A 56,898-nucleotide genomic window follows, 5' to 3' on the forward strand; every position below is an offset into this window, starting at 1 on the left:
ACCCGGCCCAGCCCACTGATGAGATGAGGCGCTTCCAGCGTTCCACTCCCGCCGCGAATCCACCAGGGCGCACGGGTCGCGAAGCCGGCGCACAGCCGCGGCCCGCGCACGCCCCGAGCGTCCGCGCCGGCTTCGGGTTCGTGTCCGGGTTCGTGTCCGGGTTCGCGTCCGGGTTCAGCACGGCGTAGGGGGCAAGCAGGCCGGCCCGGCGGGGGGGCTCAGGTGCACATGCCGGTGGTTGTGGTGTGGAGGAGGGATTCTGTCGCCGCGGCCAACTCGGCAGGGGCCAGGTCGTGGAGGGGGCCGTCGATCACCAGTTGGGCCAGGCCGTGGACGGCGGACCAGGCGGTGATCTCGGCGCCGGGGCGGCGGCTGGGGGGCATGCGGCCGGTGGTGACCAGGTCGTCGAGGACCGCGGCGAGGAGCGCGTAGGACGGGTAGTCCTCCTTGCCGGCGTGGCCGGCGGGGTCGGAGGCGGGGGCCGGCGGGTTGTGGCAGAAGGCCGTACGGAACAGGCCGGGTTCGGCGAACGCGAAGCGCAGGTAGCCGCGGCCGACCGCCTTGGCGCGTGACATGGCGACCTCGCCGGGATCGCCGGTGTCCGGGCACTCGTCGACCGCCGCCCGCATGGACACCGCCAACTCCTCCTGGCCGAGGTCCTTGACCGCCTGAAGCAGTTCGCCCTGGCCCGCGAAGTGCCGGTACGCGGCGGTCGGCGACACGCCGACCCGCCGGGCGGCCTCGCGCAGCACGACGGCCTCCGGGCCGCCGGCCGAGGCCAGCTCGGTGGCCGCGCGCAGCAGCGCGTTCCGCAGGTCGCCGTGGTGGTACGCGGACCTGCCGGGCTCCGCGGAGCCGTCGCCTTTGATGCTCTCCATGCCTCTATGTTCCTCCATCGCGCCGCCCCATGTTGACGCCGTTAACTTCTCGGTGCAACAGTGGATGTTAACGCCGTGCACATTGCAATCGCACAGCACAACGGAGGGGTACCACCATGTTCGGCACGATCCTGCGACTCGCCCTGAACAGAACGAGACTGGTGCTGACCGTCGGCGCCGTCGTCGTGGTCGCCATGGCGGCACTCGGCTTCGGCGCGTTCGGCAAGCTCCAGGGCGGCGGGTTCAACGACCCGGCCTCACCGTCCAGCCGCGCGTCCACCCTGATCGACCGGGACTTCGGCGGCGAGTCCGACCTCGTCTTCCTGGTGTCCCCCGACGACCACGACCCCGGCTCGGCCGCCTCCACCCGCGCCGGCGACCAGCTCACCGCCGAGCTCAGGCACGAGCCCGACCTCGGCAACCTCGTCTCGTACTGGGACGCCCCCTCCCCCGCCCTGGCCTCCAAGGACGGCACCAGGGCCCTGGTGCTCGCGCACGTCAAGGGCGACGACAGCCAGAGCGCGGACCGCGCCAAGACGCTGATCGACCGCTACACCGGCCACCCGGGCCCGCTCACCGTCGAGGCCGGCGGCGCCGCGGCCGTCAACGACGACGTCACCTCGCAGGTCACCATGGACCTCGCGCTCGCCGAGTCGATCGCCGTCCCGATCACCCTGATCCTGCTGGTGCTGGCCTTCGGCAGCCTGGTCGCCGCGCTGGTGCCGCTGGTCATCGGGGTCATCGCGGTGCTCGGCACCTTCGCCGAGCTGTTCGTGCTCGGCAGCCTGACGAACGTCTCGGTGTTCGCGGTCAACATCACCACCGCCCTGGGCCTCGGCCTGGGCATCGACTACGCGCTGCTGCTGGTGAACCGGTTCCGCGAGCAACTGGCCGCGGGCGAACCGGTACCGGACGCGCTGCGCCGCACCGTACGCACCGCGGGCCGGACCATCGCCTTCTCCGCCGGGACGGTCGCGGCGGCGCTGGCCGCGCTGCTGGTCTTCCCGCAGTACTTCCTGCGCTCGTTCGCCTACGCCGGCATCGGCGTGGTGCTGATCGCCGCCCTCGCCGCGCTGATCGTCGTACCGGCGCTGCTGGCCGCGCTCGGGCACCGGGTGAACGCCGGGCGGCTGCCCTGGTCCGGCTCGGTCCGCCGGTCCGACGCGCCGCTGTGGGGGCGGCTGGCGACCGCCGTCATGCGGCGGCCCGCGCTGACCGCGCTGCCGGCCGCGGCCGTCCTGCTCGCCCTGGCCGCGCCGCTGCTCGGGGTCACCTTCGGCAGCCCGGACGAGCGGGTGCTGCCGGGCAGCGCGGAGAGCCGCTCGGTCGCGCAGACCCTGGACCGGGACTTCGCCGGCGACGACAGCTCGGCGATCCAGGTCGTCACCACCGGCACGGCGGGCACCACCGGCACAGCGGGCACCACCGGCGCGGCGGGTCCCGCCGGCCTCGGCGGATACGCCGCCGACCTCTCCCGCCTCCCCGGCGTCCAGCGCGTCGAGTCGAGCACCGGCAGCTACGCCGACGGCGCCCGCACCGGCGGCCCTTCCCCCGCCCTCGCCGCGCCGGGTGGCACCCAGCGCCTCACCGTCACCAAGGACGCCGGCCTCTCCCCGTCCGACGCGCAGTCGCTGGTCCGCTCGGTACGGGCCACCGCCGTACCGGCCGGCAGCACCGCGCTGGTCGGCGGCCCCGACGCCGAACTCGTGGACGCCAAGCACTCGATCGGCAGCCGGCTGCCGCTGGCGGTCGGCCTGGTCGCCGTCACCACCTTCGTCCTGCTGTTCCTGTTCACCGGCAGCGTCGTCCAGCCGCTGCGGGCGCTGGTGCTGAACACTCTCAGCCTGTGCGCGGCGATCGGCACGATGGTGTGGATCTTCCAGGACGGACACCTGTCCGGACTGCTCGGCTTCACCCCGATGCCGATGGACACCTCGATGACGGTGCTGATGTTCTGCGTCGCCTTCGGCCTCTCGATGGACTACGAGGTCTTCGTCACCAGCCGGATCAAGGAGCTGCACGACGCCGGCGCCGACAACGCGACGGCCGTCAGCGGCGGGCTGTCCCGCACCGGGCGGCTGGTCACCATGGCCGCGGTGCTGCTCTCGGTCGGCTTCTTCGCCTTCGGCACCGCCAAGGTCAGCTTCATCCAGATGTTCGGCCTCGGCAGCGGCCTGGCGATCCTGCTCGACGCGGTCGCCGTCCGCGGCATCCTCGTCCCGGCCGCGATGCGGCTGCTCGGCAACGCCGCCTGGTACGCGCCCGAGCCGCTGCGCCGGCTGTACCGCAGGGCCGGCCTCAGCGACGCCGAGACAGACGACCCGGGCACCGGGGCGGGCTCCGGCGACCCGACGGGCGCCCGCGACACCGCGAGCGTCTAGCCGGGCCGGGCCCGCGTCAACACCGTTGGCCCGCACCCCTGTTGAGCAAGAACCCGCGTCGACACCGGCGCCTCGCGCCCCGTTAGCCAGGAGTCCGCGTCGACACCGGCGGCCCGTCCCCCCCGTTGAGAGGGAACGGGCCGCCGGCCTGCCGCCCCGGGGGCCGCGGCGGGCCGGCCGCTGTCAGGCCGACCGGATCATCTCCCGCCGCGGCCAGGCATCCCGGGAGTCCCGGGGCCCGCAGGACGGGCCCCGGGCGGTCATTCGTCGAAGAGCAGCGCGTACGAGCCCATCGCCAGCGCGATGTCGGCCTGCGCCCAGAAGCGGTGGTACGTGAACGAGGGCGCGGCGCCGCCGTTCAGGTAGTCCGCGACCTTCGACCAGTTCGGGTCGTTCTTGTAGAAGGAACGCAGCTCCAGGAACGTGGAGCTGGAATTGATCTTGTCGCCGTTCGGCATGGTCCCGGAGAAGCTCGACGGCACGTAGACCGGGTCGTCGAACCGGGAGAAGTCCGTCCTGGTCTCCGGCACCGCGATGCCCAGGGCGTCCTGGTTGTTGTTCCACATGCCGTCGAGCAGCGCCTTGGCGGTGGTCTTCGCCGCCGTGTCACCGGACTTCGCGCCGTAGTAGGCCAGCGTCTTGGCGAGCGCCGCGGCCACCCCGAGGTCGTTGCCGTAGGCCGTCACGGTGACGTGCAGGCCGGTGTTGGCACCGGGGCTGGTGGCGTTCCAGGTGTCGGGAGCGCCGGTCCAGGCCAGGTCGGACGGGATCTTGAAGGTGCCGTCCGGGTTGACGGTGGTCTGCGAGATCGCCCAGCTCGCCCACTTGGCCAGGATCGCCTTCGCCTTGGCGTCGCCGGTCTGCTGGTAGTACTCCGCGACCCGCTCCATCGACCATGCCTGCATGCCGAACCACTGGTTGGACGGCGGGTCGTGGTAGACCGGCGCCGGGTCGTACGCCATCCCGTAGAAGGTCGGCGTGCCGGCCGGCGGCTGTGCGTAGGCGCCGTCCCAACTGTTGGTGGCACCACCGGCGATGCCGCCCTCGTCGGACTGGAGCCACTGGTAGAACTCCAGTTGCCGGCTCAGGCTGGTGGTCCAGTCGGACTTGCCGGTGGCCGACTTGGGGGCCATCGCCGGGTCGGTGGTCAACGCGTAGGCCGCCAGCGGGTTCTGGTAGCCGAAGTGCGCGGCACCGTCACCGATCCGCCAGGACCAGCCGCCGCCGGTGTCGCTGGAGCCGCCCCAGGCGTAGTACCAGGACAGCAGGTAGTGCTCGCTGTCCTTGCCGGTGCCGGCCGGGCAGGACGGGCTGGTGCAGTTGCCGATCTTCTTGAAGTACTTGTCGAAGAACGAGTACCGCAGGTAGTCGCCCATCTTCCCGGCCTTGCCCACGGTGGTCGCCACATCGGCGCCCTTGCCCTGCGCCTTGGCCCAGGTGTCGGCCCAGTAGGCCGCCTGGATCGCGCGCGCGTCGGCGTCCGGAGCGTCGGTGTACTTCCACTGCTTGGCGTAGTTGGAGTCGCCGGTGAACAGGTCCAGATACCCGTTCTTGCCGCCGTACTTGAAGGCGTCGCAGGTCGGCTGCGGCACCGTCTCCCACACCGACTCCTGCGCGCCGCGCTGGAAGGTGTTGATGTACGACGGGCCGTCCGCCGCCGGGCCGGCCTCGCAGCCGCCGCCGGGGGTGTCGCCGTACCCGTAGATGTTGTCGACGTCCTCCAGCCAGTGCATGCCGTAGATGTCGGAGGTGCCGTACGCCGACTTCAGCTCGCCGGCGATCGGGTCCTTGCCGACCGACACGCTGGTGTCGAGCTGCGAGGGGTAGTCCGAGGGCAGCGGGTGCTCGGGGGCGTACGTGGCGGGCTTGCTGGGATCGTAGAAGCTGTTGGTGGGCTGGTCGGCGGCGGTGGGGATCATGTACTTCTCCATCGTCGCCCAGGCCCCGTTGAACTTGCTCCAGTCCTGGGTGATCCGGCCGTACATCGCCTGCAGCCAGATCAGGTACGAGTACGCCTCCGAGGTGGTCTCGTGGCCGTAGTCCGGCGCCTCCACGATCAGCGTCTCCACCGAGTGGTAGGGGATGCCCTCCGGGGAGAAGTAGCCGTTGGCCGGGTCGGTGATCTTGCCGTAGAGGTCGAGGAACCGGGTGTCGTAGGTGCCGGTGGTGCCGGCCACCTCGGTGACCGTCACATCGGCCTTGAGGAAGCCGGGCGCGGTCGCGGTGAAGGTCGCCGCTCCGGTGCCGGTGGCCGCGGCGGCCACGGTGACGGTCTGCGCGGTGCTCCAGTTGGCCGGGGTGAAGGTCAGGCTGCCGCCGGACGTGACCGACAGCGAGGTGTTGCCCGCCGAACGGGCCACTGTGACAGCCACGTTGGCGCTCGGCGCCCCGGACAGCTTGACGCCGAAGGTGCCGGTGCCGCCCTGGGTGACGGACACCTGCGAGGCGGTGGCGACGAGCGAGGGCCCGGCGGTGACGTGCAGGCCGACCGGGGTCGACTCGGCGGACGCGCCGAGGCTGTCGTACGCCTTGGCGTAGACCGAGTAGTCACCGGCGGCCACGGCCGCCCAGTTGAAGGTGTACGGCGAGCTGGTGTCGGTGCCGAGCAGGGTGGTGTCGCTGTAGAACTCCACCTTGCTCACGGTCGCCGAGTCGGCGGCGACCGCGGTCGCGGCCAGCGGGACGGTCGCGCCCGCGGTGTAAGTGGCCCCGGCGGCTGGGCTGGTGAGCACTGCCAGCGGCGGCTGGTGCGCGCCCCCGCAGACGGTACCGTTCACGGTGAAAACGGTCGGGGCCGCGTTGGTGCCGCTGTAGTTGAAGTTGGCGCTGGTGGTCACGCCCGCGTTCGGCGCGATTGTCTTGTTCCAGTCGAGCGACTTGACCGTGACGGTCTTGCCGGTCTGCGTCCAGGTGCCGTTCCAGCCGCTCTGCAGCGTCTGGTTGCCGGCGTAGGCGTAGCTCAGCGTCCAGCCGCTGACGGCGGCGGTGCCGCGGTTGGTGATGGTGGCGTTGGCGGTGAAGCCCGAACCCCAGTCGTTGGCCGAGTAGTCGACGCTGCACTGGAGCGTGTCGGCGTGGGCGACGGTGCCGCCGCCTGCCGCGGTCATGGCGAGCGGGATGGCGAGCGCGGCGGTGAACGCCGTCACCAGGGTACGGATCCGGCGCCGGACGCGGTGCCTGATCCGCCGCCGGACCTGCCGGTCCTGCGGCCGGTCCTGCCGGTCGAACGGTCTTCCTCTGGGCATGCGAGAGGCCCTCCTCGCGGTTCGTGATGTGGGGGGAATGTGCTGAACCAGTGGGAGCGCTCCCACAATCAGGGCGTGCTGACAGGCTGTCAAGAGGTCGTTCCAAAGAGCATGCACATGACGCCATCGGCGCGATCTCCCGGCGGCCCCACAACACCCCTACCGTCCGGCAGGAGTTGGCGCTATGGTCTGCGGCGGACCTGTGGGAGCGCGTCCATGACTTGAACCCCCCACACCACGAGGAGTCGCACATGCGACGACCCACGCGCACCGCGGCGCTCGCCCTGGCCGCCGGCACCGCGGCGGCCACCGCCGCCGCGCTGCTGCCCTCCCTCGGTACCACCGCGGCCGGCGCCGCACCGGCCTGTACGGTCGCCTACTCGGTGGCCGGCCAGTGGACCGGCGGCTTCCAGGGTGGCGTCGTGATCACCAACAACGCCGCCGCCACCACGAGTTGGAAGCTGACCTTCGACTTCCCCGGCGACCAGAAGGTCACCCAGGGCTGGAACGGCACCTGGACGCAGGCCGGCTCCTCGGTGACCGTCGCCTCCATGCCGTACAACGGGGCGCTGGCCACCGGCGGTTCGGTGAGCGCCGGCTTCCTGGCGAACTGGTCGGGCGGCAACGTGAATCCGACCACCTTCAAGCTCAACGGCGTGACCTGCAACGAGGACGCCCCGCCGACCACCCCGCCACCCACCACCCCGCCGACGACTCCCCCCACCACACCGCCCGGTGACGGCGCCGCGCCGCCCGAGCTGCACGTGGGCGGCAACCAGCTGCTCGACGCGGCCGGCAAGCAGGTGGTGCTGCACGGCGTGAACCGCTCGGGCACGGAGTTCATGTGCGCGCAGGGGCGCGGCATCTTCGACGGCCCGGTGGACGACGCGTCGATCGACGCGATCAAGAGCTGGCACGTCACGGCGGTGCGGGTGCCGCTCAACGAGGACTGCTGGGAGGGCCTTTCGTACGTTCCCGCCGAGGACGCGGGCGCCAACTACATCGCGGCGGTCACCGGCTGGGTGAACCGGCTGGTCGCCCACGGCATCACGCCGATCGTCGAACTGCACTGGACGCACGGCCTGTACACCGGCAACTCGGCCGGCTGCTCGGACGTGAACGCCACCTGCCAGAAGCCGATGCCGGACGCCCAGTACGCGGTGCCGTTCTGGACCGGGGTGGCCAACGCGTTCAAGGGTGACAAGTCGGTGGTCTTCGACCTGTTCAACGAGCCCTATCCGGACCGCGCCACCGGCAGCGCCGAGTCGGCCTGGACCTGCTGGCGGGACGGCGGAAACTGCCCCGGTATCAGCTACCCCGTCGCGGGTATGCAGAGCCTGGTGAACGCGGTACGCGGCACCGGCGCGCAGAACGTGATCCTGCTCGGCGGTCTCGCCTACTCCAACGACCTGACCGGCTGGCTCGCCCACCGGCCGACCGACCCGACCGGCAACCTGGCCGCGGCCGTGCACGTCTACAACTTCAACTCCTGTGCTTCCACGTCGTGCTGGGACTCCCAACTGGCTCCGGTGGCGGCCCAGGTGCCGCTGGTCGCCGGCGAGATGGGCGAGAACACCTGCGCGCACGGCTTCATCGACCAGTTCATGAACTGGCTGGACGCGCACAAGCTGTCGTACCTCGGCTGGACCTGGAACAACTGGGACTGCTCGTCCGGTCCTTCGCTGATCACCGGGTACGACGGGACTCCGACGGCGTACGGTGTCGGACTGCGCGACCACCTGGCGGCGCTCGGCTGAACGGCCGCCGGCTGAGCACCGGCCGGGCGCACACCGAGCTCCGGAGCGGCGCGCGCCCACCCCCTGACAGGGGCGGTCCCGGGTATGGATGGCGTACCCGGGGCCGTCCCGCTCTCCATGGGATTTCCGTGGCCGGTGGGACGGCTGGGGCCTGTCCGGGGCCTGTGAGCTGGCAGTTGTCCCGTACCGCATCCGTTCGAGTCTCGTAACCGGGCCCCTGGCCGATCGGCGATTATTGAACAACTTATTGACGCGGGTGTACCGGGGTTGTAAACATCACCTCGCTGAGAGAGAGCGCTCTCATTACCCTCCCAGCCTCCATCACGGACCCCCACCCGGTTGAGGAGAACACATGTCAGGCAGCACTCCCACGCTGGTGCGCCGACGGCCTGGGCGGCACAACAGACGCCAGCCGTATCTGATCCTTACTCTGCTGATCGCCCTGCTGGCGGGCCTCGCGCTCGTCGTCACCACGCAGTCGCCGGCCCATGCGGCCAACTCGCTGCTGTCGCAGGGCAAGCCCGCCACGGCGTCCTCCACGGAGAACGCGGGCACGCCCGCCTCCGCGGCCGTGGACGGCAACACCGGCACCCGCTGGTCGAGCGCCGCCGCCGATCCGCAGTGGCTGCAGGTCGACCTGGGCGCCACCCAGACCATCGGCCAGGTCACCCTGAACTGGGAGACGGCGTACGCCAAGTCGTTCAAGATCCAGACCTCGACGAACGGCACCGCCTGGACCGATGTCTACTCCACCACCACCGGCACCGGCGGCACGCAGAATCTGACCGTAAACGGTTCCGGCCGGTACGTGCGGGTGTACGGCACCGTCCGCGCCACCCAGTACGGCTACTCGCTCTGGGAGTTCCAGGTCTTCGGCCCCGGCGGCCCGACCACCCCGCCGGCCGCGTGCAGCTCCGACAACTCGGCGCTGAACCGCACCGCCACCGCCTCCTCCACCGAGAACGCGGCCTCGGCCGCCTCCGCAGCGGTGGACGGCAACGCCGGCACCCGCTGGTCGAGCGCCTTCAGTGACCCGCAGTGGATCCAGGTGGACCTCGGCTCGTCGCAGACCGTCTGCCAGGTCGGCCTCAACTGGGAGGCGGCGTACGCCAAGTCGTTCACCATCCAGGTGTCCGACTCCGGCACCGGCGGCTGGACGACCATCTACAGCACCACCACGGGCGCCGGCGGCAACCAGGTCTACAACGTCACCGGAACCGGCCGCTACGTGCGGATGACCGGCACCGTGCGGGCCACCGCCTACGGCTACTCGCTCTGGGAGTTCGCGGTCCACACCACCGGTGGCGGCACCGGGCCGACCGACCCCACCACTCCCCCGGACGACGCCTTCTGGGGCACCACGAGTGACATCCCGGCCGCGCACAACGTGATGGAACTGAAGATCCTCAACCGCACCAACGGCCAGTACCCCGACAGCCAGGTGTACTGGAGCTTCAACGGCCAGGTGCACTCCATCGCGGACCAGCCGTACTTCGACATGCCGGCGAACTCGTCGGGCCGGATGTACTTCTACCTCGGCTCGCCGAACAGCCAGTACTACGACTTCATCGAGTTCACCATCGGCGCCGCCGTCTTCAACGGCAACACCACCCGGGTGGACGCCTGGGGGCTGCCGCTGGCCATCAGGCTGCACTCGCACGACGGCCAGGACATCCAGCTCGGCGACAGCCAGGACCTGTTCAACCAGAGCAGGGACGCCACGTTCGCCCAGTTCCAGGCCGCCGTACCGCAGCAGTTCAAGGTGCTCGCCCAGACCCAGGCCCCGTACCGGATCATCGCCCCGGGCAGCGACCCGAGCTTCCGGGAGGGCGGCGTCAACGCCAACTACTTCACGGCGTACGCCCAGTCGGTCGGCGTCAACGAGCCCACCTCGAACGTCTTCGGCTGCGCCGGATCGCTCGGCGCCAACGCGGCGCTGTGCGCGGCGCTGAACCGGCACACCGCCACGCTGCCGGCGGCCCAGCAGCAGGACCCGACGAAGTTCTACTCGGGCGACCCGGCCAACTGGTACGCCAAGTTCTGGCACGACCACGCGATCAACCACCTGGCGTACGGCTTCCCGTACGACGACGTGGCCGGGCAGGCGGCCTACGCCTCGCAGCAGAACCCGCAGTGGATGGAGGTCGCCGTCGGCTGGTGAGCCGAACCGACCGGTGGCCCGCCCGCCCCGACGGGCGGGCCACCACCTCCAGGTGGCATCCCCCCACGGAGCAACACGCCACCAGGTGAAACCCCTCAGCCCGTCTCCCGATCCCCCCACCCACCGGGGGCGGTCCCGCACCCACCAGGTGCCGGGGCCGCCCCCGGCGGCATGTCCTGCCAGGTCGCGGGGGATGATGCTCCTATTGCTGTCAAGCGGTGTGGAGCCAGTTGCGGTAGGTGCGGGCGAGGTCGTCGTCCCGGGTGAGGCCGCGTTCGAGTCTGGAGATGGTGGTGGGCCAGACTCCGAAGTGCTGGGCGACGGCGGTGAGGGTGATGTTCCTGGTCTGCCGCATGGGCCGTAGGTCGGCTGTGCCCGGGATGGTGACCGTGGTGGTGAGGCAGCGGAACATCTCGCGGGCGATGGCCCGTTTCAGGAGTCGGATGATCTCCTTCTTGGTCCGTCCGGCGGCGGTTTGTCGTGCGACGTAGGCGCGGGTGCGGGCGTCGCTGGACATGCGGACCAGGGCGATGCGGTAGAGCGCGGAGTTGGCCGTGCGGTCGCCGCCCCGGGAGAGGCGGTGCCGGTTGGTTCGGCCGCTGGAGGCGGGGACCGGGGCGGCTCCGCACAGGGCCGCGAAGGACGCCTCGGTTCGCATTCGTTCGGGGTTGCCTCCGGCGGTGATCAGCAGTTGTGCGGCGGTGTCGGGGCCGACCCCGTGGGCGGCTCGCAGGCCCGGGTTGTGCGCGCTGACCTCGCTGTCCAGGGCCCGGGTCAGGGCCTGGTGTTCGGCGGTCAGGTCCTTGACGCGGCGGGCGAGGCTCTTCAGGGCGGTGAGGACAGCGGTGTGCAGGGCGTCGCCGGCCGGCCGCAGTCGGGCCAGGGCCTCGGTGCGGTCGGTGCCTTTGAGGTGCCCGTACTTTGCGCGGATCGCCTCCGGAGCGGTGACGAGGACCTGGCCGATCTGGTTGAGAGCGGCGGTGCGGGCCTTGACGGCCGAGCGGGCGGTGTTGTGCAGGGCGCGTATGCCGGCGACGGTGTCGTCCTTGGGGGAGCTGGTGGCGCGTCCGGACAGGGCGGCGCGGGCGGCTGCGTAGGCGTCGATGGGGTCGGACTTGCCGGTGCGGCGGCGTTCGGCTTTGTCGGGCCGGTTGACCTCGATGACCTGGTGCCCGTGTGAGCGGGCGGTGCGGGTGAAGCCTGCGCCGTAGGACGAGGTGCCTTCCACACCGATGGCGATCACGTTGCCGTGGACGGTCAGGAAGGTCACGGCGGCCGCGTATCCGGCGGCGATCGTCGGGAACTCGGCGTCCGCGAGATGGCCGCCGTTTTCGCTGATCACCGCGACGTGGATGGTGTCGGTGTGGGAGTCGACCCCGCCGAACACGTTCTGCTCCACGGTGTCCTTCGCAACCTCTGATGTCATGCTGATGACGCCTTCCCCAACCGGAGGTGGGCACCGGCCGGGTGGCGCAGACAGGACATTGAAGGGGCTTCTGGCCAAGCTCCTATCAGGTCATGTTCCGCCCGGCCGGAGCCCTGAGAACAGGTCACGGCGGCCGGGCAGACCAACCGGAAGACAGCCCAGCAGGGCGTCAGTCAGACCCCGAGCCACGACCACCGCGACCTGAGTACCAGCATCAATGTCGGACCCCGGCGATACGGTCGGCAGCATGACCGAGACCGCCGACGTCCCTGCCCTTGAACGGACCCGGGCCTCCTACGACACCGTCGCCGCCGACTACGCCGACCTGCTGCGGCACGAACTCGCCGGGGCGCCGCTGGAACGGGCGATGCTCGCCGCCTTCGCCGAACTGGCCCTGGCCGCCGGGGCCGGACCGGTCGGCGACCTCGGCTGCGGGCCCGGCCGGGTCACCGCGCACCTGCACGGGCTGGGGGTGGACGCGTTCGGGGTGGACCTGTCGTCCGGGATGGTCGAGGTGGCCCGCGCCGACCACCCCGGGCTGCGGTTCGAGCAGGGCTCGATGACGGCGCTCGACCTCGCGGACGGCGCGCTGGGCGGGGTGCTGTCCTGGTACTCGACGGTGCACACGCCGCCGGAGCAACTGCCGGTCGTCTTCGCGGAGTACGCGCGGGTGCTGGCGCCCGGGGCGCCGCTGCTGATCGCCTTCAAGGCCGGCGAGGGCGGCCGCCGCCTCGCACACGCCTACCGCCACCCGGTGTCGCTCGACGTCCACTACTTCGCGCCCGAGCGGGTGTCGGCGCTGCTGGCCGCCGCCGGGCTCGACGTCAGGTCGCTGCTGATCCGGCAGCCGGAGCCTGACGAGCGCACGCCGCAGGGTTATCTTCTGGCCAGGAAGCCGGCGGCGGCATAGCGGCGGCCGGCGCGAGCCGAGGGGGAACGGGGATGGGCATGCCGACGAGTGCGGGTACGGGATGGGCCGAGATCGCCGAACTGCGCTACAACCAGGCGGTGTTCGACGGGGACGCCGACGCGATCGGGATCGGCCAGGCCGAACTCGACCGGGTGGAGGCGGATCTCGCCCTGGCACGCGCACGGCTGCTGCACGCGCGCTTCCTGGAGCAACGCGAGGGCGGCGGGGACGCGCGGCAGGGCGTGCTGCTCGAACGGGCCGTCGAGCTCTACCGATCGCTCGGTGACGGCCGGGGCGAGGGCGAGGCGGCGTTCTGGCTCGGCACGTACCACCAGGTGGTGCGGGAGGCGTACGACGAGGCGGTGCCCTTCTTCGAGCTGTCCTACCAGCTGGCCTCGGCGGCCGACGACAAGCTGACCCTCTCGTACGCCACCCGGCACCTCGGCTACGCGGCGGAGGCGGCCGGCCGCACGGACGAAGCGCGGACGCGCTTCGAGGAGTCGGTGCGGCTGCGGGAGGAGGTCAGCTTCCTGCCGGGCGTGGCAGCGGGAAAGCTCGCGCTCGCCGAATTCCTGGCGGACAGCGGCGACCACGAGGGCTCCCTGACCCAACTCGCGCAGGCCCGCGCGGTGGCAGAGGGGTGTGCGGCGCACGGCGTCCTCCGCTGGATCGCTCGCGCTAGCGAGGAAGCGGGCACGTGAGGGGCCACGCGCGGCCCGGTGGGGGCTCGTCGCGCAGTTCCCCGCGCCCCTGGGTGGGTGCCACCTGAGGCCGCCGGCCCACCATCCGCCCGTCGTGGCTGAGCGCGCAGTTCCCCGCGCCCCCAGGTGGGTGCCACCTGAGGCCGCTGATTCACTCACCGGCCGGTGGTGGCTGAGCGCGCAGTTCCCCGCGCCCCCAGGTGGGTGCCACCTGAGGTCGCCGGTCCAGCGTCCGCCCGTCGTGGCTTGTCGCGCAGTTCCTCGCGCCCCCAGCGGGGTCCGGCCGGGCCGGTTGGGCGACGGGATCGGGCCCCGAAGGGGCGCGGGGAACTGCGCGGCCAGCCACCGCGGCGGGAAAGCCGGGGACAGGCCCGGGCCCGTTGCGGGCTATTCCGGGGTGCCGGTTTCCGCCCAGCGGGCGAAGAGGGCTACTCGTTCGGGGGACCACCGCGTGTCGCACGGCATCGTGCCGGCCCGCACCCGGGCCAGGATCTCGGGCGCGTGCGTGCGCACGTCCTCGTACTTCCACAGGTCGAAGGCGAAAAGCATCGAACCCCGGTCCCGCTCCCGGAAAAGCTGCCTGACGTGCGCCTCGAACCCCACGGGTTCGCCCTGCGCGGGCAGCGCCAACCCCGCGTCTGGGTCACCCGGTGAACCCTCCTCCGCCACCGGGGCGAGCGCGGAGATCCGCCCGCTGGGCGGCCCCGCCGCCGTGTTCCAGTCCCAGTGCGGCATCGGCATGTTCTCCGGCGGCCGCGCACCCGTCTGGGAGTTCTCGAACGCCAGCCGCGACCCCCACTCGATGTACGAGCCGAACGCGGCCCGGAACTCGGGGTCGTTGGGCAGCCCCGCATCCCGCGCCGAGCGCATCAGCAGCTCCACCCAGCGGGCCCGCTGCTCCTCCGTCAGGCAGCGCCCCCGGTGCTCGCCGAGCATGTGGCTGTAACCGCCGTGCCGTCCGCTGTAGTTGGCCGGCCCGCCGAACACCTCCCCCAGCCAGGCGGCGACCCGCTCGGGGTGGTCCGCGGACATCGAGGCGAACAGCGGCCCCAGCAACTCGTCACCGGGCACGTGCCGTTCGTAGAAGATCCGGGTCATCCGGGTCAGCGCCGGCAGCCCGCCGGCCCATTCGAAGATCGACGGTGTCCGCTCCGGATCCGGCACCGGGTCGCGGAAGTCGATCTCCCAGTGCCGTCCCGAGCAGAAGGGTTTGTTCCTGGAGTTGCCGCAGCGGCAGAGCGCGTAGTGCTCGGTGGACGCGCCCTGCCCCGGCCCGGGCAGCCCTTCTCCCGGACCACCGGTGAGCGCGACCGAGCCGGTCACCCGGTACGGCCCGTCCTTGGCGACCTGCACGGCGGGCGGCCGGCTGCCGCCCCAGTCCGTCTGCGTACGGGCCTCGATCCCGTCGATCGCGTAGCCGAGAGCGCCGGACGGGCAGTCCCGCACCGCGCGGATGATCTCGTCGAGCCGCCCGCCGCTGGGCGTCACGAACGGCTCGGAGTCGGCGTGGAAGACACCGGCGAGCCGGTCGGTGCACAGGCCGGAGTGCTGGCACACGCCCCGGTTGTCCAGGACGGTGGCCTGCTGCCCGACGTAGCGGTCCTGCCGGTCGGGCACCCGGGACGGGTCCTTGGCGTCGTCGAAGCCGGCCGCCAGGCAGGTGGTGTCGCAGCCCGGCTTGGCGGCGGACCGTCCACACCGGCACAGGGCCGCGACGGGCCCGGCGTCGACGTGGCAGCCGAGGTGGTCGGTCAGCTCGGCGCCGCCGCTGACGACCAGCGGACCGCCGGGTACGACGGTCACGGTGGGGCCGTCCGCCCGCCCCTCCGCGAGCCCGGCGAGCCACGTGCGGCGCTCCTCCCACTCTCCGGCCCGGACGGCCAGCAGGCGGCAGGCGGAGTGCAGCGAGGCGACGGCGAGCGCGAGGTCCGCGCCGGGCGGCCCGTCCGCCGCGCTCGTCGCGGCCGTAGCGCCCGCCGCCCACAGGGCGGTGACCCGGGCGGTCAGATCCCGCAGGAGCGATTCGGCGTCCGCCGGTCCGGTGGCCGCCGGGTGGGCGGCGCGGTCGGCGTCCGGGGCGAGTGGCCGTGCCACGCCCCACTCGAGCAGCGCCCGGACGTCGTCCGGCCAGCCCGCCGGGGCCGCCGCGGCGGCCAGGGCGACGGCGTCGCGGCCGACGGCGGCAAGGTCGTGGGCGGCAAGGTCGTGAGCGGCCGGAGACCCGGCCGCGGTCTGATGATCGTTGTGCATGCGCAGTCCCCGTACGTTGTTGTCCGAACCCGCTCTAGCGGTCGGCGCCGTCACCCGCGGGGCGCCACGCGGCCCGCACCTCGTAGTGCTTCATCTCGTCGATCTGCGTGAAGAACGGCTTCACCGCCGCGAAGAACGCCGGGAACCCGGCGCTGCGGCGGAAGCCCTGCTCGTGGCCCTCCACCGAGTCCCAGTCGATCCGTACGGTGAAGTGCTCGGGTTCCTCCAACCCCTGGCCTATCTCGTAGCCGAGGCAGTGCGGATCCGCGGCCAGGACGACGGCGGCGTCCGCGTACGCCTTCTGGAACTCGGCGGCCCGCTCGGGCGGAACGGTGTAGCGGATGTACTCGACGATCACGTGCGTGTCCTCTTCTCAGGGGTTCTCAGGGCTTCTCACGGCCTGCGCGCCGTCCCGGTCCGGCCCGGTGGCGGCCTCCGCGTTCGCAGGCTACTTCAATCCAATACAGATGTGTATTGTAATCGATGAACGTCCGATATGACTGATAACGCGATATCGTTTGCCGGTGGCGAACAGGGCCGGACGGGTACGGGATCCAGCGATCGATCGGCGAGTGCTCGGCGCCGCCGCTCGCCATCTGGCCCTGCACGGCTACCAGGCGATGTCGCTCGCGGCCGTCGCGGAGGAGGCCGGCACCACCCGGCAGGCGCTCTACCGCCGGTGGCACAACAAGGCGGAGCTGGCCGCCGCAGTGGTCGCCGAGCTGTCGGAGGCGGGGGCGCCGGCCGGCGCGCTGACGGAGGACGTCCCCGGCGGGGAGGGCGCCGACCCGTTCACCGACCTGGTCGCCGAGCTGACCGACTTCCAGCGCGGGGTCTCGCACAAGGGCCGGCTGTCGCTGGTCGGGACGATGCTCCAGGACACCACCGACGCGGAGGTACGGGCCCGCTACCAGGCCCGGGTGATCGCGCCGCGCCGCGCGCGGCTGCGGGTCATCCTCGAACGGGGCGTCGCACTCGGGGTGTTGGACCCCGAGGCGGACCTCGAAGTGGCGCTCACGATGTGCACGGGTTCCTGGTACGGGCGCGCGCTCGCCGGCGACGCGGTGCCCCGGGACTGGCCGTGGCGGTCCGCGGCCCTGGTCTGGCGCGCGCTGGGCGGTGCCGCGCCCCCCAAGCCCCGCTAGCCGGGCCCGGACCGCGATACGTTCACGGCGGCCGGGCCGCGGCTGACCGGCTCAGGCGTCGAACGACATGAAGAGGGTGTTGAGGCCCTCCGCCAGCAGCGGGTGCGCGAAGATGGCGTTCGCCATGGCGGTGTACGGGAGCTTGCCCAGCATCGCGACCTGGATGATCGACATGACCTCGCCGCCCTCCAGACCGAGCACGGCGGCCCCGAGGATCTGCCCGGTGTCCGCGTCGATGACGGCCTTCATGAAGCCGCGTGTCTCACCGGTCTCGAGCGCCCGGATCACCGCGTTCATCGGCAGCTTCGCCACCCGCACCGCCCGGTTCTGCTCCCGCGCCTGCCGCTCCGACAGCCCGACCCGGCCGAGCTGCGGGTCGATGAACACGGTGTACGGGACGATCCTGTCCCGCGTGCTCGCCTTCGTGCCGCCGAGCAGGTTGGCGTGCAGGATCCGGTAGTCGTCGAACGACGAGTGGGTGAAGGCCGGGAACCCCGTCACGTCCCCCATGGCGTAGACGCCGGGGGCGGTCGTCTCCAGGTACTCGTCGACCTCGATGAACCCGTTCTCGCGCAGCCGGATCCCGGCCGCCTCGGGCGCGAGCGCCTCGGTGTTGGGGACACGGCCGATCGCCGACAGCAGATGGGAACCCTCGATCTGCCGCTCACCGTCCGGCGTGCGGACCGCCAGCCGCACCCGGCCGCCGCCCGCGTCCTCGACCCGGTCCGCCGTCGCCGACGTCAGCACCGTGATCCCGTCGTCGCGCAGGATGGCGGCGACCTCGTCGGAGACGTCCTCGTCCTCGATCATCAGCAGCCGCGGGCCGTTCTGGACGATGGTGACCTCGCTGCCGAACCGGCGGAACATCTGCCCGAACTCCAGGCCGATGTAGCCGCCGCCGAGGACGATCAGGTGCTCGGGGAGCTCGTCGAGCTCCATGATCGAGGTCGAGTCCAGGACCGGAACGGTCTGCGCTCCGCTGATGGCCAGGGGGCGGGGCCTGGTGCCCGTGTCGAGGACGATCACCGGCGCGGTGAGCGCGCGGGTTCCGCCGCCCGCGAGGGCGACCTCGACGCTCTTCGGCCCGGTGAAGCGGGCCTCCCCCTCGATCAGGTCGAGCCCGTCCTGCGCGAGGCGGCTCGCGTAGTTCTCCCGCGCGCCGGAGACCATCGCGCGCTTGCGGTCCCGGACGGCGGCGAGATCGACGGACACCGGGCCGGTGTTGACGCCGTACTCGGCGCTGCGCCGCGCCTGATGCGCCAGGCGGGCGCTCGCGACCATCGTCTTGGTCGGGGTGCAGCCGGTGTTGACGCAGACGCCGCCGAGGGGCCCGCGCTCGACCAGGGCGACTCTCCTGCCGGAGCGGGCGAGTTCGGCGGGGAGGAGTCGGCCGCCTTGGCTTGTACCGATGAGGATCGCGTCGTAGGTGTCGTCTTCCACGGGGGGATCGTAGCCCCCACTCTCCTCGCCCCCGAGGTCCCCGCTCCACCGGGCGCGCCCGTGCCTTCCCGGGGTGGGCGGGGGAGGCGGCGGCTCCGCCCCGGTGGGTGGTGCGGTTACGTTTCCGGGCTCTGCCCGTGCCCGGTCTCGGGGTGGGTGGGGGAGGCGGTGGTTCCGCGGGGTGGGTGGGGGAGGCGGTGGATCGCTCCCGGCTACCACCGGGTGAGGGCTCCGCCCCGGTGGGCGGTGCGGTTCGTTTTCACGGCTGGGCGCCGTGGCTGCCGTTTTTCCCACCCGCACCACCCGTGCAGGTGCGTCCTTAGGTGCGGGTCTTGTGGTGGGTGGGGTCGGTGCCGGCCCGGGGCACCTCCTCGGGCTGATCACGGCACCGGGGCGAATTGTTGGCCCCATGTCGTTCACAGCCCTGCGGGGGCACCCCGGACCGTCCCCTCCCAGGTCCGTCGGCGGCTTGAGGCCGCGGGGGGTGATCGGTGGGTGGCGGGGGTTTGTTGTCGGCTTGCGGTCACTGATGGGGCATTGCGCCCCCTGCCCGTCCCCCTGGGCCCCGGGTTGGCGGCTTGCGGCCGGGTCGTGGGCTGCGTGCAGGGATCTGCCCGGGTGCGGGCCATCGGTGGCCGCAAGCCGACAACGAACAGCCACCCCCACCGATCACCACCCGCGGCCTCAAAGCCGCCGTCCGGCCCGGGAGGGGACGGGCCGGGGTGCCCCCGCAGGATTTCCGACAATGCGGACTGCAGACAAAATGAGTCCCGCACGGAGGGAATCCGAGGAGGTGCCACGGACCGGCACCGACCCCCACCCACCACAAGACCCGCACCTAAGGACGCACCTGCACGGGCGGGCGGGGTGGGAAAAACGGCAGGCACGGCGCCGCACGCCGGGAAAGCAACGGAACCGACCGCCGGGGGCCGGTGGACCCCAACTACCCCCGCCCACCCCGCGGCCGGCGGTGCCGCGCCCCCGCCCACCCGGAAACCCGGGGCACGGGCAGAGCCCGGGAACGCCACGGCTCCGCCCGCCGGGGCGGAAACCGACCCGGCGACTACTGAGAGTGGCTCCCGTACGGCCGAGTAATGATCTCCATCCCATGCCCCGCCGGATCCAGAAAATAAACCCCACGCCCCCCGTGGTGCCGGTTGATCTCCCCCGGCTGCTTCATCTGGGGATCGGCGTAGTACGCCACCCCGGCCTGCCGGATCCGGGCGAACGCCGCGTCGAACTCCTCGTCGGAGATCAGAAAAGCGTAGTGCTGCGGCGTGATCGACTCGACCGGGACACTGGCGAAGTCCAGCGTCACGCCGTTGCTGGTGGCGACGGGGACGAACGGGCCCCACTCGGGCCCGACCTTGAGATCCAGGATCCCCGCGAGGAACTCGGCGGACTCCCGGTTGTCCCGGGCATGGACGATCGTGTGGTTCAACTCGACTGACATCTGCGAATGCCTCCGTAAGGCACCTCGCGGCCACCTCCATGCCTCACCCAGCCGGTGACCGACACGCGATGCCGCGCCAGCGACCCTATGCGGCCGGGTCCGCGTTGCCAATCCGCGAGTCGCGCAATGAAAGGTTGCGTCAAAGAAAAGACCCGCCTACGCTGATATGCAACCGTTGGTTGCGCATCAGGAGGACCCGATGGAGTACGGAAGCATCGAGCGGGAGCTGCACATCGACGCCGCCCCCGAGGTGGTCTACGAGGTGATCAGCTCGCCCGAGCACCTGCGGGAGTGGTGGCCCGACGACGCCGAGCTCGATCCGGTGCCCGGCGGCAGCGGGGCGATCACGTTCGGCGGCTCGGTCGTCCCGCTCACCGTCGTGGACGCGGATCCGCCGCGGCGGTTCGTGTTCCGCTGGGGGCACGACGAGGGGCCGGCCACCGAGGCGAACTCGTTCCTGGTGGTCTTCGAGCTCGTTCCGTCCGCCGGGGGCACGCTGCTGCGGTTCAAGGAGACCGGCTTTCGCGAGCGCGGGTGGGAGGCCGCCGTGCTGGAGGAGGCGTACCTCGACCACGTACGGGGATGGGTGGACCTCTTCCTGCCGCAACTCGTCACGTACGCCGGCACGTTGGACGCGCGGTCGTGAGCGCCGCGATCGACGACGACCTCTGGTCAGCGGTCGGCGACCCGACCCGCCGGCGGATCCTCGACCTGCTGCTCGCCGACGGAGGGGGTACGGCGACCACGCTGAGCGAGCGGCTGCCCGTCACCCGGCAGGCGGTCGCCAAGCACCTCGGCGTCCTGGACCGGGTCGGCCTGGTGCGGGTGGCGCCGGTCGGACGGGAGCGCCGGTACGAGGTGGACGAGGCACAACTCGCCCGCGCGGTAGCCCAGTTGGCGACGCTCGGCGCGACCTGGGATGCCCGGCTGCAGCGGATCAAGCGGATCGCCGAGCGCATCCAGCAGTCGGCCACGGCAATGGACACGAACGAAGGAGACGATCACTCATGACAACGGTCGATCACGAACTCGGCTACTCGACGTCGTACACGGTCGCGCAGTCGCCGGCGCAGGTCTTCGCCGCCGTCCTGAACGTCGGCGCCTGGTGGACCGGGCAAATAGACGGCCGCGCCGACGAGTTGGGCGCCGAGTTCAGCTACCGGCATCCCCCGCAGCACTACAGCCGCCAGCGGGTGGCCGCACTCGAGCCGGACCGCCGGGTGGTCTGGCGGGTCACCGAGAGCGACCTGTCCTTCGCCTCGGAGCCCGCGGAGTGGACCGGAACCGACATCGTCTTCGACGTCACCCCCACCGATACCGGCACGGAACTGCGGTTCACCCACGCCGGCCTGCTGCCGGCCGTCGAGTGCTTCGGCGCGTGCTCCACGGCCTGGCTGCACTATGTCAACGGCAGCCTGCGCAGCCTGATCACGACGGGAGCGGGCCTCCCCGACCCGTGGTGACCGCCGCGCGCTTCGCCGCACGCCATGCCTCGTGAGCCGCACGGGTCTTCGTCCACAGGTGTGCGCGGGTGGCGGCGTCGAGGTCGGACAGGTCCAGCCCGAAGACGCCGGCGAGGGTGGCGTACCACTCCTCGGAGGTGTCGATCTCACGACGCGTCTTGCCACCGGCGTCCACGCGTCGAAGGACGCAGCCGTGCAGCAGGTCCACGCCCGTGGCGTCCCGCCGCTGCGCGGTGAGCGTCCGCACGAACCCGGACTCGGGCGACGTGGCGAACCACTCGTGGATCTCGGCGAAGTCCTCCGGCAGCGAGGCGGTGGCGCTCTCGAACTCGAAGCTGTCGAATGAGCCGCCCGGGTCGTGCGTGAACCGCCACCCGGCGGAGGTCCGCGTCAGTGTGTAGGTGAACGGCCCCTGCCTGTGCGGGCCTTCCCGCAGCGGAAGCGGATCGTAGATGCCGTCGCCGAGCCCGACGTCGGCGAGGAAGAACTCCCCGCCCACATCGACGGTGAGGGCGAGATGATGGCCCGCTTCCAACGGCCCGCCACCGGAGTGCCGGACGGCGGCGCGGTGCGAGCTGACGGCGAACCCGAGGTGGGTGAGGAGGGCGGCGAAGGCGCCGTTCAGGTGAAAGCAGTAGCCTCCGCGGCCGCGGGCGAGGCGGGTGATCGAATCCTGGGCGGCGAGGGGGGTTGCGCGGGGGATGTGGTGGTCGAGGCACTCGTACGCGATGCGCTCGACGTGGGCGCGGTGCAGTTCGGTGAGCGTTCCGAACGTCGGCGGCAGCGGACGCTTTGCGAGGCCGAGACGGTCGAGGTAGGCGACGAAGTCGCCAGGGTCTGCGGGCATGTCGGCTCCTCCAGGCTTTGGCGGTCAGGCGTGGTGGCGAGCGTACGGGGGCTTAGCGCCGGGCGGCGCTCACGGGGGGTGGTTATGGTCGGCTCCCGGTTGCCACCGGGTGGGCTTTCCGCCCCCGGTGGGCGGACCCGTTTCCTTCTCCGGCTGGGCGCCGTGCCTGCCGTTTTTCCCACCGCCCCGCCCGTGCGGGTGCGTCCTTGGGTGCACGTCTTGTGGTGGGTGGGGTCGGGGCCGCCCCGGGGCACCTCCTCGGACTGATCACGGCACCGGGGCGAATTGGTGAACCCCATGTCGTTCACAGCCCTGCGGGGGCACCCCGGACCGTCCCCTCCCAGGCCGAATGGCGGCTTGAGGCCGCGAGGGGTGATCGGTGGTGCAGCGGGGCAAGCGCCCACGGCGGCGAACTCCACCGGGAGAGCTGGCACCCCAAACCCCAAACCGTGCGGCGGGACGGGCGCCCGTGGCGGCGAACTCCACCGGGGATAGGGTAAAGACGGGGTGGGGAGCGAAAAGGGGGACAGGGCGTGAGTCAGTATTTCGATGTCGGGGACGAGACCTTGTGGAATCCGGCAACCGGGGTGTCTCAGCTGTTTCGGCGTCAAGTGGAAGTCTTCGAAGCCGAGTTGGAACTCGCGTCGGGCATCGGGCCGATGGAGAACGACGAGTGCCAGATCACACTCAGCGTCTTTGAGGTCTTCGTCAATGCCCTCCTGACATGGCACCAGAGAAAGAGCCACCCCATCATCGTGGCCCTTTCCGAAAACTTCACCGGCACCGCTCTGGTCCTCGCGCAACGCGCCGGGATCACGCTGGACTGGCCCCCGGAAGGCGACCCCTGGGCGGCCCGACTCCGCCGCACCGCCCACGAACTCAGCCTCAGCATGCCCCGCTAGCCAACCCCTCCCCCGGCCGAGCCCAGTCCCCGGTGGAGTTCGCCGCCGTGGGCGCTTGTCCCGCCGCACCACTGATCACCACCCCGCGGCCTCAAGCCGCCACTCGGCCCGGGAGGGGACGGACCGGGGTGCCCCCGCAGGATTTCCGACAAACGCCGGCGCACCCGAAAAACAAACCCGCACGGAGGAAATCCGAGGAGGTGCCACGGGCCGGCCCCGACCCCACCCACCAGAAAACGTGCACCCAAGGACGCACCCGCACGGGTGGGGCGGTGGGAAACACCGGAAGGCAACCGGGCCGCACCCGGAAACGAAACCGCACCACCCACCCCGGGCGGAGCCCGAAAGAACCGGCTAGACGGAATCGCGCCGCACGAGCTCCGTCGCAAGCACAACGTGCCTCCGCACAGCCCCCCGCTCCCCGATCTCCTCCAAAAGCACGCGCGCCATCGTCCTCCCCATCTCCTCCGTCGGCTGCCGCACACTCGTCAGCGGCGGGTCCATGTGCCGCGCGATCGCGGAGTCCTCGAAACCGACGAGCGCCACGTCGGAAGGCACCGCGCGGCCGGACTCGCGCAGCACCTGGCGCGCGCCGGCCGCCATCAGGTCGGACGCGGCGAAGACCGCGTCGATGTCGGGGCGGCGGGCGAGGAGTTCGCGCATGGCGCGGCGGCCGCCGTCCTCGGCGAAGTCGCCGCGGGCGATGAGTTCCTCGTCGGCGCCGGACGCGCCGCCGAGGCCGGCCTCCTCGACGGCCTGGCGGTAGCCGTCGAGCCGGCAGCGCGCCACGTACATGTCCGGCGGCCCGGTGATCGTGGCCACCGTGCGGCGCCCGCAGGCGATGAGGTGGGCGACGGCGGCGCGGGCGCCGCCGACGTTGTCGGCGTCGACGTAGGAGACCGATTCGAGGTCGCTGCGGCGGCCGTTGAGCACCGCGGGCATGTCGAGCTGTTCGAGCAGGTCGGGCAGCGGGTCGTCCTCGTGGACGGAGACCAGCAGGACGCCGTCCACCCGGTGCGCGGCCAGGTACTGGCCGAACCTGGCGCGCTCCTTGGGCGTGCGGATCAGCGTGAGCAGCAACTGCATGTCGGTGTCGGCGAGTTCGGCGCCGATGCCGCGGATGATGTCGGAGAAGTACGGTTCGGCGAACAGCCGGGTCTCGGGCTCGGGGATGACCAGGGCGATCGCGTCGGTGCGGTTGCCGGCCAGCGCGCGGGCCGCCCGGTTGGGGACGTAGCCGAGTTCGGCGATGGCCGCCTCGACCGCGGTCTTGGCCCGGTCGCTGACCCGGGGCGACCCGTTGATCACCCGGGAGACCGTGCCGCGCCCCACACCGGCGCGTACGGCCACCTCCTCCAGCGTGGGCCTGCCGCTGTGCCGACCGTTCATGGCCACTTCCGCCTCCAGTGCTTACTGTCGCGCCACTTTAGCGCTCGGCCCGCGCCCGGCCGGTTCCTCTCCGAGACGCTCCTTGAGAGCGCTCCCACAGTACAAGCCCCAGGTGGCCGCTTCCGTTCAAGAAATGACCATGAGTCCGCTCCGGACACGTTCCGGCAACGAAATCGACTTCACATCTTGACACTGACCCCTCCGAGGCGTGACTGTTCCGGCAAGCCACGTGGGAGCGCTCCCACACTCAGTACACACTGCACGCGTTTCGGTAACGCCCCGGGCACCCGCATCACCCGCACCACCCGTACGCCTGACCCACCCTGACAAGGAGAGTGGAATGCGCACTTCCGGCAGAACCCGCAAGGCCGCTGTCATCGCGGTCGCGGGCCTCGCAGCCTGCGCGACCCTGATCACCGGCTGCAGCAGCGACAGCAAAGACTCGGGCAGCGGCGGCGGCAGCAACAAGGCCGCCTCCACCACCGAGAAGATCACGCTCCGGATCGGGGACTACGGTTCGTTCGGCTACGACGACAAGACCGGTGCGAAGCTCTTCGCCGAGTACCACCAGCTGCACCCGAACATCACGATCAAAGAGGACAACGTCTCCGACAGTACGCAGTACTGGAACGCCCTCAAGCTGCACCTGAACCAGCAGAGCGGTCTGGACGACGTGCAGGCGATCGAGATCGGGTTCGTCGCCAACGCGGTGCAGCCGCAGTTCGCGTCGAAGTTCGTGGACTTCAAGACGGTCAAGGGCTTCAACGCCAGTGACTGGCCGGACTACAAGGAGAAGGAGGCGACCACCACCGACGGCAAGATCATCGGGGTGGGAACCGACGTCGGCCCGACCGCGATCTGCTACCGCAAGGACATGTTCAAGGCGGCCGGCCTGCCCTCCGACCGCGACTCGGTGGCCGCGCTGTGGAACGGCGACTGGCAGAAGTTCGTGAACGTCGGCAAGCAGTTCCAGGCCAGCGCGCCGGCCGGGGTGTCCTTCACCGACTCCGCCAGCGGGCTGTTCAACGCGGCGCTGGCCAGCCAGACCGACCAGTACTCCGACGCGTCGGGCAAGCTGATCTACGACACCAGCGCCGGCGTGAAGACCGCCTGGAACCTGGCCACCGACGCCATCGCCGACAAGCTGACGGCCAAGCTGGACCAGTTCGACAGCACCTGGATCTCGGCGTTCAAGAACAACAAGTTCGCCACCGTGGCGTGCCCGAGCTGGATGATCGGCCAGGTGGCCACCAACTCCGGCCCGTCCAACCAGGGCAAGTGGGACATCGCCGCGCCGCCGCAGCCGGGTAACTGGGGCGGTTCCTTCCTCGGGGTCCCGAAGTCCGGCAAGCACGTGGCCGAGGCGACGGCCTTCGCGCAGTGGCTGACCGCGCCCGCCCAGCAGGTCAAGGTCTTCCAGAAGTTCGGCAACATCCCGTCCACCACGGCCGGGTTGGACGACCCGGCGGTGGCGAACACCACCAACCCGTACTTCCCCGGCACCCCGATCGGCAAGATCTTCACGGACACCGCGAAGAACATCAAGCCGGCCCCGATCGGTCCGAACGACGGCCTGGTGAAGGACACCATCACCAAGAACGGGCTGCTGAACATGGAGCAGCGCGGCGCGTCCAAGGACAGCACCTGGTCCAAGATCCAGAAGCAGGTCAAGGACAAGGTCGGCGAGTAGCGGTACCGAGCTCCTCCCCCGGGCCGCCCGGCAGTGCCTCTGCCATCTGCCGGGCGGCCCGTCCCCGGCCCCCTCCGCGGCCACCCGCCCCGATCCCCCGACCGACCGTCTCCGCCGGTCCCGTGAACCCTCTGCCCCATCCCTACGGGAAGGACGCCACTCGTGGCCACCTCCGTCAGGGCGACGTCCGACGGCGGCCCGCCGTCGCCCAGGACCGCGCCCGATTCTCCCCGCTCCAGCGGTGACTCCGGCCGGCCGGAAGGCTGGCGCTCCAGGCTCTACCGGCTGGACACCAAGGCGTCGCCGTACGCGTTCATCACCCCCTTCTTCCTCTGCTTCGCCGCCTTCGGGCTGTTCCCGCTGATCTACACCGGCTGGCTGTCGCTGCACTCGGTCCAGTTGGGCACCCACGGCAAGTGGGTCGGCTTCGACAACTACACCGGCCTGTGGCACAACACGTTCTTCTGGACCGCGCTGCGCAACACCTTCACGCTCGGCCTGATCTCCACGGTGCCGCAGCTGATGATGGCGCTCGGTCTGGCGCATCTGCTCAACTACAAGCTGCGCGCCCGCGGTTTCTTCCGGGTGGCGATCCTGGCGCCGTACGCGACCTCCATCGCGGCGGCGTCGCTGGTCTTCGTCCAGCTGTTCAACCCCGACTACGGGATCGTCAACCAGCTGCTCGGGTACGTCGGCATCGGCGACGTGCAGTGGAGCTCCTCCAAGTGGCCCGCGCAGATAGCCATCTCGTCGATCGTGACCTGGCGCTGGACCGGCTACAACGCGCTGATCTACCTGGCCGCGATGCAGGCGGTGCCGGGCGATCTGTACGAGGCCGCGGCCCTGGACGGGGCCTCGCGCTGGCGGCAGTTCATCAGCGTGACGATCCCGTCGATCCGGCCGACCATCTTCTTCACCATCATCGTCTCGACCATCGGGGCCACCCAGCTGTTCGGTGAGCCGCTGATCTTCGGTGGCGGCGTCGGCATCTCCGGCGGCTCCGACCACCAGTACCAGACGCTGAGCCTCTACATGTACGACAAGGGCTGGCAGGTCGGCGAACTCGGCCAGGCGTCCGCCGTGGCCTGGGTGATGCTGCTGATCCTGCTGGCGGTCGGTGCCGTCCAGCTGCTTGTCATGCGGAACAACCGCCGGAAGCTTGGGGGCTGACCGATGGCTCAACTGACCCAGCCGATCTCGCCCGCGGGCGCCAGGCCCGCCATGGAGCCCAAGTCCCGCCGCCGGCGGCTGCGTTCGGGCGCCGGCAAGCAGGGCAGCGGTGGCCCGTTCGCGTACATCTTCCTGATCGTCGCGACGCTGATCTCGCTGTTCCCGCTGTACTGGACGGTGGTCGCGGCCTCGCGCACCGACACCGAGATCGTCACGCCGCCGACGCCGCTGCTGCCCGGCAGCCATCTGATCGACAACCTCAAGATCGTGTGGGACCAGGTCGACATGACCAAGGCCCTGGTCAACTCCACGATCGTGGCCGGGTTCGTGGCGCTGAGCACGGTGATGTTCGCCACGCTGGCCGGCTTCGCCTTCGCCAAGCTGCAGTTCCGCGGCCGGAACGCGCTGCTGACGATCGTGGTGGCCACCATGACCATCCCGCCGCAGCTCACCGTGATCCCGCTCTACCAGATCATCACCAAGGTGGGCTGGGTCGGGCACATCCAGTCGGTGATCCTGCCGTCGCTGGTGGCCGCGTTCGGGGTGTTCTTCATGCGGCAGTTCCTCTCCGAGGCGCTGCCGATCGAGCTGATCGAGGCGGCCAGGGTGGACGGCGCGAGCAGTCTGCGGATCATCTGGCACGTGGTGTTCCCGATCGCGCGGCCCGCGATGGCGGTGCTCGGGATGCTGGTCTTCGTCCAGTCGTGGAACGACTTCTTCTGGCCGTTCATCGCCCTCAACCAGCAGAACCCCACCGTCCAGGTCGCGTTGGCCGGCCTCGGGTCCGGCGACCACACCATCGACCACGCCGTGGTGGTGTGCGGGGCGCTGGTCGCCACGCTGCCGCTGCTGCTGGTCTTCGCCGTGCTCGGCCGGCAGATCGTCGGCGGCATCACCGCCGGCGCCGTCAAGAACTGATCCCCCCGACGACCCCTGATTCCCCTGGAGTCCCCGCCATGACAGCTGTCCGATCCGAGAGCACCCGGCTCTCCGACAATCCGGCCTCGCTCCGCTTCCCCCCGGGCTTCGTCTGGGGTGCGGCCACCGCCGCCTACCAGATCGAGGGAGCCGCCGCCGAGGACGGCCGTACCCCGTCGATCTGGGACACCTTCAGCCACACCCCCGGCCGCGTGCTCAACGGGGACACGGGTGACATCGCGGCCGACCACTACCACCGGTTCCGTGAGGACGTCGCGCTGATGTCCGAACTGGGCCTGGGCGCCTACCGGTTCTCGGTGTCCTGGCCGCGGGTGCAGCCGACCGGGCGCGGCCCGGCCGTGCAGCGCGGCCTGGACTTCTACCGGCAGCTCACCGACGAGCTGCTGGCGCACGGCATCACGCCGGTCGCCACCCTCTACCACTGGGACCTGCCGCAGGACCTGGAGGACGTCGGCGGCTGGACGGTGCGCGACACCGCCGAGCGGTTCGCCGAGTACACCGCGATCGTCGCGGGCGCGCTCGGCGACCGGGTGCCGTACTGGACGACGCTCAACGAGCCCTGGTGCTCGGCCTTCCTCGGCTACGGCTCGGGCGTGCACGCCCCCGGCAGGACCGAGCCGGAGTCGGCGCTCAAGGCCGTACACCACCTCAACCTCGCCCATGGCCGGGCGATCGGGGTGCTGCGCTCCGCCCTCCCCGCCACCGCGCAGACCTCGATCACCCTCAATCTGCACCAGATCCGGCCGCTCACGCAGTCGGCCGCCGACCAGGACGCGGCCCGCCGGATCGACGCCGTCGGCAACCGGGTGTTCCTCGACCCGATCCTGAAGGGCGTCTACCCCGCCGACCTGCTGGAGGACACCGCACACCTGGTGGACTGGCAGGCGCTGGTCAAGGACGGCGATCTCGACCAGATCTCCCGTCCGATCGACCTGCTCGGCCTCAACTACTACACGCCCACGCTGGTTTCGGACGGCCGGGCGAACAGCGACGGGCCGGCGATGCACCGCAACGACGGGCACGGGGCGAGCGACCACTCCCCCTGGCCCGGCTCCGAGCACGTCGCCTTCCACCTGCCGCCGGGCGAGACCACCGCGATGCGCTGGGCGGTGGACGCCACCGGGCTCTACGACCTGATCCACCGGATCGCCCGCGAGCACCCGGGACTTCCGACCATGGTGACGGAGAACGGCGCCGCCTACGACGACTACCTGTCGCCCGAGGGCACCGTCAACGACCCGCAGCGGATCGCCTACCTGCGCGGCCACCTGGCGGCGGTGCACCGCGCGATGGCCGAAGGGGCCGACGTGCGCGGCTACTTCCTGTGGTCGCTGATGGACAACTTCGAGTGGTCGTACGGCTACAGCAAGCGGTTCGGCGCGGTCTACGTGGACTTCTCCACGCAGCGGCGGATCCCGAAGCAGAGCGCGCACTGGTACGCGTCGGTGGCGCGGGACAACGTCCTTCCGGATCTCCCGGCGGAGGACGGGAGACCTTGAGGGGACGGGTGCGGTGCGGACGGCCCGAGGGTGCTGTCCGCACCGCGCGCGGGCCGCTCCTCTTCCGTGGGGGTGGAAGAGGAACGACCCGCGGGGAGCTGGGAGTTGACCGCTCTGTCGACCGGCGGCCGGCTGGGCCAGGGCTCAGCCGGTGAAGGTGTTGAACGCCTTCGAGAAGTCGCCGTCGCTCTGCACGATCGAGCTGCACGAGGCGTCGGCCCAGCTCTGCGCGCCGCCCGCGCACTGCTTGTCGCGGGTCGCGGACCACATCGACAGCCAGGCGAGGCCCTTGGACTTCGCGAAGTCCGCGAGCTGGGTGGCGTCCGCGACGGTGAACTTCTCGGTGCTGACGTCGTTCACGCCGATCATCGGGGTGACCGCGATCTTGCCCCACGCGTCGGCGTCGGACAGTCCGAGCACGCTCTTGACCTGGGCCTGGGTGGCGGTGGCCGCGTCGATCGCGTACTGGCCCATGTCGCCGCTCAACGAGGCGCCGTAGTCCATCGCCATGATGTTGACCGCGTCCACGGCCACGCCGTTGCTCTTGGCGTTCGACAGCAGGTCGATGCCGTCCTGGGTGAGCCCGGTGGGCATCGCGGGCAGCGTGTAGGAGACCTGGAGTCCGCTGTGGCTGCCCTGGAGTTGGGCGATGGCCTGGGCGCGGCGGGTGTTGGCGGCGGTGTCCGGCAGCGCGCCGCCCTCGACGTCGAAGTCCACCTTGGTCAGCTTGAACTGGTCGATCACCTTGCCGTACGCGGCCGCCAGGTCGGAGGCGGAGGTGCAGGCCGAGGCCAGCTCGGTGCCGTTGGCGCCGCCGAACGAGACCCGGACGTCGCCGCCCGCCGCCCGCAGCGCGCCGATCTGCGCGGCGACCGCGTCGCTGCCGAGGTCGGTCACGCCGCCCCACTTGGGAACGCAGCCGCCGCCGGAGACGACGAAGGCCAGGTTGAACTGCTTGACGCCGTTGGCCTTGGAGGCGCCCACCAGGTCGTAGGCCGGGTAGAGCGAGGTGTCCACGTACGGCGCGAAGCCGCCGGTGGCCGCGGAGCCGCTGCCCGGGGCCGCGGGCGAGGTGGGCGGCTCGGTCGGCGGCCGCGTCGGGCTCTGGGTGGGGGTCGCGGTCTGGGTGGGGTGGCCGCTGGGCGTCGGCGTGGGTCCGTCGGAGACCGAGCACTTGGCGTCGTTGATCAGGCAGTTGAGCGGGTCGGCGGACGTTCCGGCGGCTGAGGTGCCGGTGTCGGCGACGAAGCCGATGTCGACGTGGCCGCCGGGGGCGATCGAGCCGTTCCAGCTCGCCGGTGTCACCGTCACGGTCTGGCCGGACACCTTGAAGGTGCCGTTCCACAGCGAGCTGATCGTCGTACCCGCCGGAAGGTCGAACTTCAGCGTCCAGCCGGCGAGCGTGCTGCCGGTGGCGTTGGTCACCTCGTACTGCCCGGTGTAACCGCCGCCCCAGTCACTGGTCTTGCTGAACGCGGCACCGACCGGCGCGGCACTCGCCGACCCCGCGAAGGCGAACGCGCCGCCCGCTATGGCGGCCGCGGCGGTGACCCCGCCGATGAGTTGCGCCTTACGGCTGGGACGGCGGCGGTGAGTTGATGCCATGAGCTGCCTGCCTCGTACTCGGGGGGAGGGGTACGCGGCAGCACGCTAGCGGGCGCGGATCGGACAAAAGCCCAGTCCAGGACGGGGGTGCGGGTTCTTATGCCGGGCTTAAGGATCGCGAATGGACGCCTTAACGTGCGACTGGCGGCCCCTGGGTGCCCACAGTTGCGGCCCGTCGTGGCTGGTCGCGCAGTTCCTCGCGCCCCTTCGGGGCCAGAACCCCGGTGGCCATCGTTACGGCCCGCCCCGCTTGCTCGCGCAGTTCCTCGCGCCCCTGACGGGGCGCCCCCGGCGTTGCGTCCCCGAAGGGGCGCGGGGAACTGCGCGCTCAGCCATAGCGGACCGCAACTGCGGCGGACGGGGTGCAGGCCCGATAGGGGCGCGGGGAACTGCGCGACCGGCCACGGCGGACCGCAGCTGTGGGGGTGGCGGGATCAGACGCGGCGGCGTTTGTGGCCCCTGCCGCCGGGCAGCACCTCGCCGGGGGCGCGAGACCGGGTCAGCCAGACGCGGATCTCCGCGCCGCCGAGCACGCTGCGGCCGATCGCCACGTCACCGCCCGTGGACTCGGCCACCCGCCGCACGATGTCCAGGCCGAGCCCCGTCGACCCGTGGCCGCCGTCGCCGTGGCCGCGGCGGACCGCCGCCGCCGGGTCTGCCACCCCCGGCCCCGCGTCGGAGACCAGCACGATCACCGCCTCCTCCGAACTGTGCATGTCCACCGCGAACGCCGTCCCGACCGGCGTGTGCCGGAAGACGTTGCCGAGCATCGCGTCCAGCGCCGCGGTCAGCTCGGCGCGGGCGACCGGCACCCGTACCGGCCGGTCCGCCCCGGCCGTGCGCACCTCGCGGTCCTCGTCCTCGGCCAGCGCCGACCAGAACGCCATCCGTTCGCGGATCACCTCCGCCGCGTCGCAGCCGGCCGCGCCCGCCGCCTGGCCGCGCTGCTCGCGGGCAGCCCGGATGATCTGGTCGACCTCGCGTTCCAGTTGGGCGACCGCCGCCCGGGTGTGCTCGGCGGCCGGACTGTCGCCGAGCGAGGCCGTGTTGAGCCGCAGCACGGTCAGCGGGGTGCGCAGCCGGTGCGAGAGGTCGGCGGCCAGCTCCCGTTCGCCCGCGAGCAGTTGGACGACCTGGTCGGCCATCGCGTTGAACGCCGCCGCCGCGGCCCGCAGTTCGCGCGGGCCCGCCTCCGGCACCCGTACCGCGAGGTCGCCCTCGCCGAGCCGGTGGGCGGCGCCGGCGAGCCGGGCGGCCGGGCGGATCATCCGGGTGCCGAGCCGGTCGGCGACGGCCACCGAGCCGACGATCAGGGCGAGTCCGACTCCGGCGAGTACCAGCCAGGCGGTGGCGACCCCGCGGGTGACGTCGCCGTCGGGGACGAACACCTCGGCGACCGCGATCGTCCCCGAGCTGACGGCGGTCGGCCGCAGCAGCGCGTACCCGCCGGGCACCCGTACGGTGGCGGCCTCGCCGTGGGTGGAGGCGGCGGCGAAGGCCGCGGCCGACGCCCGGGGCCGGCCGATCCGCACGGCCGGGCTGTGCGCGGTGGCCGGGATGCGCAGCGCGATCCGGTACTCAGCCCCGGCCTGGGTGGTGGCCACCGCCCGTTCCAGCTGGGTGCGGTCGGTGGTGATGGCCAGCGCGGGCGCTATCGCGGCGGCCTGCCGTTCCGCGTTGGTCAGCGCGCGGTCCCTGGCCAGCTCCTTGACGACCAGGCCGAGCGGCACGGCGAAGGCGATCACCACCATCGCCGTCACCGCGAGGCAGACCCGGACCAGCGCCCATCTCATCGCGCGCCCCGGACCTTCCCCGAACCCGCGCGCCCAGGGCTCATACCGGCGGCTCCAGCTTCACACCCACTCCGCGCAGGGTGTGCAGGTAGCGCGGCCTGGCCGCGGTCTCGCCGAGCTTGCGGCGCAGCCACGACAGGTGCACGTCGATCGTCTGGTCGTCGCCGTAGGACTGCTGCCAGACCTCCGCGAGCAGTTCGCGGCGGCCGACCACCACGCCGGGCCGGGCGGCCAGGAAGGCCAGCAGGTCGAACTCGCGCCGGGTGAGGTCGAGCGCGGCTCCGTCGAGCGAGGCCAGCCTGCGGCGTACGTCGATCCGCAGGCCGCCGACCTGCATCAGCGCGTCGGCGGCGGGCGCGGCGGTCCGGCTGTGCGCGCGGCGCAGCACCGCGGAGAGGCGGGCCGACAGGTGCTCCACAGAGAAAGGTTTCACCAGGTAGTCGTCCGCGCCCGCGTTGAGCAGCCTGACCACCTCGGCCTCGTCGTCCCGCGCGGTCGCCACGATCACCGGTACGTCGCTGAGCCCGCGCAGCATCTTCAGCGCCTCCGAGCCGTCCAGATCGGGCAGGCCGAGGTCCAGGATCACCACGTCGAAACCGACCTGGGCGACCTCGCGCAGCGCCTCAAGAGCCGTGCCCACGCTGCGGACCGTGTGCGCGGCCTCGGTGAGGTGCCGGATCAGGGCGGAGCGCACGAACTGGTCGTCCTCGACCACGAGCACACTTGCCATGCGCCGCAACCTAGCTCATCCGGCGGGTGTTCCGGTGGGCGCGGGCGGTGCGGCAGTATGGCGCGGGTGCCCAGAGGACTGCTCCACGGACTGCTCCACGCCGGCGCGTGGATGCTCACCACGGCGGCCGCGGTGACGCTGTCGTGGTTCGGGGTGCACTCGGTGCTGCGCAGCACCGCCTACGATCCGCCGCGCGCGCTGCCGATCAGCGGGCCGGCCTCGCAGCCGCCGGTCGCCTCCTCCACGCACCGGCCCGAGCCCTCGCCCACCGGCCGGGCCTCCGGCGGACCGGCCGCCCCGACGCACCCGGCCTCCCCCTCGCACACCGCTCCCCCGCCGACCTCGGCCGCGCCGCCGAAGCCGCCGCCCGGCACCCCGCGGGCCCCGGCGACCGCCAGCGGCGACACCGGTGACGTGCACGGATACGACCTGGCGGGCGGCCGGGTGGTGCTCGACCTGGGCGCCGACTCCGCCTCGCTGGTCTCCGCGACCCCCGACAAGGACTGGCAGATGCAGGTCTGGACGGAGCAGGGCTGGCTGCGGGTGACCTTCACCTCGGCCGACGGCACCTCGGCGTCCTCGGTCTTCTGCACCTGGAACGGGCATCCGCCGATCGTGCAGGCCTTCGAGAACTAGCCGGGCTGGGGCCGTTCAGTCGAAGGTGCGGGCGGGCGGCGGGGGTGAGGCGGTCGCCGTCGCGTCCGTGACGGGGGCGGCGCCGCCCGCGAACTCACCGAGCGTGCGGCCGTGTTCGACCCGGCCGGGGTGCGGGTCCGTGGCCACCCTTCGGGTCAGTTCGGCGACCGGCAGCTCGTGGTCGGCGGCATAGAGGATCGCGTTGCCGAACCGCTTGCCGCGCAGCACCGCCGGGTCGGCGGCCACGCACACCTGGCCGAACGCGGCCCGGGCGGTGGCGATCTGGCCGCGCAGGAAGGCCAGCGAGCCGCCGTCGGTGAGGTTGACGGCGTAGCCGCCGCTGCCGTCCGGGCGCAGCACCCGCTTGACGTCGGCGAGGAACTCGGCGGTCGTGAGGTGCGCTGGGGTGCGGGCACCGGCGAACACGTCGGTGATCACCAGGTCCGCCCAGCCGTCCGGCAGCTTCGCCAGCACCGCGCGGGCGTCGCCCTGCCGCACCCGGATCCGCCAGTTGCGGTCCCAGGGCAGCCGGGTCCTGACCAACTCGGTGAGCGCGGTGTCGAGTTCGGCGACCTGCTGGGTGGAGCGGGGCCGCGTGCAGGCGAGGTAGCGGGCCAGGGTCAGCGCGCCGCCGCCGAGGTGGACGGCCTGCAGCGGCCGCCCGGCGGGCGCGGCGAGGTCGATGACGTGGCCCAGCCGCCGCTGGTAGGCGAACGCCAGCCGGGCCGGATCGTCCAGGTCGACATGCGACTGGGGAGCGCCGTCGAGCAGCAGCGACCACCCCTGCGCCCGTTCCCGGTCCGGCACGAGCTCCGCGGTGCCGCCCGCCACCTGCGCGGCGAACGAGACGCGCCCGCCCGCCTTGCCGCCGTCCCGACCGCCGTCCTTGCTGCCGCGTCTGCCCGCCATGGGGCGATTATCCCTGGTCGGCGCCCGGGCTCCCGGGGGCGGCGCGGGCCAGGCCCGTCCGGTAGGCGATGACGACGAGTTGCGCCCGGTCGCGGGCGTCCAGCTTCGTCATGGCGCGCTGCACGTGGGCGCGGACGGTGAACGGGCTGAGGAACATCCGCTCGGCGATCTCCTGGTTGGACAGTCCGGTCGCGACCAGCGCCACCATCTCCCGTTCGCGCGGGGTGAGCACGGCGAGCTGCTCGGGGCTGTGCGACGGGGCGCCGTCCGGTGTGGCCAGGAAACGCGCGACCAGGGAGCGGGTGGCGGCCGGCGACAGAAGGGTGTCGCCTTCGGCGATCGTCCGCACGGCGTCCAGCAGGGCGTCGGCCCCGATGCCCTTGCCGATGAAGCCGCCGGCCCCCGCGCGCAGCGCCTGGGCCACGTACTCGTCGGTCTCGTACGTGGTGAGGATCAGGATGCGGCTGGCGCGCAGTTCCGGGTCGGCGCAGATCTCGGCCGTGGCGGTGAGGCCGTCCACCTCGGGCATCCGGATGTCCATGACGACCACGTCGGGGCGCAGCTCCCGGGTGAGCCGCACCGCCTCCCGGCCGTCGGCCGCCTCGCCGACCACGGTGATGTCGTCGGCGGTGTCGAGGAGCATCCGGAAGGCACCGCGCAGCAGGGCCTGGTCGTCGGCGAGCAGCACGCGCAGCGTCATGACGCCTCCCCTGCCTCTCCCTCGGCCCGCCGTGCGGTGTCCCTGACGGGCGGCAGGGGCAGCCGGGTGGAGACCAGGAAGCCGCCTTCGGGGCGGCTGGCCGCGGAGAGCTGCCCCCCGACCGCGGTGGCGCGTTCACGCATCCCGATCAGACCGTAGCCGGGCGGCCGGTCCTGCCCGGTGGACGCGGCCGGTCCGCCGGACCCACCCGGCCCCGTCGATGCGCTCCGCGCCTTTCGGGCGCCCGCCCCGTCGTCGGCGACGGTGATGTCCACCCGGTCGCGGCTCCAGGCCAGGCGCACCCGGGCGCTGCCGGTTCCGGCGTGCTTGGTCACGTTGGTCAGTGCCTCCTGGACGATGCGGTACGCGGTGAGGTCCACTCCCGGCGGCAGCGGCCTGGCCGGGCCCTCCTGCTGCACGGACACCTCAAGGCCAGCGCGGCGGAAGGACTCCAGGAGCGTGGGGAGCCGGGAGAGGCCGGGCGCCGGTTCCGCGGGCGCGGCCGCGTCTCCTGACTGGCGCAGCAGGCCGACCGTGGCCCGCAGTTCGTCGAGCGCGTTGCCGGTGGTCTCGACGAGTTCGTCCAGACTCCTGCGGGTCTGCTCCGGGCGCGCGTCGAAGAGGTGGGCGGCGACCGTGGCCTGCGCGTTGGCCAGGGTGATCTGGTGGGCCACGAGGTCGTGCAGTTCCCGGGCGATCCGCACCCGCTCCTCGGCCACCCTGCGGCGCGCCTCGCTGTCCCGGCTCTCCTCGGCCCGCCGGGCCCGCTCCTCCACGGCCGCCAGGTAGGCCCGCCGGTTCCGCACCGAGTGGCCGAGGATGCCGGCCATCAGCGGGAACGCCGCCACCGAGCCCATCCTGCTGGCGTCCTGCCACGACAGACCGCCGGAGGTGGGGGTGGCGGCGACCAGCAGCGCCGCGGCGCTGAGCGACACCGCGGCCACCGCCCGCCGTTCGGTGCGGGCGGTGAGCGAGTAGGAGTAGGCGGTGATCACGGCGGGGGCCTCGATGAGCGGGCTCAGCAGCAGCCCCAGCGGCTGCACCAGCACGCCGCCCGCGGTGGTGACCGCCATGGCCGCCAGTGGTGCCCGGTGCCGCAGCGGCAGCACGACGCAGGTCAGCACGGCGATGAGGTAGGCGGCGGCGGGCGGCGCCGACACCGTGTTGTCGACCTGCACCACGCCGCCGAGCAGGCAGAGCGCGAACGCCGTCGCCGTGATCGCGCCCTCCCGCCACCACGTGCCGCGTGATGGCGGGGCGCCGCTTTCCGGGTTCGTCATGGCCGGCTCAGTCCCAGCCGACGGGGAGCCGCGGCACCGCCGTGTCCGGCCCGGCCGCGGGTGCCGGGACACGCCTGCTCAGTGCCTCGCCCTCTATGTCCACGTTCGGCAGCACACGGTTCAGACTACGGGGCAGCCACCAGGCACGGTGGCCGAGCAGCGCCAGGACCGCGGGCGCGATGGCCATCCTGACCACGAAGGCGTCGAAGGCGACGGCGGAGGCCAGGCCGGCGCCCATCGTCTGGATGGTCGGGCTGTCGATCCCGATGAATCCGGTGAACACGCTGATCATGATGATCGCCGCCGCGGCCACCACCCGCCCGCTGTGCCGGAACCCGCTGACGATCGCCTCGCCGGGAGAGGCGCCGCGGACGTAGGACTCCCGCATCCGGGTGAGGAGGAAGACCTCGTAGTCCATGGCGAGCCCGAACACGATCCCGATGATCAGGATCGGCATCAGCGACATGACCGGTCCGGTCTGCTCGATGCCGGCCAGGTCGGCCCCCCAGCCCCACTGGAAGACGGCGACCAGCACGCCGAAGGCGGCACCCACCGACAGCAGGAAGCCGAGCGCGGCCTTGACCGGGACCAGGACCGAGCGGAAGACCACCAGCAGCAGGAGCATCGCCAGGCCGATGACCACGGTCAGATAGGGGATGAGGGCGTCGGACATCGCCTCGGAGATGTCGATGTTCAGCGCAGTGGTGCCGGTCACCAGGATGCGGGCGCCGGAGCCGGCCTCGATGCCGGAGACCTCGCCGCGGATCGAGTGCACCAGGTCCTTGGTGGCGGCGCTGTTGGGCGCGTCCCGCGGGACGGCGGTGAGGACGGCGGTGTCCTTGGCCGGGCTGAGTACCCGGTCGCCGACCGACGCCACCCCGTCCATCGCCCGCAGGTCCTTGACGACCAGATCCGTGGTGGCCCGGGTGTCCGCGGCGTTCGGCGTGTCCACGACGACGGTCAGCGGGCCGTTGAAGCCGGGGCCGAAGCCTTCTGACAGCAGGTCGTAGGCGCGCCGCTCGGTGGTCTGCACCGGCTTGGACTCGTCTCCCGGCAGCCCGAGGTCCAGGCTCAGCGCGGGCACGGCCACGGCGCCGAGACCCAGTCCCGCGACCAGCAGCACGGTCACCGGCCTGCGCAGCACGAACCGCGCCCAGCGGGTGCCGAGCCCGGGCCGGCCGGCCGCTGCCGGCACCGGTCGCGGGCGCCTGCTTCGCGGCCGGTCGGCCCTGCGGACGGCACGGGACAGTATCCGCCGGCCGAAGGAGCCGAAGAGCGCGGGGACCAGGGTCAGCGCGACCAGGACGGCGAGCGCCACGGCGCCCGCACCGCCCAGGCCCATCTTGGTGAGTTCGGGGATTCCGACGACCCCGAGGCCGGCCAGCGCGATGACGACGGTCGCGCCGGCGAAGACGACGGCCGATCCGGCGGTGCCCACCGCCAGGCCGGCGGCCTCCTCCGGCGCGCTGCCTCGGGCGCGCTCCTCGCGGAAGCGGGAGGTGATGAAGAGCGCGTAGTCGATGCCGACGGCGAGTCCCAGCATCAGCGCCAGGATGGCGACGGTGGACGACAGGCCGAGCGGCACGGCCAGCGCGGAGACCAGGCCGAACGCGATGGCGACGCCCAGGAAGGCGGTCAGCAGCGGCAGTCCGGCCGCGACCAGCGACCCGAGGGCGACGATCAGCACCACCGCGGCGACCACCACGCCGACGAGCTCGGTCGTACCGCCGGGCGACACTTCCGAGTCCAGCGCCGAACCGCCCGTCTCCACCGTCAGCCCCGCGTCCCTGGCGTGGCTCGCCGCGGCGTCGAGGACCTTCTTCGTCGGCTCGCTCAGGTCCACGGCGTCCGCGGTGTAGGTGATCGTGGAGTAGGCGATGGTGCCGTCCTTGCTGACGGCGCCGGCCTTGTAGGGGTCGGTGGCCGAGGCGGTCTGATCGCCGCCCTCCAGCGAGCCGACCGCGTCCTCGACGGCCGCCTTGTTCGGGCCGGCCGTCACCTTCTGCCCGTCCGGGGCCTGGAACACCAGGCGTGCCTCGGCGCCCTGGGAGTTGCCGTGCGGGAAGCGCTCGTCCAGCAGGTCGAACGCCTTCTGCGACTCGGTGCCCGGCATGGCCAGGTCCTCGTCCTTGCCCTCGGGCGCCGTGGCGGCGGCGATCCCGGCGACCACCAGGGCGCCGAGCCACAGACCGATCACGAGCCGGCGACGCCGGAAGGACCACCGTCCGATCCGGTAGAGAAATGTGGCCACCTGTCGATCACTCCAGACACCGATGAGAAGGCGGAACGCGTGTGTTTCACGCGATTCCAACCCTTCCTTTCGGCGCCTCGCCGGGCATCGTCCCCAGCCGCCGTCTTCGCCTGGTGCGCTCGGACCAGCCGCTCAGCTGTCCTGGTGCGTACGCACCAGATGCCAGGCGTCAGCGGTGAGCGGGCCCGAGCGGTGACCGGCCGGCGGCGCTCAGCAGAGGCCGGGTGGCGGCAGCGGGCGGTAGGAGTCCACCAGCTCGACGTTGCGGGCGGCCTCGCCGAGGGCGGCGCGCAGCACTGTGGGGTCGGTGACGGGCGTGTTGTCGGTCTGCGGGGGGACCAGCCAGCCGACCGGGGGGCCGCCGTCGAGTACCAGGCCGCGGCCGTCGGTGCTGGTGCACGAACTGCCGGGCACGTCCCAGCAGTCGGCGGTGCCCGGCGGCACCAGGAACGCCAGGCTGTCGCCGGTGCGGTCGTGCAGGACCGGGCCGACGCCGGTGCTGAGCCGGAGGAGGTCCACCGCCTCCAGGCCCTGGCGGGTCGGGACGGTCACCAGATCGCAGGGCGGGGGCAGTTCACCGCGCTCCGCCGTCGGACCCGATGTGTGTGACCTGCTGATGTCCAACAAGGCAAACCCTCCTCTTCGAATCACGATGGGATCGGCGCGAAGTGGTCGATGCCACACCTCATACAACGCCGCCCGGCGTCAACGGCTACGCGTGATTGACGCCGTAAGGGGTGGCGTTTCATGGCGGATCGTGCGTTGGATATCCGTTTTGTAGGCAAATTCCGCTTATGCGGATCCGATGCGGCCGGTACCGTCGTCCCGCCGCCGAGCGGCACGGAGAGTTTGCGGAGAGTGACGATGACGCCCTTCCCGACCCAGCGAGCCGCCCCCAACACCTCGTTCAGGCAACTGCGCGGCGACCGTTCGCCCGCCGAGTTCGCCGCGGCGGTGCGACGGGCGGCGCGGGAGATCGGCGAGCAGGTGAGCTGTGACGCCCGGTACATCGGGCGGCTGGAGTCCGGCGAGATCCGCTGCCCCAACTACGCCTACGAACGGGTCTTCCGCCATATGTTCCCCGGTCTCGGGCCCGCCGACCTCGGCTTCGCGCCGCGCAAGTCGGTACGGGGCCGGCGCCGGCCTCCCGCCGCCGCCGCGTCCCCGGCCGCCGCACCGTACGACGCGTACGGGACGTACGAGGGGAACGGCGCCTGCCGGACGTATGACAACCCGTACGACACGCTGACGTATGAGGAGGGTGACGTGCTGCGGCGCGCCTTCATGGCCGGCGGGTCGGCCGCGCTGGCCACCGTACTGCTGCCGCGCAGCGCCCCGCCCGCGCGGGCCGGCGCCGCCGAGGTGCGGTCGGTGCGCGAGGCCGTCCGGCAGATCCGGCTGCACGACGACCGGCACGGCGCCGACGGGCTCTACGCCCAGGCCGGGGACGCCCTGCGGGCCGCCTACCGGCTGCTCGACGAGACCGCGCACGGCCCCGCCACCGCCGCGGGGCTCGCCTCCGGCGCCGGTGAACTGGCCGTGTCCGTCGGCTGGTTGGCGCACGACTCGGGGCGGCTGGCCGAGGCGCGCTCGTACTACGCGGAGGCGCAGGCCACCGCGCGGATGGCCGCCGACCCGGCGCTCGAGGTGCACGCGTTCTGCAACACGGCGTTCCTCGCCAGGGACGCCGGGCAGCCCCGGGAGGCGGTACGGGCCGCGCAGGCCGCGCAGTTGCTCGCCCGGCGGTTCGGCTCGCCCCGGCTGCTGGCGCTGCTGGCGCTGCGCGAGGCGGGCGGCCGGGCCGGGCTCGGCGACCGGCGGGGCTGCGAACTCACCCTGGCCCGGGCGCAGTCGCTCTACGCGAGCGGGCCGCGGGACGCCGACCCCGAGTGGATGAGCTTCTTCGGCGAGGCCGAGTTCGCCGGACTTGAGGCGCAGGCGTTCTCCGCACTCGGCCTGTACGAGCGGGCCGTCGAGGCGGCCCGCCGCGCCGTCCGGCTGCAGAATCCGCACTTCACCCGGAACGTGGCGCTCTACGAGGCCGAACTCGCCCTGAACCTGGGCCGGTCGGGGGCCCGGGAGGAGTCCGCGGCGGCGGCGACCAGGGCGCGGGCGCTGCTGTCAGGGGTGCACTCCACGCGGATCCGCCGGATGCTCACGGCGGCGGCCTGACGCGGCCGGCCCGCCGTCCCCGCCCGGGCCGCCGGCCGGCCCGCCGTCCCAGTCGACCCGCAGTCCCGGGCTGCCGGCCCGGTCCACCCGCCACGGACCCCGGCCCGACCCGCCACGGACCCCGGCCCCGCCCGCCATCGACCGCACGGACCTCCGCCGTCGAACCGCCGCCAACCGCCGTCAGCCCAAGTGCCCCGTGTCGTTCCAGCGCTCCAACGCCGGTGCCCCGTAGGCCCAGCCGAGGATCGACAGCGACGCGGGGTCTAGGCGCAGCGCCGCGGCGAAGGTCGGCGGGAGGTCCAGCCACCGGGCGCCCAGCGTGCGCAGGAAGTGCCCGTGCGCAAAGACCAGCACGTCACGTTCCGCGGACCGCGCCCAGTTGACGACCTCGTCCGCTCGCGCCGCGACCTCCGCCAGCGTCTCGCCACCGGGCACACCGTCCCGCCACACGTTCCAGCCCGGGCGCAGCTCCTGGAGCTCGTCCGGGGTCAGGCCCTCGTAGCGGCCGTAGTCCCATTCGAGCAGCGCGTCCCACTCCTTGGCCCCGGCGAAGCCGGCCAGCTCGCAGGTCTCGGCCGCCCGCCGCAGCGGGCTCGTCCGCACCTCGACGCCGGGCAGCCCGTCCCACGGGGCACCGGCCAGGCGCGCGCCGAGCACCCGCGCGGTGCGCCGCCCCTCGTCGGTGAGCGGGATGTCGGTACGGCCGGTGTGCCGCCCGTTCAGTGACCATTCCGTCTGGCCGTGTCTGACCAGAAGAATGCGCGGAGCCATGCGCGGCGGCCTCTCGTGAGCGACGGTTCGTGGGCGGGCGATCCTGAGCGGCGGATCGCCAAGCGGCGAATCGTGGAGCAGCAGTTCGTGAAGCGGAAAAGCTCAATAATGCCGCATCGCCCGCCGGCCCCGCCCACCACCCGCTCGCCGGCCCGGCCCGCCGCTCGCCACTCACCGGCCCCCGCCGCCCGCTCGCCGCGCCGCCCGCGCTCAACTCGCCACGCCACCCGCACTCAGCGCCCGCCGAGCAGCCCCCGCAGCACGCCGTCGAGCCCGTACTCGTACTGCACCGCGCCCTCGTCCTGCGCGCAGAGCAGTTCCGGCACCAGGTCGACCAGGGTCGGGTAGCGGTCGGCCGGCAGCACGTCGAGCTTCGCGCGGACCCGCTCCCGTGCCCCGTCCTCGCTCAGCGCACGCGCCCTGCGGGTGTTCCACAGCGCCGAGCCGATCGTGTACTGCATGAGCGCCACGTGCGCGCGGGCCGCGTCGCAGCGGGACAGCCCCACCGAGCGCAGCAGCGCCAGCATCCGGTCGATCACGGCGATCGCGTCCTCGCCGCCTATCTGGCGGGTGGTGAGCAGTTGCAGCGCGGAGGGGTGCTCGGTGAAGAGCCGGTAGACGCCGCGGCAGACCTCGTGCAGCTCGCCGCGCGGATCGGCGGTCCCGGCCGGCGGAAGCTCTATCGTGTCGAGCAGCCGCTGCGCGACGGCGTCGCTGATCTCGTCCTTGCCGCGGAAGTGCGAGTAGACCGCCATGGTGCCGACGCCGAGCTGCTCGGCCAGTGCCCGCATGGTGAACGCCTCGGCGCCGTCGCGGTCGAGCAGGGTGATCGCGGCATCGAGGATACGGTCGGGGTTGAGCGAGTTGCGGGGCGCGCGGCGCCGCGCGGAGCGGACGGGCTGGGCGACGGGCATCGGATTCTCTTGTTCTCGACCTTCGGTACGGCTCGGAGTGCCTCGCGGCAGGCAACCCGGGAGCGCGGTCCCGGCGTCATCAAGTGTGCATACCCTGCCACGGAACGTTGAACACCGTACGAACTCGGGGTTTCCGCGGAAATACCGGGGCGATGTGCTTACGTTCTAACGTACGTCGTACGGTAGAGGGTACGTCAAAAGGCGGTTGTGACGACCGCCGGACGGCGGCGCAGCCTGTGCGGCCCGCATAGGCTGAGGGGCCCGCAGGGCCGACCGGAACGACACGCGTGACCGTAGAGAACCTGGAGAGACGTCCGCATGACGATCACCGCCACCGTGCCGCGTGCCGCCGCCTACCGTGGCCGGCTGCGCTGGTGGACCGAGCTGCCGCTCATCGCCGTCATCTACGCGCTCTACTCGGGCGCCCGCCTGCTGGTCCGCGGTGACGTGGGCGACGCCGTCGAGCACGGCGCGGACATCCTGCACTTCGAGCAGATCCTGCACCTGGACCCCGAACGGTGGTTCAACCGGCTCTTCACCCATCACGCGTTCCTGGGTGTGCCGGCGGACTTCGCGTACGCCTCGCTGCACTACATCGTCACGCCGGCGGTCCTGGTCTGGCTCTGGCGCCGCCGCCCCACGCACTACCGCATGGCCCGCACCTGGCTGATGATCTCCACCCTGATCGGGCTGATCGGCTTCACCCTGGTGCCCACCGCGCCGCCCCGGCTGCTGCCCGGCGGGCACGGCTTCATCGACACCATGGCGCAGTACGGGTCGTACGGCTGGTGGGGTACGGACGCGAGCGCGCCGCGCGGCATGGGGCACCTGACCAACCAGTACGCGGCGATGCCGAGCCTGCACGTCGGCTGGTCGCTGTGGTGCGGGCTCATGCTCTTCCGCTACGGACGCAACTGGTTCGTCCGCACCCTCGGCGTGATCTACCCGCTGATGACCGCGTTCGTGGTCATGGGCACGGCCAACCACTACCTGCTGGATGCGGCGGCCGGCGTGGCCGTGATGGGGATCGGCTACCTGCTGGCCAGGCCCGCGCTGCGGTACACCGACCGGGTGCAGGCGAGGGCGCGCAAGGCGCTGGGCAGGGAGCAGGAGGAGGGGTCGTCGCTGGTCGCGGCTTCGTCCTCGTCGTCCTCGGTGGACGGTTCGCCGGTGCCCGCTTCTTCGATGGAAGGCGGCTCTCCGGCCGGAGCCGCGCTGCTCGCCGACGGCGATACGCCGGCCGGCAGTGGCCCCGCTCCCGACGGCCCGAAGGGCGGCGGCACCGTCCCCGTACAGCGGCCGGTTTCCGTGCCGCGCGGGACCGGCGAGGGGGACGGCGACGGGCCGGACGAGGCCGCGGAACGCGCGTTCCCACCCGGTGAACACGCCGGACGCAGCTCCCGGATGTCCTAACCCGGTGCCACACTTTCGCGGGTGAGCACTAGCACTGCGATTTCCCTCAGGGAGCGGCTGGCGATCCTGCGCGGGCCCGCCACCGTGCCCCGCCCGCTCGACGCGCGGGCGCTGGCCGCGCTCGCCGCCAACCCCGGCTGCCGGCGCCGGGCCGTGCTGGACGCGGCCGGCGTGGACAAGGGCGCGGTCGCCGAGGCGCTGGGGGCGCCGGCCAGGTTCGGCCAGTCCCGGTTCGCCTTCTCGCGCGGCCACGCCTTCGAGGCCAGGGTCAAGAAGGACGGCTGCGCCGAGCTGCTGCGGCTGCTGGGCGCGGAGGAATCCGCAGGTACGGAGGGGGCGGGCGCCGTCGTCCCCGACCTGGCGGCGCCCGGTCCCGAGGGCCGGGTGGCCCGGACGAGGCTGGCGCTCGGCGAGGCCGCGCCCGGGGCATGGACGCTGCTCGACCACCCGCTGCTCGCCCTCGACGTGGCCGGCACCACCGCCTACCTGGAGCCGGACGCGGTCGCCGTGGCGCCGGACGGCTCCTGGACGGTGGTCGAGATCAAGTCCTTCCCGATCCTGGACGGCGGCGCGGACGCGATGAAGGTCGGCGCGGCGGCCCGGCAGTCGGCGGTGTACGTGCTGGCGCTCGACGTGGTGGCGGCGGGGCTGGCGCAGCCGGTGGACGGGAGCGGGGCTGACGCGTCCCCCGCGAATGTGAGAAATCGCACGCGCTCCGACATCCTGCTGGTCTGCCCTAAGGACTTCTCCAACCTGCCGACCGCCGAGTGGGTGGACGTCCGCAAGCAGCTGTCCGTCACGCGCAGGCAGCTCGCCCGGCTCACCCGCATCGAGGAGATCACCGCGGCGCTCCCCGAGGGCACCACCTTCGACCTCGCGTACACCGCCGACGGCAGCCGGCCCACCCGTCCGCGCGCCGAGCTGACCAGCGCGGTCAACACGGTGCCGGCCGCGTACGCCCCCGAATGCCTCTCCACCTGCGAGCTGGCGTTCCACTGCCGCGACCACTCGCGGGCGGCGGGCCGGGTGGAGGCGCTGGGGCGCGGGCTGCGGGCGGACCTCGGGGACCTGACGACGGTCGAGTCCGTGCTCGCCGCGGCGACCGGAGCCGCCGGTGATCCCGCGGATCCGGCTGTCGCCGCGCTGCGCCGGGCGGCGGCGCTGCGTGCGGAGGCGCTGGCCGTGTCCGATGCGGCCGGTCCCGCTGATCCGGCGGCTCCGGCTGACCCGGCCGATCCGACCGACCCCGCTGCTCCGGCCGATCCGACCGACCCCGCTGCTCCGGCCGATCCGGCCGCTCCCGCTGGTGCAACCGACGTCCCCGACGTCCCCGGCAAGGGAGCCGCCGCGTGTCGCTGATGGACACCCTCGCCCGAGCCGAGGCCGTCGGCAGCGGACGGGCGGTGCCGGCCGCGACCGTACGGCACCGGTACGTGTCCGACCGGCCGCTGGTCCTCGTACCGCTGACCACCGCGGGCGAGGCGGGCGCCCCGCTGGGCGCCCTGGTCGGCACCGACCGGGACGCCCCCACGCTGCTCGTCGTGCCGCAACCCCTCGACCGCGAGCTGCGGTTCGGGTTCTTCGCCGGGCTGGCCGCCGCGATGCTGCCGGTCTTCGACGGCTACGCGGACGACGTCGAGGTGGAGCCGGCCACCCGCAACCGCGAGGAGACGGAGGTCTGCGCGGAGGCGCCGCAGCTCGTCGTACCCAACACCCCCGCGCTCGACTTCGTACGGCTGGTCGGCCGGTCCACCCGCTTCCTGCGGACGGCGGACGATCCGGAGGCGCCGCACCCGGTGCCGGTGCCGGTCCCGCTGCTCGGTCGCTGGCTCACGCACTACGCGGAACGGGCCCGCACGCCCGGCAGTTCGCTGCTGGTGGCGATGACCGAACTGCTCACCCGGCACTGGGCGACCGGGCAGAGCGCGATGGAGGACCAGCACCTGGGCGCGCTGCTCGGCTGGATCGATCCGCCGCCGGGTCTCGACGGCCCCGCGGCGGCGGCCCGCGCGCAGACCGGCCGGGCCAGGGACGGCCTGCTGCTGAGCCCGCCGGCCGGGCCCGCGACCGACCCGGTGTTCGACAACCGGGTGCTGGCGCCCGCACTTGAGCGCTACGACAAGGCGCGGACGGCGGCGCAGCGCCAACTCGCCGAAGGCGGGCCTGGTTCGGACCGGCAGGACGCCGCACTCGCCACCGCGGAACGGGAGGTACGGCGGCTGGTCGCGTCCCAACTGCAGCCCACCTGGGACGACATGTGGCGCGGCCTCGACCTGCTGCGGGCGCTGCCCGAGGGCGCGCACGTCGCCGACCGGTGGAAGCGGGACCGCTGGTCGTTCACCGGGCACCGGGACCGGCTGCGGGCCGGCGAGCCGCCGCAGCCCAAGCGGGACGGCGCCATCGCGGCGGCCCAGAAGCTGGCCGGGCGGGAGACGGCGCTGGCCCGGCTCACCGCGCAGGAGGCGCTGGACGATCCGCTGGTGATGGCCGCGCGGCGGCTGACCGGCGAGGCGTTCGTCGGCGAGGTGGTCGCCGTCGAGATGACGTACTCGGACGGCAAACGGCCCATGCCGCGCCCGCTGTTGACGATCGCCACGTCCGATCTGCCGCAGGCCGAGCCGGGTGCGAAGGCGTACCGGGCCGTGCCGGGGGCGCGGTCGGCGCAGCCCGCTGAGCTGCTGTCGATCGGCCCGGCCGCCGCGGAGGCACCGGGAGCGGACGACACCTCGCCGATCCCCCGCCAGACGGCCACCCCGAACGGCCCTCCCCCGCACGCCACTTGGGAGGTCGTGCTGCGGGTGACCGGCGGCATGGGCACCGGGCGGGTGCCCAAGGAGGGCAGCGTGCCGGAGACCGGGGCGCGGGTGTGCTTCACGTTCTTCGAGCACGACGCGCGCGGCGGGGCGGCGCTGCCCGAGCCGGAGGACACGCCCTGGACGCACGGCGGCCCGCCCGAGTCGGCGGCGCCGGACGCCCCCGCGCCGAAAGCCCTCGTTCCCGACCCTGTCGCCGACCCCGATCCCGTGACCGCGGAGGACTACCTATGACGCCGACCCGGGCCGCGCACGTACCGGGCGACAGCGCCAAGCCGTTCGATCCCGGGGCCGAGGCCGCCGCGGCGACCGCGGCGATCCTGGAGAGCACCCTGCGCGGCAGTGCCCGCGGGGTCGTGGTGGACTCGCCCCCGGGCGCGGGCAAGTCGACGCTCGTGGTGCGCGCGGCCCGCGAACTCGCCGCGGCCGGCGAGTCGTTGATGATCGTCGCGCAGACCAACGCGCAGGTGGACGACCTCGCCGACCGGCTCGCGACGGCCGAACCCGACCTGCCCGTGGGCCGTCTGCACGGCGCCGACTCACCGCCCGACCCGGCGCTCGACCGGCACCGGGAGCTGGCGAAGTCCACCTCGGTGGCCGACCTGCGCGACCGCAAGGTGGTGATCGCGACGGCCGCGAAATGGGCGTATGTGAAGGACACCGAGCCGTGGCGGCACGCGATCGTCGACGAGGCGTACCAGATGCGGTCGGACGCGCTGCTCCAGGTGGGCGGCCTGTTCGAACGGGCGCTGTTCGTGGGCGACCCGGGCCAGCTCGACCCGTTCAGCGTGGTGGGCGCCGAGCAGTGGGCGGGGCTGAGCTACGACCCGTCGGCGAGCGCGGTCGTCACGCTGCTCGCGCACAACCCGGGCCTGCCGCAGCACCGGCTGCCGGTGTCGTGGCGGCTGCCCGCGTCGGCGGCGCCACTCGTCTCGCGGGCGTTCTACCCGTACACCCCGTTCCGCAGCGGCACCGGGCACGGCGACCGGCGGCTGGCGTTCGGCGTGCCGGGCGACGGCGGCGGCCCCGACCGGGTGCTCGACGAGGCCGCGGCCAGCGGCTGGGGCCTGCTGGAACTCCCCGCGCGCAACACCCCGCGCACCGACCCGGAGGCGGTCCGCGCGGTCGCCCTGCTCGTCCGCCGGCTGCTCGACCGCGGCGGCCTGACGTACTCCGCGCCCGACCCCGACCCGTCCCCGCTGACCGCCGACCGGATCGCGGTCGGCACCGCCCACCGCGACCAGGCCGCGGCCGTCAGAGCCGCCCTGACCGCCCAGGGCGTGCGCCTCGGCGTCGGCGGCGTGACCGTGGACACGGCGAACCGCCTCCAGGGCCGCGAGTTCGACGTCACCGTGATCCTGCACCCCCTCTCCGGCCGCCCCGACGCCACCGCCTTCCACCTGGAAACCGGCCGCCTGTGTGTCCTGGCCTCCCGCCACCGCCACGCCTGCCTGGTCGTCTGCCGCGCCGGAGTGGCCGACCTCCTGGACGAACACCCGTCGTCGGAACCGGTCCAGCTGGGAGTGACGGTGAAGTTCCCCGACGGCTGGGAGGCCAACCACGCGGTCCTCGCCCACCTCGCAGAACACCGCATCCCCTACAAGCCCTGATGCTCTCTAGCGGCGCCGGGAGGTGTGGGGGGTTGCGGGGGGCGGGAGAATGGGGGGTGTGGATGAGCGGGAGGTAGTTGTATGAATGAGCCGCAACCGGCTCCGGAGGGCGGGCGGGACGAGGGGGGCGCGCGGTACCGGCGGCCCGCGGCGCTGCTGTTCGAACCGGGGGCGCCGGTCGAGGAGGGGACCGACCGGTTCTTCGACCTGGAGTCGATGGATGATCCGCGGCTGATGCTCGCGCGGGCGACCGAGCTCGCGCAGGCGTTCCGGGCCGCGGCCGACCGGGCCACGGAGTTCCAGGCGGTGGCGGCGGCGCAGCTGGCCGATCCGCGGCGGTTCGACCGGCTGACGCCGGAGGGCGTCGCCGAGCAGGCCGGATGGACCGAGGACTACGCCAGGAAGATGATCGAGTACGGCGAGAGTCTGATCGCCGGCGGCGGCGTCAAGCCCTGACGGGCGCCGAGCTGCGTCCAGCGCTCCGCCGCGGCCGGCCCCCGGGCGTGGACTTTGCCTCACGGGCATGCCGCCGCAAGATACCCCGTTCCTTGCCTCCTGTCCTCAATACGGACGAATCACCGGGAGCCTGCCGTGCGGCGAGTACATGTAGATGGCATGGATGAACCCCGCTGGAGCCGCGTCATCGAGACCTGCGTCACGGAAGCACCGTTCGAAGGCGCCTGGATCACCGAGACCCAGCGCAGCCGGCAGGCCGCCTACGTCACCCCCGAGGGCGCCGCCTGGCTCGCCTCCGCCAGTGCGTTTCCGCGCAGCGTGCAGGCGCTGTGGTCGGTGCGGCCGACCGCGCCGAGCGTGCTGCCGTGCGGGCGGGCGTTCGACGTGGTGAACCTGCCGGCGCTCTTCGGGCGGCGGGTGATCGAGCAGTTATGGGCCACGGGCCCGGGCAGCGGGCCGGTCGCCGTGCACCGGGGGCGGGTGCTGCTGCTGGTCGCGCCGGGTACCGCGCAGCGGCTGCCGTCGCTGCTCGGCTGGGAGGAGTGGGCGGACGCGATGCCGCCGATGCTGTGTCACGGCGCGGGCGACGCCGTGACCGTACCGCCGCTGCACACCGCTGCCGGGCCGGCCGACCAGGACGGCGGGACGTCGCGCTGGGTGGTCGCACCCGACACCCGGCACCCCTGGCTGCCGGGCGCCGACGTGCTGCTCTGGGCGTGCGTGCGGGCGGTCCGCTCGGCCCCCGCCAAGACCGTTCCCGCGCTGGTCAGCACCCCCGGGACGGCCTGAAGGCGATCGATTTCCACTCCCCGGGACTGGGTGCTAATGTCTACGACGTCAGCAGGCGCCGCTAGCTCAGTTGGTTAGAGCAGCTGACTCTTAATCAGCGGGTCCGGGGTTCGAGTCCCTGGCGGCGCACCTGAAACGAAGGCCCTCCGTGCGAACGGGGGGCCTTCGTCGTGGGCGGGGTCCGCGAGCCCGGGGCCGCGCGCCGGGCACGGTCCCCGGGCGGCCCCCCGCGCGGGAAGTCGTGATCTTTCTGGCGCGCCCCGCTGGCCCGGCGCCCGCTTCCCCTCCACTCTTGAGCCATGTGGCACTGGCTGTCCGACGCGTACCGGTCGCGGATCTCGGACACCGGCCGCGAACCGCTGTTCCTGCTGCTGCTCGGGCTGCTCGGCTCGTTCCTGGCGATCAGGTTCAGCGTCCGGATGATCCGGCGCGGCGTGAAGTGGTGGCCGGGCAACGTGAAGCCGGGCGGGCTGCACATCCACCACGTGGTCTTCGGCCAGGCGATGATGCTGATCGGCGGGATCGGCTCGTTCGCGGCCCGCGGCGGCCCGGTGGCGCACGACGTGCTCGCCGTCGTCTTCGGCATGGGCTGCGGCCTGGTGCTGGACGAGTTCGCGCTCGTCCTGCACCTGGAGGACGTCTACTGGACGGAGGAGGGCCGGCAGTCGGTCGACGCGGTGATCCTGGCCGTCTCGGTGGTCGGGCTGCTGCTGATCGGCGAGGCGCCGCTGGGCGGGTACGTCGGCGGCACGTCGTACGAGCAGTACGTGGTGGCCGCCGCGCTGGTCGGCTTCGTGGTGCTGTGCCTGCTCAAGGGCAAGGTGTGGACGGGGCTGCTCGGCGTCATGGTGCCGCTGCTCGCGCTGGTGGGCGCGCTGCGGCTGGCCCGGCCCGGCAGCCCGTGGGCGCGCTGGCGGTACACCTCGCGGCCGCGGCGGATGGCCAGGGCGGAGCGGCGCGAGGACCGGATCCACCGGCGGGCGATGCGCTGGAAGACGTCGCTGATGGACGCGGTGGCGGGGGCGCCGACCCCGGTCCCGGCGGCCTCCGCGGACCCGGCCGGCCGGGCCGGGCACCCCGACCACGAGGAGACGGGGGCGGGGGCGGGAGCCACCGTGGCGGCCGGTCCGCCGCGGCCGGTCATCGTGGACGTGCCGCCGTCCCGGCTGGAGACGGTGCTCGCGCGGGTGCTGCGGCCGGCCGCGGTGCCGGGCGCGACCGCCGCCGTCTGGTACCTGCGGCTGGCGACCGCCGTGAACGTGGTGACCGGGGCGGTGGAGCCGTTCCGCAACCGGGTGCGGGCGGCCACCGACGGCGAGTACGTCACCGCGTTCCTGGTCAGCCCGGGGTTCACCGGCGCGGTGCTGGCGTTCGTCCTGTCGGTGAGCCTGCGCCGCCGCAAGCGGGCCGCGTGGATCGCGACCGTCAGCCTGGCCGGCGGCTACACCGTCCTGATCGGCCTGTGGCTCGGCCTGGAGCATGGCACGCGCGGGCACCCGTTCAACTGGGTCTCGCTGGCCCTGACGCTGGCGCTGCTGGTCGCGCTGCTGGTGTCGCGGCCGGTGTTCAACGTGCGGGGCGAGCGCGGGAACGTGGCGCTGGGGCTGCTCAGCCTGGTGATCGGCAGCGTGGTGGCGGTCGGCGTCGGGACGCTGCTCGTGCACGGCACCGACCAGGACCCGCCCGCGGTGTGGGGGGCGAGCCTGCGGTACGCGCTGCTGCGGGTGCTGACCGTCTCCGGGCTGTTCGACCTGCCCGGGGTCAGGGTGCCCGGCTGGACGGACCTGGCGATCAACGTGCTGAGCGTGGCGCTCATGCTCGTCGTGCTGCTGGCGTTCTTCCGCTCCCCGCGCGGCCGGGCCCGGCTGCTGCCGGCGGACGAGCGGCGGCTGCGGGCGCTGCTGCGGGTGTACGGGCGGCGCGACTCGCTCGGCTACTTCGCGCTGCGCCGCGACAAGACGGTCAGCTGGACGCCGGAGCGGGACGCGGCGATCGTCTACCGGGTCGTCAACGGGGTGGCGCTCGCGGCCGGCGACCCGGTCGGGGCGCCCGCGGCGTGGCCGCGGGCGGTCGGGCTGTGGCGGGACACCGCGCACCGGCACGGCTGGGTGCCCGCGGTGACCAACGCGGGGGCGGCGGCCACCGAGGTCTACCAGGCGGCGGGCTTCCACGGGTTCGCCTCCGGCGACGAAGCGGTGGTGGAGGTCGCGGAGTTCGGGGCACGGGCCGGTGGCCCGGGGCAGTCCGGAGACGTGGGTACGTTGGTGCAGGCGCACCAGGTCGTCGGCGGGGCCGGCTACACGGCGGTGTTCCGGCGGTACCGGGAGGTGGACGCCGAGGAGTGGGCGCGGCTGGCCCAACTCGCCGACGCCTGGCGGCGGCATTCCGCCGAGCGCGGGTTCTCCGTCGCGCTCGGCCGGCTCGGCGACCGGGCCGACGGGGACTGCCTGCTCGCCGAGTGCCGCGATCCGCGCGGGCGGACCTGCGCGGTGCTCGGGTTCGTGCCGTGGGGGCCGGACGGGCTCACGCTCGACCTGATGCGGCGTGACCGGGAGTCGGGGCAGGCCCCGGTGGACTTCCTGCTCACCGAACTCCTGCTGCGCGCGCGGGCGGACGCGGCGCCGCTCGCCGGGATCGCCCGGGTGTCGCTGAACTTCACGGCCTTCCGCGCCGCCCTCACCACCCCCGGCCGCCGCGCCCCGCTGCGCCTGCTGGCCCGCGGCTGGCACGTCACCGACCGCGAACGCGCCTACGCCTCATACCACCCGCACCGCCACCCCCGCCACCTCCTGTACGAACGCCGCACCGAACTCCCCCGCGTCGCCACGGCCTACGCGGTGGCCGAGGGCTTCCTGACAGCCCCCCGCCTCGGCCGCCGCGGCCGCCCGGCGGTATCCCCGGCACCGGTGACCGGGGGCGCGGAGGTGGCGTGACCGGGCCGCTTCACGCTAAGCGTTGACGGCTTGGGCGAGCCTGGCACTGGGCGCGAACAGGTTGGGTCGGCCACTCGCCGTGGCGGTCCACGCCTCTGACGTGCCCTGGCTGGCGGGGGCCGGTCGCGCAGTTCCCCGCGCGCCTACCGGGTCCAGACGTTGCCTCATGCGGTTCACGCGCACCCCGGCGAACCCTCATCCCGGCACTTCGCCTACGCCCCGGCCACCCTCCAAGGCAGAGGTCATCCCAGGAGGAAAGACCAAGCATTCCGCATCACATCCGATAAGAGCCCGGATCTGGGCCGAATCATCCGCTATACCTCACACTGTCTGCACCACATCACCGAGGTCCGACAGATGAGGGACGCCGTGCTCCAAGTGACCCTGAAAATAATCGACTTCGGCGCCGAGAAGCCTGGCGCCAAGAACACCGAACTGGCGCTGCTACGCCGTCAGCTCAACCTGGAGCCCGAACTCCGCGGGTGCGTCACCTCGGTGCCCAAGGCGCCGACGGAGACGCAGATGGGGACGGGTATCGAACTGCTCGCCGTCGCCCTCGGCAGCAGCGGCGCCGTCTCCGCACTCGTCCGTACACTGCCGGCGCTGCTCAAGGCCCGGCGGTCGGCGGCGACGGTGGAACTCTCCCTCCCGGACGGCCGGAACGTGAAGATCACCGCCGATTCGGCCGACGACGCCCGTTCCCTCCTGGACGCCGCGCTGCGGGACCAGCGGCAGCCGTGACCGTACGGCTGCCGGACGCGCGGGGCTCCCGCGCGGTCCTCATCGGAACGTCCCGGTATGACAGTGGTGACCTGCCGGATCTCCTTGCCGTACGCAACAACCTGGAGGTCCTGCAGGAGTTGCTGACCGCCGACTCCTCCGGAGGGTTCCCGGCCCAACGGTGCACGATGGTGCAGGACGCCGCCGACCCGCGCTCGGTCTGCGGCACCATCCGCGAGGCCGCCCTGACCGCCACCGACACGCTGCTCGTCTACTTCTGCGGCCACGGCATCCTCAACGAGGATCTCAAGGAGTTGCACCTCGCGCTGACCGCCACGGACGAGAACGACCTGCGGTGGACCTCGATACCGTTCCAGGCCGTCAGGGAGATCTTCGAGGCATCGCCGTGCCCCAACAAGATCCTCATACTGGACTGCTGCAACAGCGGCCAGGTGCTGGACTCGCTCATGGGCTTCCAGGCCGAGCCGCGTGACACCTTACGCATCCGGGGCACGCACATCCTGACGTCCTCGGCCCGCGATCTGCCCTCGTACGCCCCCGTCGGCGGGCGTTACACCGCCTTCACCGGCGAGCTCATCCGGCTACTTCGCGACGGCCTGCCGGACAAGCCGGAACTGCTGACGCTCAGCGACCTGTACGGGCCGTTGTGTGCGGCCCTGACGGACGGCGGCTATCCGGAACCGCGTCAGCAGGGCTCGGACGGCCATGCCCAACTCGGCCTGGTACGCAACAGGGCGGCGAATACGCAAGCCGAGGCCAAGGCCCCTGACCGGGCTTCGGCCGAAGGACAGCGCCCCGGATCCGGCCGGCCAAGAGGTACCGAGACCCGTTTCGAGCCGAATTCTGCCTTCTACTGGGTCCGTACTCTGTGTATCGGGCTCCCCAGCTTCGTGGCGCTGTTCGTGGTCGCGGACCTGACCCTGCCGATGCCGATCGGGCAATGGAACCTGGGCGACCCGCTTCAGGCAGTCGGGCTCGCCGTCGGGCTGATCCTCCTGATCGTGCTCAATGTTCTGGGCAAGCGAACTCCGGCCGACTATTCACTGATGCTGAGTTCGGACGGCATCGAGCTGCAATATGGGGACTCCGCGCACTTCTCCTATCCATGGCACCGCATCAGCCGGTGCTGGCTGCGGTGCAGGCCCGCGACGCGGTTGCGCGGCCCGCGGTACGACCTGATGGTCCGCCCCATGGCGGGGACGTTCGTACAGACCGCGAGCCCCAGAACACCGGGGCCGCGTCAAGAGGACGCGAACAACACGTTGCGCTTCGCGGATCTGCGCAGGCTCAAGACCACGCCGGAGGCGGTCGAGGCCGCGCTCGCCGCCTACGCCGGCACGGCGTGGACCCCCAGTCCCGACATCGCGGTACGACAAGCCCCGGACCGGGATGCGGAGCAGGTCTTCACCGCCGACCGTCGCCTCCTCGCGGTACTGGCTGTGGTCTGCGTGGCGCTGGGATGCATCCACTTCCCGGTCAGCGCGGTCGTCCACCCCGCGGAGTTCTGGCTGGCGCTGCTGCCGCTAGCCGATTGCGTGCTGCTCTCGGGTACGGCCTGGTTCGCCGCGTCGCGGCTGCTGCGGCCGGTACGTCTGGTGATCGGGGCGGCAGGGCTGACCCTGACGCGCGGCGCGCTGGAGATCTCGTACGCCTGGTCGGAGATCGAGCGGATCGGGATGGTGAATTGGCCGCGGGGCGCCCGCCGCCTCGGGCTGCTGGCGGTCCAGCCCACAAGCAGCGCCCAGGGGAGGACCGACCGTACGAACGCGCTGCTGCCGAAGCTGACGCCGAGAAGCCTGACGCTCTGCCTGCTCCCGGAGGTCACGCACGATCCGAGCCGACTGGAGGCGGCGTTGGCGCTGTTCGCCGACGAGGAGCAGCTGACCTTGCCCAGCGAGGCGTGGCTGCGCCCCACGGCCATGGCGCCGGCACCGCCCACAACCGGTGTCACCTTTCGCGGTCGTCAACCGCACAATGTCTCCGCGATCGTGGGTCTGGCTCTCTTCGCCCCTGTTCCGATCTGCGCGTATCTGGGGGCTCAGTACGTACGCGCCGGCTGGTTGTCCGTCCTCACCAGCCAACTGGCCGTTCCGTTCTTCATCTACACCCTCTGTGTGTATTTCCTCTCCGGCAGGCACCATGTGCGTTTCCAGGTGGGTCCGTCGGGAATATCGTTCAGCGCCTTCGGAGCCCAGAGGATCCGCATCCCGTGGGGAGACGTGGACTGCATCGGCCTCGTGGCCCGCTCCGACCCGCAGGAGCACGCCCTCGTCCTGTGGTCGCGTCCGAACGTCGCCGTGCCCCGGTCGGTGTGGCTTCCTTTTCCGCGCCGGCACGGCGGCCGACTGCTACTGACCCTGGAGCGGTTCCGCATCGAGGCCACACCGGAGCACTTGGACCAGGTCATAGCCCGCTACGCCGGCCGTCGTCACACGCCGATGGCGCTGTCCCGGCGGACGCCGCCGAAGCGGAAGAAGTGACCGGTGCGTCCTTTCCGGGCCGCACGGCCGGGTAACTTGGGCGGCGGCGATGTGCGCCGGCGGAATTAACTTATGGAGGCTTCACCATGGCTACCACTCGCACCGCGACGACCCAGTGGGCGGGGTCCCTGCTCGACGGCTCCGGGACCGTCGCGCTCCAAAGCTCAGGGGTCGGTACGTACGACGTGACCTGGGCCTCCAGGGCTGAGCAGCCGAACGGGCGGACCAGCCCGGAGGAGCTGATCGCCGCCGCGCA

Annotated in this window: 45 protein-coding genes and 1 tRNA gene (1 of these 46 only partly in view); 27 read left to right on the top strand and 19 right to left on the bottom strand. The window is 72.4% G+C overall.

Translation table 11 applies throughout. The annotated features are described in order from the left end of the window. Positions 1 to 218: 218 nt before the first annotated feature. On the bottom strand, positions 219 to 878 hold the full coding sequence (locus tag ACQPW6_RS11735; protein ID WP_433889522.1) for a TetR/AcrR family transcriptional regulator: 660 nt from the start codon (positions 876 to 878) through the stop codon (positions 219 to 221). Between the two features lie 116 nt (positions 879 to 994). Here ACQPW6_RS11735 and ACQPW6_RS11740 point away from each other — a divergent pair, with 116 nt between their 5' ends. Further along, complete coding sequence (locus tag ACQPW6_RS11740; RefSeq protein WP_433889523.1) at positions 995 to 3,259, top strand: MMPL family transporter; 2,265 nt, start codon at positions 995 to 997, stop codon at positions 3,257 to 3,259. A gap of 260 nt (positions 3,260 to 3,519) precedes the next feature. Here ACQPW6_RS11740 and ACQPW6_RS11745 read toward each other — a convergent pair whose 3' ends face one another. Continuing rightward, positions 3,520 to 6,366, bottom strand: a complete 2,847-nt coding sequence (locus ACQPW6_RS11745) for a glycoside hydrolase family 48 protein (RefSeq protein WP_433894508.1) — start codon at positions 6,364 to 6,366, stop codon at positions 3,520 to 3,522. A 389-nt stretch (positions 6,367 to 6,755) separates the two neighbouring features. On the opposite strand from ACQPW6_RS11745, the gene ACQPW6_RS11750 reads away from it, so the two are divergent. Beyond that, on the top strand, positions 6,756 to 8,261 hold the full coding sequence (locus tag ACQPW6_RS11750) for a cellulase family glycosylhydrolase (protein WP_433889524.1): 1,506 nt from the start codon (positions 6,756 to 6,758) through the stop codon (positions 8,259 to 8,261). 352 nt (positions 8,262 to 8,613) lie between these two features. Beyond that, positions 8,614 to 10,422 (top strand): discoidin domain-containing protein, encoded by a 1,809-nt coding sequence (locus tag ACQPW6_RS11755; RefSeq protein WP_433889525.1) that lies wholly within the window; start codon positions 8,614 to 8,616, stop codon positions 10,420 to 10,422. 211 nt (positions 10,423 to 10,633) lie between these two features. Here ACQPW6_RS11755 and ACQPW6_RS11760 read toward each other — a convergent pair whose 3' ends face one another. Continuing rightward, entirely contained in the window at positions 10,634 to 11,848 is a 1,215-nt protein-coding gene (locus ACQPW6_RS11760; protein ID WP_433889526.1) for an IS110 family transposase, read from the bottom strand. A gap of 247 nt (positions 11,849 to 12,095) precedes the next feature. On the opposite strand from ACQPW6_RS11760, the gene ACQPW6_RS11765 reads away from it, so the two are divergent. Further along, complete coding sequence (locus tag ACQPW6_RS11765) at positions 12,096 to 12,758, top strand: class I SAM-dependent methyltransferase (protein WP_433889527.1); 663 nt, start codon at positions 12,096 to 12,098, stop codon at positions 12,756 to 12,758. 38 nt (positions 12,759 to 12,796) lie between these two features. Then, positions 12,797 to 13,459: a tetratricopeptide repeat protein gene (locus ACQPW6_RS11770; protein WP_433889528.1), complete on the top strand. Its 663-nt coding sequence runs from the start codon at positions 12,797 to 12,799 to the stop codon at positions 13,457 to 13,459. 387 nt (positions 13,460 to 13,846) lie between these two features. On the opposite strand, the gene ACQPW6_RS11775 is transcribed toward ACQPW6_RS11770, so the two are convergent. Continuing rightward, a complete protein-coding gene (locus ACQPW6_RS11775) occupies positions 13,847 to 15,709 on the bottom strand; it encodes a CDGSH iron-sulfur domain-containing protein (RefSeq protein ID WP_433889529.1) in 1,863 nt (620 codons plus the stop codon). Positions 15,710 to 15,743: 34 nt separating this feature from the next. Continuing rightward, positions 15,744 to 16,067, bottom strand: coding sequence for a putative quinol monooxygenase (locus ACQPW6_RS11780; RefSeq protein ID WP_433889530.1), 324 nt, complete (start codon positions 16,065 to 16,067; stop codon positions 15,744 to 15,746). Positions 16,068 to 16,233: 166 nt separating this feature from the next. On the opposite strand from ACQPW6_RS11780, the gene ACQPW6_RS11785 reads away from it, so the two are divergent. Then, positions 16,234 to 16,854, top strand: coding sequence for a TetR/AcrR family transcriptional regulator (locus ACQPW6_RS11785; RefSeq protein ID WP_433889531.1), 621 nt, complete (start codon positions 16,234 to 16,236; stop codon positions 16,852 to 16,854). Between the two features lie 51 nt (positions 16,855 to 16,905). Here the strand turns inward: ACQPW6_RS11785 and ACQPW6_RS11790 are convergent, their stop codons facing one another. Then, complete coding sequence (locus ACQPW6_RS11790) at positions 16,906 to 18,294, bottom strand: mercuric reductase (RefSeq protein ID WP_433889532.1); 1,389 nt, start codon at positions 18,292 to 18,294, stop codon at positions 16,906 to 16,908. A gap of 1,063 nt (positions 18,295 to 19,357) precedes the next feature. Then, positions 19,358 to 19,747, bottom strand: a complete 390-nt coding sequence (locus ACQPW6_RS11795) for a VOC family protein (protein ID WP_433889533.1) — start codon at positions 19,745 to 19,747, stop codon at positions 19,358 to 19,360. A 199-nt stretch (positions 19,748 to 19,946) separates the two neighbouring features. Between ACQPW6_RS11795 and ACQPW6_RS11800 the strand changes: the two genes are divergently transcribed. The 3 genes from ACQPW6_RS11800 to ACQPW6_RS11810 are packed head-to-tail and all read left to right on the top strand — an operon-like array spanning position 19,947 to position 21,210. Beyond that, positions 19,947 to 20,393, top strand: a complete 447-nt coding sequence (locus ACQPW6_RS11800; RefSeq protein ID WP_433889534.1) for an SRPBCC domain-containing protein — start codon at positions 19,947 to 19,949, stop codon at positions 20,391 to 20,393. Further along, positions 20,390 to 20,758 (top strand): ArsR/SmtB family transcription factor, encoded by a 369-nt coding sequence (locus tag ACQPW6_RS11805; RefSeq protein WP_433889535.1) that lies wholly within the window; start codon positions 20,390 to 20,392, stop codon positions 20,756 to 20,758. The genes ACQPW6_RS11800 and ACQPW6_RS11805 overlap by 4 nt, the downstream gene beginning before the upstream one ends. Next, positions 20,755 to 21,210 carry an SRPBCC family protein gene (locus ACQPW6_RS11810; RefSeq protein WP_433889536.1) on the top strand — a complete coding sequence of 152 codons (456 nt, stop codon included), beginning with the start codon at positions 20,755 to 20,757 and terminating at the stop codon, positions 21,208 to 21,210. The genes ACQPW6_RS11805 and ACQPW6_RS11810 overlap by 4 nt, the downstream gene beginning before the upstream one ends. Here ACQPW6_RS11810 and ACQPW6_RS11815 read toward each other — a convergent pair. Continuing rightward, positions 21,176 to 22,057, bottom strand: coding sequence for an arylamine N-acetyltransferase family protein (locus tag ACQPW6_RS11815; RefSeq protein WP_433889537.1), 882 nt, complete (start codon positions 22,055 to 22,057; stop codon positions 21,176 to 21,178). The genes ACQPW6_RS11810 and ACQPW6_RS11815 overlap by 35 nt on opposite strands. Before the next feature lie 533 nt (positions 22,058 to 22,590). Here ACQPW6_RS11815 and ACQPW6_RS11820 point away from each other — a divergent pair. Further along, positions 22,591 to 22,959: a DUF6086 family protein gene (locus ACQPW6_RS11820; RefSeq protein ID WP_433889538.1), complete on the top strand. Its 369-nt coding sequence runs from the start codon at positions 22,591 to 22,593 to the stop codon at positions 22,957 to 22,959. Between the two features lie 354 nt (positions 22,960 to 23,313). Here ACQPW6_RS11820 and ACQPW6_RS11825 read toward each other — a convergent pair whose 3' ends face one another. After that, the gene (locus ACQPW6_RS11825) at positions 23,314 to 24,348 is read right to left on the bottom strand and encodes a LacI family DNA-binding transcriptional regulator (protein WP_433889539.1); all 1,035 of its coding nucleotides are present in this window, start codon (positions 24,346 to 24,348) and stop codon (positions 23,314 to 23,316) included. A 340-nt stretch (positions 24,349 to 24,688) separates the two neighbouring features. Here ACQPW6_RS11825 and ACQPW6_RS11830 point away from each other — a divergent pair, with 340 nt between their 5' ends. The 4 genes from ACQPW6_RS11830 (at position 24,689) to ACQPW6_RS11845 (ending at position 29,646) form a co-directional block, all read left to right on the top strand. Continuing rightward, the gene (locus tag ACQPW6_RS11830) at positions 24,689 to 26,038 is read left to right on the top strand and encodes an ABC transporter substrate-binding protein (protein ID WP_433889540.1); all 1,350 of its coding nucleotides are present in this window, start codon (positions 24,689 to 24,691) and stop codon (positions 26,036 to 26,038) included. A 162-nt stretch (positions 26,039 to 26,200) separates the two neighbouring features. Further along, on the top strand, positions 26,201 to 27,208 hold the full coding sequence (locus ACQPW6_RS11835) for a carbohydrate ABC transporter permease (protein WP_433889541.1): 1,008 nt from the start codon (positions 26,201 to 26,203) through the stop codon (positions 27,206 to 27,208). A 3-nt stretch (positions 27,209 to 27,211) separates the two neighbouring features. Next, positions 27,212 to 28,126, top strand: a complete 915-nt coding sequence (locus tag ACQPW6_RS11840) for a carbohydrate ABC transporter permease (protein WP_433889542.1) — start codon at positions 27,212 to 27,214, stop codon at positions 28,124 to 28,126. Positions 28,127 to 28,164: 38 nt separating this feature from the next. Then, positions 28,165 to 29,646 (top strand): glycoside hydrolase family 1 protein, encoded by a 1,482-nt coding sequence (locus ACQPW6_RS11845; protein WP_433889543.1) that lies wholly within the window; start codon positions 28,165 to 28,167, stop codon positions 29,644 to 29,646. Positions 29,647 to 29,790: 144 nt separating this feature from the next. On the opposite strand, the gene ACQPW6_RS11850 is transcribed toward ACQPW6_RS11845, so the two are convergent. The 3 genes from ACQPW6_RS11850 to ACQPW6_RS11860 all read right to left on the bottom strand — a co-directional run bounded on the left by ACQPW6_RS11850 (position 29,791) and on the right by ACQPW6_RS11860 (position 33,774). Further along, complete coding sequence (locus tag ACQPW6_RS11850; protein ID WP_433889544.1) at positions 29,791 to 31,251, bottom strand: glycoside hydrolase family 18 protein; 1,461 nt, start codon at positions 31,249 to 31,251, stop codon at positions 29,791 to 29,793. Positions 31,252 to 31,685: 434 nt separating this feature from the next. Then, positions 31,686 to 33,044, bottom strand: a complete 1,359-nt coding sequence (locus ACQPW6_RS11855) for a sensor histidine kinase (RefSeq protein WP_433889545.1) — start codon at positions 33,042 to 33,044, stop codon at positions 31,686 to 31,688. Positions 33,045 to 33,084: 40 nt separating this feature from the next. Continuing rightward, the gene (locus ACQPW6_RS11860) at positions 33,085 to 33,774 is read right to left on the bottom strand and encodes a response regulator transcription factor (RefSeq protein ID WP_433889546.1); all 690 of its coding nucleotides are present in this window, start codon (positions 33,772 to 33,774) and stop codon (positions 33,085 to 33,087) included. A 57-nt stretch (positions 33,775 to 33,831) separates the two neighbouring features. Between ACQPW6_RS11860 and ACQPW6_RS11865 the strand changes: the two genes are divergently transcribed. Then, entirely contained in the window at positions 33,832 to 34,410 is a 579-nt protein-coding gene (locus ACQPW6_RS11865) for a hypothetical protein (protein WP_433889547.1), read from the top strand. A 15-nt stretch (positions 34,411 to 34,425) separates the two neighbouring features. On the opposite strand, the gene ACQPW6_RS11870 is transcribed toward ACQPW6_RS11865, so the two are convergent. The 5 genes from ACQPW6_RS11870 to ACQPW6_RS11890 all read right to left on the bottom strand — a co-directional run bounded on the left by ACQPW6_RS11870 (position 34,426) and on the right by ACQPW6_RS11890 (position 40,177). Then, on the bottom strand, positions 34,426 to 35,319 hold the full coding sequence (locus ACQPW6_RS11870) for a spermidine synthase (RefSeq protein ID WP_433889548.1): 894 nt from the start codon (positions 35,317 to 35,319) through the stop codon (positions 34,426 to 34,428). A 7-nt stretch (positions 35,320 to 35,326) separates the two neighbouring features. Then, on the bottom strand, positions 35,327 to 36,019 hold the full coding sequence (locus ACQPW6_RS11875) for a response regulator (RefSeq protein ID WP_433889549.1): 693 nt from the start codon (positions 36,017 to 36,019) through the stop codon (positions 35,327 to 35,329). Next, positions 36,016 to 37,299: a sensor histidine kinase gene (locus ACQPW6_RS11880; RefSeq protein WP_433889550.1), complete on the bottom strand. Its 1,284-nt coding sequence runs from the start codon at positions 37,297 to 37,299 to the stop codon at positions 36,016 to 36,018. The genes ACQPW6_RS11875 and ACQPW6_RS11880 overlap by 4 nt, the downstream gene beginning before the upstream one ends. Before the next feature lie 7 nt (positions 37,300 to 37,306). Then, positions 37,307 to 39,550, bottom strand: coding sequence for an MMPL family transporter (locus ACQPW6_RS11885; RefSeq protein ID WP_433889551.1), 2,244 nt, complete (start codon positions 39,548 to 39,550; stop codon positions 37,307 to 37,309). 210 nt (positions 39,551 to 39,760) lie between these two features. Next, positions 39,761 to 40,177: a hypothetical protein gene (locus tag ACQPW6_RS11890; protein ID WP_433889552.1), complete on the bottom strand. Its 417-nt coding sequence runs from the start codon at positions 40,175 to 40,177 to the stop codon at positions 39,761 to 39,763. 237 nt (positions 40,178 to 40,414) lie between these two features. Here ACQPW6_RS11890 and ACQPW6_RS11895 point away from each other — a divergent pair, with 237 nt between their 5' ends. Continuing rightward, positions 40,415 to 41,722, top strand: a complete 1,308-nt coding sequence (locus ACQPW6_RS11895; protein WP_433889553.1) for a tetratricopeptide repeat protein — start codon at positions 40,415 to 40,417, stop codon at positions 41,720 to 41,722. Between the two features lie 180 nt (positions 41,723 to 41,902). Here the strand turns inward: ACQPW6_RS11895 and ACQPW6_RS11900 are convergent, their stop codons facing one another. Together ACQPW6_RS11900 and ACQPW6_RS11905 are read right to left on the bottom strand one after the other, a co-directional pair. Continuing rightward, positions 41,903 to 42,493, bottom strand: coding sequence for a histidine phosphatase family protein (locus tag ACQPW6_RS11900; protein WP_433889554.1), 591 nt, complete (start codon positions 42,491 to 42,493; stop codon positions 41,903 to 41,905). A 233-nt stretch (positions 42,494 to 42,726) separates the two neighbouring features. Then, entirely contained in the window at positions 42,727 to 43,407 is a 681-nt protein-coding gene (locus ACQPW6_RS11905) for a TetR/AcrR family transcriptional regulator (RefSeq protein ID WP_433889555.1), read from the bottom strand. Positions 43,408 to 43,725: 318 nt separating this feature from the next. Between ACQPW6_RS11905 and ACQPW6_RS11910 the strand changes: the two genes are divergently transcribed. The 11 genes from ACQPW6_RS11910 to ACQPW6_RS11960 all read left to right on the top strand — a co-directional run. Next, complete coding sequence (locus ACQPW6_RS11910) at positions 43,726 to 44,820, top strand: phosphatase PAP2 family protein (protein WP_433889556.1); 1,095 nt, start codon at positions 43,726 to 43,728, stop codon at positions 44,818 to 44,820. A 21-nt stretch (positions 44,821 to 44,841) separates the two neighbouring features. Continuing rightward, positions 44,842 to 46,179, top strand: coding sequence for a hypothetical protein (locus tag ACQPW6_RS11915; protein WP_433889557.1), 1,338 nt, complete (start codon positions 44,842 to 44,844; stop codon positions 46,177 to 46,179). Next, positions 46,170 to 47,867, top strand: a complete 1,698-nt coding sequence (locus ACQPW6_RS11920) for a hypothetical protein (RefSeq protein WP_433889558.1) — start codon at positions 46,170 to 46,172, stop codon at positions 47,865 to 47,867. The genes ACQPW6_RS11915 and ACQPW6_RS11920 overlap by 10 nt, the downstream gene beginning before the upstream one ends. After that, a complete protein-coding gene (locus ACQPW6_RS11925) occupies positions 47,864 to 49,243 on the top strand; it encodes an AAA domain-containing protein (protein WP_433889559.1) in 1,380 nt (459 codons plus the stop codon). The genes ACQPW6_RS11920 and ACQPW6_RS11925 overlap by 4 nt, the downstream gene beginning before the upstream one ends. Before the next feature lie 81 nt (positions 49,244 to 49,324). Beyond that, positions 49,325 to 49,699 (top strand): hypothetical protein, encoded by a 375-nt coding sequence (locus ACQPW6_RS11930; protein ID WP_433889560.1) that lies wholly within the window; start codon positions 49,325 to 49,327, stop codon positions 49,697 to 49,699. A 159-nt stretch (positions 49,700 to 49,858) separates the two neighbouring features. Beyond that, positions 49,859 to 50,488 (top strand): bifunctional DNA primase/polymerase, encoded by a 630-nt coding sequence (locus tag ACQPW6_RS11935; RefSeq protein WP_433889561.1) that lies wholly within the window; start codon positions 49,859 to 49,861, stop codon positions 50,486 to 50,488. Positions 50,489 to 50,543: 55 nt separating this feature from the next. Then, a tRNA-Lys gene (locus tag ACQPW6_RS11940) sits at positions 50,544 to 50,617 on the top strand. A 170-nt stretch (positions 50,618 to 50,787) separates the two neighbouring features. Beyond that, positions 50,788 to 53,421, top strand: a complete 2,634-nt coding sequence (locus ACQPW6_RS11945; protein WP_433889562.1) for a phosphatidylglycerol lysyltransferase domain-containing protein — start codon at positions 50,788 to 50,790, stop codon at positions 53,419 to 53,421. Between the two features lie 357 nt (positions 53,422 to 53,778). Then, a complete protein-coding gene (locus ACQPW6_RS11950) occupies positions 53,779 to 54,162 on the top strand; it encodes an effector-associated constant component EACC1 (RefSeq protein ID WP_433889563.1) in 384 nt (127 codons plus the stop codon). Next, complete coding sequence (locus ACQPW6_RS11955) at positions 54,159 to 56,642, top strand: caspase, EACC1-associated type (protein ID WP_433889564.1); 2,484 nt, start codon at positions 54,159 to 54,161, stop codon at positions 56,640 to 56,642. The genes ACQPW6_RS11950 and ACQPW6_RS11955 overlap by 4 nt, the downstream gene beginning before the upstream one ends. An 86-nt stretch (positions 56,643 to 56,728) precedes the next feature. Then, positions 56,729 to 56,898, top strand: partial view of an OsmC family protein gene (locus ACQPW6_RS11960; protein WP_433889565.1) — the beginning only. It continues 259 nt past the right edge of the window; 170 of the gene's 429 nt are visible here — the first part of the coding sequence; it begins with the start codon at positions 56,729 to 56,731; its stop codon lies beyond the right edge, outside the window.

Source organism: Streptomyces sp. CA-111067 (genome assembly GCF_050956065.1).
In the GTDB taxonomy this organism is placed as follows: domain Bacteria; phylum Actinomycetota; class Actinomycetes; order Streptomycetales; family Streptomycetaceae; genus Actinacidiphila.

What these genes read in the sequence shown, in the direction of transcription:
- ACQPW6_RS11735 (WP_433889522.1), bottom strand. Translation starts at nt 878, where the DNA reads ATGGAGAGCATCAAAGGCGACGGCTCCGCGGAGCCCGGCAGGTCCGCG.
- ACQPW6_RS11740 (WP_433889523.1), top strand. Translation starts at nt 995, where the DNA reads ATGTTCGGCACGATCCTGCGACTCGCCCTGAACAGAACGAGACTGGTG.
- ACQPW6_RS11745 (WP_433894508.1), bottom strand. Translation starts at nt 6,366, where the DNA reads ATGACCGCGGCAGGCGGCGGCACCGTCGCCCACGCCGACACGCTCCAG.
- ACQPW6_RS11750 (WP_433889524.1), top strand. Translation starts at nt 6,756, where the DNA reads ATGCGACGACCCACGCGCACCGCGGCGCTCGCCCTGGCCGCCGGCACC.
- ACQPW6_RS11755 (WP_433889525.1), top strand. Translation starts at nt 8,614, where the DNA reads ATGTCAGGCAGCACTCCCACGCTGGTGCGCCGACGGCCTGGGCGGCAC.
- ACQPW6_RS11760 (WP_433889526.1), bottom strand. Translation starts at nt 11,848, where the DNA reads ATGACATCAGAGGTTGCGAAGGACACCGTGGAGCAGAACGTGTTCGGC.
- ACQPW6_RS11765 (WP_433889527.1), top strand. Translation starts at nt 12,096, where the DNA reads ATGACCGAGACCGCCGACGTCCCTGCCCTTGAACGGACCCGGGCCTCC.
- ACQPW6_RS11770 (WP_433889528.1), top strand. Translation starts at nt 12,797, where the DNA reads ATGCCGACGAGTGCGGGTACGGGATGGGCCGAGATCGCCGAACTGCGC.
- ACQPW6_RS11775 (WP_433889529.1), bottom strand. Translation starts at nt 15,709, where the DNA reads ATGCACAACGATCATCAGACCGCGGCCGGGTCTCCGGCCGCTCACGAC.
- ACQPW6_RS11795 (WP_433889533.1), bottom strand. Translation starts at nt 19,747, where the DNA reads ATGTCAGTCGAGTTGAACCACACGATCGTCCATGCCCGGGACAACCGG.
- ACQPW6_RS11800 (WP_433889534.1), top strand. Translation starts at nt 19,947, where the DNA reads ATGGAGTACGGAAGCATCGAGCGGGAGCTGCACATCGACGCCGCCCCC.
- ACQPW6_RS11810 (WP_433889536.1), top strand. Translation starts at nt 20,755, where the DNA reads ATGACAACGGTCGATCACGAACTCGGCTACTCGACGTCGTACACGGTC.
- ACQPW6_RS11815 (WP_433889537.1), bottom strand. Translation starts at nt 22,057, where the DNA reads ATGCCCGCAGACCCTGGCGACTTCGTCGCCTACCTCGACCGTCTCGGC.
- ACQPW6_RS11825 (WP_433889539.1), bottom strand. Translation starts at nt 24,348, where the DNA reads ATGAACGGTCGGCACAGCGGCAGGCCCACGCTGGAGGAGGTGGCCGTA.
- ACQPW6_RS11830 (WP_433889540.1), top strand. Translation starts at nt 24,689, where the DNA reads ATGCGCACTTCCGGCAGAACCCGCAAGGCCGCTGTCATCGCGGTCGCG.
- ACQPW6_RS11840 (WP_433889542.1), top strand. Translation starts at nt 27,212, where the DNA reads ATGGCTCAACTGACCCAGCCGATCTCGCCCGCGGGCGCCAGGCCCGCC.
- ACQPW6_RS11845 (WP_433889543.1), top strand. Translation starts at nt 28,165, where the DNA reads ATGACAGCTGTCCGATCCGAGAGCACCCGGCTCTCCGACAATCCGGCC.
- ACQPW6_RS11850 (WP_433889544.1), bottom strand. Translation starts at nt 31,251, where the DNA reads ATGGCATCAACTCACCGCCGCCGTCCCAGCCGTAAGGCGCAACTCATC.
- ACQPW6_RS11855 (WP_433889545.1), bottom strand. Translation starts at nt 33,044, where the DNA reads ATGAGATGGGCGCTGGTCCGGGTCTGCCTCGCGGTGACGGCGATGGTG.
- ACQPW6_RS11860 (WP_433889546.1), bottom strand. Translation starts at nt 33,774, where the DNA reads ATGGCAAGTGTGCTCGTGGTCGAGGACGACCAGTTCGTGCGCTCCGCC.
- ACQPW6_RS11865 (WP_433889547.1), top strand. Translation starts at nt 33,832, where the DNA reads ATGGCGCGGGTGCCCAGAGGACTGCTCCACGGACTGCTCCACGCCGGC.
- ACQPW6_RS11870 (WP_433889548.1), bottom strand. Translation starts at nt 35,319, where the DNA reads ATGGCGGGCAGACGCGGCAGCAAGGACGGCGGTCGGGACGGCGGCAAG.
- ACQPW6_RS11875 (WP_433889549.1), bottom strand. Translation starts at nt 36,019, where the DNA reads ATGACGCTGCGCGTGCTGCTCGCCGACGACCAGGCCCTGCTGCGCGGT.
- ACQPW6_RS11880 (WP_433889550.1), bottom strand. Translation starts at nt 37,299, where the DNA reads ATGACGAACCCGGAAAGCGGCGCCCCGCCATCACGCGGCACGTGGTGG.
- ACQPW6_RS11895 (WP_433889553.1), top strand. Translation starts at nt 40,415, where the DNA reads ATGACGCCCTTCCCGACCCAGCGAGCCGCCCCCAACACCTCGTTCAGG.
- ACQPW6_RS11900 (WP_433889554.1), bottom strand. Translation starts at nt 42,493, where the DNA reads ATGGCTCCGCGCATTCTTCTGGTCAGACACGGCCAGACGGAATGGTCA.
- ACQPW6_RS11905 (WP_433889555.1), bottom strand. Translation starts at nt 43,407, where the DNA reads ATGCCCGTCGCCCAGCCCGTCCGCTCCGCGCGGCGCCGCGCGCCCCGC.
- ACQPW6_RS11910 (WP_433889556.1), top strand. Translation starts at nt 43,726, where the DNA reads ATGACGATCACCGCCACCGTGCCGCGTGCCGCCGCCTACCGTGGCCGG.
- ACQPW6_RS11925 (WP_433889559.1), top strand. Translation starts at nt 47,864, where the DNA reads ATGACGCCGACCCGGGCCGCGCACGTACCGGGCGACAGCGCCAAGCCG.
- ACQPW6_RS11930 (WP_433889560.1), top strand. Translation starts at nt 49,325, where the DNA reads ATGAATGAGCCGCAACCGGCTCCGGAGGGCGGGCGGGACGAGGGGGGC.
- ACQPW6_RS11935 (WP_433889561.1), top strand. Translation starts at nt 49,859, where the DNA reads ATGGATGAACCCCGCTGGAGCCGCGTCATCGAGACCTGCGTCACGGAA.
- ACQPW6_RS11945 (WP_433889562.1), top strand. Translation starts at nt 50,788, where the DNA reads ATGTGGCACTGGCTGTCCGACGCGTACCGGTCGCGGATCTCGGACACC.
- ACQPW6_RS11950 (WP_433889563.1), top strand. Translation starts at nt 53,779, where the DNA reads ATGAGGGACGCCGTGCTCCAAGTGACCCTGAAAATAATCGACTTCGGC.